General features: G+C 72.4%; 48 protein-coding genes (2 of these 48 only partly in view). 28 read left to right on the forward strand and 20 right to left on the reverse strand.

What is annotated here, in order from left to right:
• The 4 genes from IT780_RS22895 to IT780_RS43215 form a co-directional block, all read left to right on the forward strand.
• Positions 1-8, forward strand: partial view of a putative bifunctional diguanylate cyclase/phosphodiesterase gene (locus IT780_RS22895; RefSeq protein WP_199513669.1) — the 3' portion only. 2,344 nt of this gene lie to the left of the window's left edge; the window shows 8 of its 2,352 coding nt (coding positions 2,345-2,352); its start codon lies off the left edge, out of view; the stop codon is at positions 6-8.
• 103 nt (positions 9-111) lie between these two features.
• Entirely contained in the window at positions 112-1,749 is a 1,638-nt protein-coding gene (locus tag IT780_RS22900) for a methyl-accepting chemotaxis protein (protein ID WP_199513670.1), read from the forward strand.
• Between the two features lie 142 nt (positions 1,750-1,891).
• Positions 1,892-2,797 carry a proteasome assembly chaperone family protein gene (locus IT780_RS22905; protein ID WP_199513671.1) on the forward strand — a complete coding sequence of 302 codons (906 nt, stop codon included), beginning with the start codon at positions 1,892-1,894 and terminating at the stop codon, positions 2,795-2,797.
• A 203-nt stretch (positions 2,798-3,000) separates the two neighbouring features.
• Positions 3,001-4,542 carry a GAF domain-containing protein gene (locus IT780_RS43215; protein WP_307831320.1) on the forward strand — a complete coding sequence of 514 codons (1,542 nt, stop codon included), beginning with the start codon at positions 3,001-3,003 and terminating at the stop codon, positions 4,540-4,542.
• A gap of 1 nt (position 4,543) precedes the next feature.
• On the opposite strand, the gene IT780_RS22915 is transcribed toward IT780_RS43215, so the two are convergent.
• Positions 4,544-5,323, reverse strand: a complete 780-nt coding sequence (locus tag IT780_RS22915) for an alpha/beta hydrolase (RefSeq protein WP_199513672.1) — start codon at positions 5,321-5,323, stop codon at positions 4,544-4,546.
• 50 nt (positions 5,324-5,373) lie between these two features.
• Between IT780_RS22915 and IT780_RS22920 the strand changes: the two genes are divergently transcribed.
• Complete coding sequence (locus IT780_RS22920; RefSeq protein WP_199513673.1) at positions 5,374-5,679, forward strand: putative quinol monooxygenase; 306 nt, start codon at positions 5,374-5,376, stop codon at positions 5,677-5,679.
• Between the two features lies 1 nt (position 5,680).
• Here IT780_RS22920 and IT780_RS22925 read toward each other — a convergent pair whose 3' ends face one another.
• Entirely contained in the window at positions 5,681-6,715 is a 1,035-nt protein-coding gene (locus IT780_RS22925; RefSeq protein ID WP_199513674.1) for a phosphotransferase, read from the reverse strand.
• A gap of 114 nt (positions 6,716-6,829) precedes the next feature.
• On the opposite strand from IT780_RS22925, the gene IT780_RS22930 reads away from it, so the two are divergent.
• From IT780_RS22930 to IT780_RS22955, 6 genes are all read left to right on the forward strand, one after another.
• Positions 6,830-7,495, forward strand: coding sequence for a hypothetical protein (locus IT780_RS22930; protein WP_372443777.1), 666 nt, complete (start codon positions 6,830-6,832; stop codon positions 7,493-7,495).
• A 778-nt stretch (positions 7,496-8,273) separates the two neighbouring features.
• On the forward strand, positions 8,274-9,251 hold the full coding sequence (locus IT780_RS22935; RefSeq protein ID WP_199513675.1) for a TolB family protein: 978 nt from the start codon (positions 8,274-8,276) through the stop codon (positions 9,249-9,251).
• 69 nt (positions 9,252-9,320) lie between these two features.
• Positions 9,321-10,007, forward strand: a complete 687-nt coding sequence (gene trmB, locus IT780_RS22940; protein ID WP_199513761.1) for a tRNA (guanosine(46)-N7)-methyltransferase TrmB — start codon at positions 9,321-9,323, stop codon at positions 10,005-10,007.
• A 57-nt stretch (positions 10,008-10,064) separates the two neighbouring features.
• Complete coding sequence (locus IT780_RS22945) at positions 10,065-12,281, forward strand: ATP-binding protein (RefSeq protein WP_199513676.1); 2,217 nt, start codon at positions 10,065-10,067, stop codon at positions 12,279-12,281.
• A 59-nt stretch (positions 12,282-12,340) separates the two neighbouring features.
• Entirely contained in the window at positions 12,341-13,744 is a 1,404-nt protein-coding gene (locus IT780_RS22950) for a selenium-binding family protein (RefSeq protein ID WP_199513677.1), read from the forward strand.
• The gene (locus IT780_RS22955; protein ID WP_199513678.1) at positions 13,741-14,379 is read left to right on the forward strand and encodes a hypothetical protein; all 639 of its coding nucleotides are present in this window, start codon (positions 13,741-13,743) and stop codon (positions 14,377-14,379) included. Before IT780_RS22950 ends, IT780_RS22955 begins: the two co-directional genes overlap by 4 nt.
• A gap of 130 nt (positions 14,380-14,509) precedes the next feature.
• Here the strand turns inward: IT780_RS22955 and IT780_RS22960 are convergent, their stop codons facing one another.
• Entirely contained in the window at positions 14,510-15,208 is a 699-nt protein-coding gene (locus tag IT780_RS22960; protein ID WP_199513679.1) for an XRE family transcriptional regulator, read from the reverse strand.
• Between the two features lie 546 nt (positions 15,209-15,754).
• Between IT780_RS22960 and IT780_RS22965 the strand changes: the two genes are divergently transcribed.
• Positions 15,755-15,973, forward strand: a complete 219-nt coding sequence (locus IT780_RS22965; RefSeq protein WP_199513680.1) for a hypothetical protein — start codon at positions 15,755-15,757, stop codon at positions 15,971-15,973.
• A 94-nt stretch (positions 15,974-16,067) separates the two neighbouring features.
• Here the strand turns inward: IT780_RS22965 and ggt are convergent, their stop codons facing one another.
• The 5 genes from ggt to IT780_RS22990 all read right to left on the reverse strand — a co-directional run bounded on the left by ggt (position 16,068) and on the right by IT780_RS22990 (position 27,195).
• Positions 16,068-17,861, reverse strand: a complete 1,794-nt coding sequence (gene ggt, locus IT780_RS22970) for a gamma-glutamyltransferase (protein WP_199513681.1) — start codon at positions 17,859-17,861, stop codon at positions 16,068-16,070.
• A gap of 86 nt (positions 17,862-17,947) precedes the next feature.
• Complete coding sequence (locus tag IT780_RS22975) at positions 17,948-19,885, reverse strand: ABC transporter ATP-binding protein (protein ID WP_199513682.1); 1,938 nt, start codon at positions 19,883-19,885, stop codon at positions 17,948-17,950.
• Positions 19,882-22,434 (reverse strand): ABC transporter ATP-binding protein, encoded by a 2,553-nt coding sequence (locus IT780_RS42785; RefSeq protein ID WP_267910119.1) that lies wholly within the window; start codon positions 22,432-22,434, stop codon positions 19,882-19,884. The genes IT780_RS22975 and IT780_RS42785 overlap by 4 nt, the downstream gene beginning before the upstream one ends.
• A 103-nt stretch (positions 22,435-22,537) precedes the next feature.
• Positions 22,538-24,049: an alpha/beta hydrolase gene (locus IT780_RS22985; protein ID WP_199513683.1), complete on the reverse strand. Its 1,512-nt coding sequence runs from the start codon at positions 24,047-24,049 to the stop codon at positions 22,538-22,540.
• Between the two features lie 86 nt (positions 24,050-24,135).
• Positions 24,136-27,195, reverse strand: a complete 3,060-nt coding sequence (locus IT780_RS22990) for a M14 family metallopeptidase (RefSeq protein ID WP_199513684.1) — start codon at positions 27,193-27,195, stop codon at positions 24,136-24,138.
• A gap of 122 nt (positions 27,196-27,317) precedes the next feature.
• Here IT780_RS22990 and IT780_RS22995 point away from each other — a divergent pair, with 122 nt between their 5' ends.
• Positions 27,318-28,439 (forward strand): PQQ-dependent sugar dehydrogenase, encoded by a 1,122-nt coding sequence (locus tag IT780_RS22995; RefSeq protein ID WP_233413307.1) that lies wholly within the window; start codon positions 27,318-27,320, stop codon positions 28,437-28,439.
• A gap of 27 nt (positions 28,440-28,466) precedes the next feature.
• On the opposite strand, the gene IT780_RS23000 is transcribed toward IT780_RS22995, so the two are convergent.
• On the reverse strand, positions 28,467-28,724 hold the full coding sequence (locus IT780_RS23000) for a hypothetical protein (RefSeq protein WP_233413308.1): 258 nt from the start codon (positions 28,722-28,724) through the stop codon (positions 28,467-28,469).
• A gap of 180 nt (positions 28,725-28,904) precedes the next feature.
• On the opposite strand from IT780_RS23000, the gene IT780_RS23005 reads away from it, so the two are divergent.
• Positions 28,905-29,570, forward strand: coding sequence for an AbfB domain-containing protein (locus tag IT780_RS23005; RefSeq protein ID WP_199513685.1), 666 nt, complete (start codon positions 28,905-28,907; stop codon positions 29,568-29,570).
• 18 nt (positions 29,571-29,588) lie between these two features.
• On the opposite strand, the gene IT780_RS23010 is transcribed toward IT780_RS23005, so the two are convergent.
• Positions 29,589-29,927, reverse strand: a complete 339-nt coding sequence (locus IT780_RS23010; protein ID WP_199513686.1) for a hypothetical protein — start codon at positions 29,925-29,927, stop codon at positions 29,589-29,591.
• Positions 29,928-29,949: 22 nt separating this feature from the next.
• On the reverse strand, positions 29,950-31,626 hold the full coding sequence (locus tag IT780_RS23015) for a sodium:solute symporter family protein (protein WP_199513687.1): 1,677 nt from the start codon (positions 31,624-31,626) through the stop codon (positions 29,950-29,952).
• A gap of 195 nt (positions 31,627-31,821) precedes the next feature.
• Between IT780_RS23015 and IT780_RS23020 the strand changes: the two genes are divergently transcribed.
• Together IT780_RS23020 and IT780_RS23025 are read left to right on the forward strand one after the other, a co-directional pair.
• Positions 31,822-33,687 carry a Xaa-Pro dipeptidyl-peptidase gene (locus IT780_RS23020; RefSeq protein WP_199513688.1) on the forward strand — a complete coding sequence of 622 codons (1,866 nt, stop codon included), beginning with the start codon at positions 31,822-31,824 and terminating at the stop codon, positions 33,685-33,687.
• Between the two features lie 77 nt (positions 33,688-33,764).
• A complete protein-coding gene (locus IT780_RS23025; protein ID WP_307831321.1) occupies positions 33,765-36,353 on the forward strand; it encodes an NPCBM/NEW2 domain-containing protein in 2,589 nt (862 codons plus the stop codon).
• Here the strand turns inward: IT780_RS23025 and IT780_RS23030 are convergent.
• Positions 36,337-37,011 (reverse strand): TetR/AcrR family transcriptional regulator, encoded by a 675-nt coding sequence (locus IT780_RS23030; RefSeq protein WP_199513690.1) that lies wholly within the window; start codon positions 37,009-37,011, stop codon positions 36,337-36,339. The genes IT780_RS23025 and IT780_RS23030 overlap by 17 nt on opposite strands.
• 85 nt (positions 37,012-37,096) lie before the next feature.
• Here IT780_RS23030 and IT780_RS23035 point away from each other — a divergent pair, with 85 nt between their 5' ends.
• Positions 37,097-38,311 carry an FAD-dependent monooxygenase gene (locus IT780_RS23035; protein WP_199513691.1) on the forward strand — a complete coding sequence of 405 codons (1,215 nt, stop codon included), beginning with the start codon at positions 37,097-37,099 and terminating at the stop codon, positions 38,309-38,311.
• Here IT780_RS23035 and IT780_RS23040 read toward each other — a convergent pair.
• On the reverse strand, positions 38,280-38,936 hold the full coding sequence (locus tag IT780_RS23040) for an HAD family hydrolase (RefSeq protein ID WP_199513692.1): 657 nt from the start codon (positions 38,934-38,936) through the stop codon (positions 38,280-38,282). The two genes, IT780_RS23035 and IT780_RS23040, sit on opposite strands and share 32 nt — an antisense overlap.
• Positions 38,933-39,805, reverse strand: coding sequence for an LLM class F420-dependent oxidoreductase (locus tag IT780_RS23045; protein WP_199513693.1), 873 nt, complete (start codon positions 39,803-39,805; stop codon positions 38,933-38,935). The genes IT780_RS23040 and IT780_RS23045 overlap by 4 nt, the downstream gene beginning before the upstream one ends.
• 221 nt (positions 39,806-40,026) lie before the next feature.
• On the opposite strand from IT780_RS23045, the gene IT780_RS23050 reads away from it, so the two are divergent.
• The gene (locus IT780_RS23050) at positions 40,027-40,977 is read left to right on the forward strand and encodes a glycosyltransferase family 2 protein (RefSeq protein WP_199513694.1); all 951 of its coding nucleotides are present in this window, start codon (positions 40,027-40,029) and stop codon (positions 40,975-40,977) included.
• Here the strand turns inward: IT780_RS23050 and fgd are convergent.
• Together fgd and IT780_RS23060 are read right to left on the reverse strand one after the other, a co-directional pair.
• Positions 40,968-41,972, reverse strand: a complete 1,005-nt coding sequence (gene fgd, locus IT780_RS23055; RefSeq protein ID WP_199513695.1) for a glucose-6-phosphate dehydrogenase (coenzyme-F420) — start codon at positions 41,970-41,972, stop codon at positions 40,968-40,970. The genes IT780_RS23050 and fgd overlap by 10 nt on opposite strands.
• 9 nt (positions 41,973-41,981) lie before the next feature.
• On the reverse strand, positions 41,982-43,841 hold the full coding sequence (locus IT780_RS23060) for a sigma-70 family RNA polymerase sigma factor (RefSeq protein WP_233413309.1): 1,860 nt from the start codon (positions 43,839-43,841) through the stop codon (positions 41,982-41,984).
• A 235-nt stretch (positions 43,842-44,076) separates the two neighbouring features.
• Between IT780_RS23060 and IT780_RS23065 the strand changes: the two genes are divergently transcribed.
• The 4 genes from IT780_RS23065 (at position 44,077) to IT780_RS23080 (ending at position 47,175) form a co-directional block, all read left to right on the forward strand.
• Positions 44,077-44,478, forward strand: coding sequence for an ATP-binding protein (locus IT780_RS23065; protein ID WP_199513697.1), 402 nt, complete (start codon positions 44,077-44,079; stop codon positions 44,476-44,478).
• A 113-nt stretch (positions 44,479-44,591) separates the two neighbouring features.
• Positions 44,592-45,731, forward strand: coding sequence for a PP2C family protein-serine/threonine phosphatase (locus IT780_RS23070; RefSeq protein WP_307831322.1), 1,140 nt, complete (start codon positions 44,592-44,594; stop codon positions 45,729-45,731).
• A 69-nt stretch (positions 45,732-45,800) separates the two neighbouring features.
• Positions 45,801-46,265, forward strand: coding sequence for a MarR family transcriptional regulator (locus IT780_RS23075; protein WP_199513698.1), 465 nt, complete (start codon positions 45,801-45,803; stop codon positions 46,263-46,265).
• A gap of 34 nt (positions 46,266-46,299) precedes the next feature.
• Positions 46,300-47,175, forward strand: coding sequence for an LLM class flavin-dependent oxidoreductase (locus tag IT780_RS23080; protein WP_199513699.1), 876 nt, complete (start codon positions 46,300-46,302; stop codon positions 47,173-47,175).
• Positions 47,176-47,396: 221 nt separating this feature from the next.
• On the opposite strand, the gene IT780_RS23085 is transcribed toward IT780_RS23080, so the two are convergent.
• A complete protein-coding gene (locus IT780_RS23085; protein ID WP_199513700.1) occupies positions 47,397-47,744 on the reverse strand; it encodes a histone-like nucleoid-structuring protein Lsr2 in 348 nt (115 codons plus the stop codon).
• A gap of 297 nt (positions 47,745-48,041) precedes the next feature.
• Here IT780_RS23085 and IT780_RS23090 point away from each other — a divergent pair, with 297 nt between their 5' ends.
• Together IT780_RS23090 and IT780_RS23095 are read left to right on the forward strand one after the other, a co-directional pair.
• The gene (locus IT780_RS23090) at positions 48,042-48,521 is read left to right on the forward strand and encodes a hypothetical protein (RefSeq protein ID WP_199513701.1); all 480 of its coding nucleotides are present in this window, start codon (positions 48,042-48,044) and stop codon (positions 48,519-48,521) included.
• Positions 48,522-48,577: 56 nt separating this feature from the next.
• Positions 48,578-49,882, forward strand: a complete 1,305-nt coding sequence (locus IT780_RS23095) for a D-alanyl-D-alanine carboxypeptidase family protein (RefSeq protein WP_199513765.1) — start codon at positions 48,578-48,580, stop codon at positions 49,880-49,882.
• A gap of 8 nt (positions 49,883-49,890) precedes the next feature.
• On the opposite strand, the gene IT780_RS23100 is transcribed toward IT780_RS23095, so the two are convergent.
• The gene (locus tag IT780_RS23100; protein WP_199513702.1) at positions 49,891-50,388 is read right to left on the reverse strand and encodes a DUF456 domain-containing protein; all 498 of its coding nucleotides are present in this window, start codon (positions 50,386-50,388) and stop codon (positions 49,891-49,893) included.
• A gap of 108 nt (positions 50,389-50,496) precedes the next feature.
• On the opposite strand from IT780_RS23100, the gene IT780_RS23105 reads away from it, so the two are divergent.
• Together IT780_RS23105 and IT780_RS23110 are read left to right on the forward strand one after the other, a co-directional pair.
• The gene (locus tag IT780_RS23105; protein WP_199513703.1) at positions 50,497-51,144 is read left to right on the forward strand and encodes a PIG-L deacetylase family protein; all 648 of its coding nucleotides are present in this window, start codon (positions 50,497-50,499) and stop codon (positions 51,142-51,144) included.
• Positions 51,145-51,267: 123 nt separating this feature from the next.
• A complete protein-coding gene (locus tag IT780_RS23110; protein WP_199513704.1) occupies positions 51,268-52,176 on the forward strand; it encodes a sigma-70 family RNA polymerase sigma factor in 909 nt (302 codons plus the stop codon).
• A gap of 55 nt (positions 52,177-52,231) precedes the next feature.
• Here IT780_RS23110 and IT780_RS23115 read toward each other — a convergent pair whose 3' ends face one another.
• A complete protein-coding gene (locus IT780_RS23115; RefSeq protein WP_199513766.1) occupies positions 52,232-54,586 on the reverse strand; it encodes a HelD family protein in 2,355 nt (784 codons plus the stop codon).
• Positions 54,587-54,767: 181 nt separating this feature from the next.
• Between IT780_RS23115 and IT780_RS23120 the strand changes: the two genes are divergently transcribed.
• Positions 54,768-55,286 (forward strand): hypothetical protein, encoded by a 519-nt coding sequence (locus tag IT780_RS23120; protein ID WP_199513705.1) that lies wholly within the window; start codon positions 54,768-54,770, stop codon positions 55,284-55,286.
• Between the two features lie 69 nt (positions 55,287-55,355).
• On the opposite strand, the gene IT780_RS23125 is transcribed toward IT780_RS23120, so the two are convergent.
• Positions 55,356-56,198 carry a sigma-70 family RNA polymerase sigma factor gene (locus IT780_RS23125; protein WP_199513706.1) on the reverse strand — a complete coding sequence of 281 codons (843 nt, stop codon included), beginning with the start codon at positions 56,196-56,198 and terminating at the stop codon, positions 55,356-55,358.
• Positions 56,199-56,453: 255 nt separating this feature from the next.
• On the opposite strand from IT780_RS23125, the gene IT780_RS23130 reads away from it, so the two are divergent.
• Positions 56,454-57,406 carry the 5' portion of a DEAD/DEAH box helicase gene (locus IT780_RS23130; protein ID WP_199513707.1) on the forward strand. The gene runs 544 nt beyond the window's last position, so only the first 953 of its 1,497 coding nucleotides appear in the window; it begins with the start codon at positions 56,454-56,456; its stop codon lies beyond the right edge, outside the window.

Consider the following 57,406-nt stretch of genomic DNA (forward strand, 5'->3'; position numbering starts at 1 on the left):
TGGTGTGAGGCCGAACTCCCGGAAACCACCTCAGCGACCACGAACCACAACCGATAGTGAAAAAGGGGACGACTCGCGTCCCCCGCAGCCACCATCGCGAGGTTCGACCACATGCCTTCCGTCGCCCGCCCCACGAGGGCAGCATCGAAGTCCGCGCGCAAGCCCCAGTTCAAGAACCCGCTGGGCGACTGGATCGCCGACCGCTCGCTGAACACGAAGATCATGATCATCGTGGGTGCGATGACGCTCGTCGCGGCCCTGGTGGGCATCGTCGCCCTCGCCCGGCTCGCCGAGGTCAACAACCTGAGCCGGCAGATCGGCGAGCAGAACTTCGGCGCCTCCCAGGATCTGAACAAGATCATCTCGGACGTCGGGACCATGCACGCGCAGACCCTCACGTACGGCCAGTCGCCGTCGCCCGACATCCGGGCCCAGGCCAAGGCGCTGGACGCCCTGATCGCCGCCGACTACACGGCGTACCGGGCGAAGACCGTGGACCCGCGGCTGATGGACCAGACGATCTTTCTCTGGGACAAGTACAAGACGGCCCGTGACGTGTACCTGACGGCAGCGGACGGGGGCAACCCGGCAGCGACACTGGCCGCGCGCGACACCCAGCTGACGCCGGCGATCATCCGCGCCAAGTACAACTTGGACAAGCTCGCGGAGGAGGAACAGGCGGCCGCGAAGGCGCGCATCGCCGAGGCCCAGGACGCGTACAAGTCGGCGCGGACGTTCGTCATCGTCGTGCTCGTGGTCGGCCTGATCCTCGCCACGCTGCTCGGCCTGGCGATCGCGCGGAGCATCGTGAGCCGGGTCAAGGCGCTGTCGGGGATCATCGACAGCATCGCCGCCGGCGACCTGACCCGTACGGCCGGCATGACGAGCAAGGACGAGGTCGGGCGGATGGGCGCCCAGCTCGACCGGGCCACGGCGACGCTGCGCAGCACGATCTCGCAGATCACCGGCAGCAGCCGCACCCTCGCGGGCTCCGCCCAGGAGATGACCGACGTCAGCGGCCGCATCGCCGTCAACGCCGAGCAGACCAGCTCCCGCGCCGAGCAGGTGTCCGCCGCCGCCGGCACGGTCAGCAGCAACGTGGACACCGTCGCCGCCGCCAGCGAGCAGATGACGGCGTCCATCCGCGAGATCGCCACGAGCGCGGCCGACGCGGCCGGGGTGGCCCGCGGCGCGGTCGACGTGGCCCAGTCCGCGAACACCACGGTCGCCAAGCTGGGCGTCTCCTCCGCCGAGGTGGGCAACATCGTCAAGGTGATCACCTCGATCGCCGAGCAGACCAACCTGCTCGCGCTGAACGCGACGATCGAGGCGGCCCGGGCCGGCGAGGCGGGCAAGGGCTTTGCCGTCGTCGCGTCCGAGGTCAAGGACCTGGCCCAGGAGACCGCGAAGGCCACAGAGGAGATCTCGAGCCGGATCCAGGCCATCCAGAACGACACGTCCGCCGCCGTCGACGCCATCGGGGAGATCGCCGCGGTCATCGAGCGGATCAACGCGTACTCGGACACGATCGCCTCGGCGGTCGAGGAGCAGACCGCGACCACGAGCGAGATCGGCCGCAGCGTCTCCGAGGCAGCCGGCGGCTCGACCGACATCGCCCGCACCATCGGCGGCGTGGCCGAGGCGGCGCAGAGCACCAACGAGGGCGTCGCCGAGTCCCGCCGTACCGCCCAGGAGCTGTCCCGCCTGGCCGAGGAGCTGCAGTCGCTGGTGTCGCAGTTCCGCGTCTGATCCCCGCGTACGCCTGAGGAACGCCGCGGCCCGCACCGGGCCGCGGCGTTCGCCGTGAGCGGGAATGAACCGTGCCGGGCGTTTGTTCTCTCCTCATCGCCCGCCGGTTGCGCGGGCGTGGACACGAGGAGGTCTGAAGAGCGTGCTCGACCCACACGGGCTCTACGAGTTGGCCGACGACCTGCCCGAGCTGGACGGCGTGGTACTCGTCCAGGCGCTCACGGGGTTCGTCGACGCGGGCAGCGCCGTGCAGCTGTCCCGCGACCACCTGCTGGAGAACTTCGAGGGGCGGGTGCTGGCGACCTTCGACCTCGACCAGCTCCTGGACTACCGGTCCCGCCGGCCCCCCATGATTTTCGTCGAGGACCACTGGGAGAGCTATGAGACCCCGGCCCTCGCGCTGCACCTGCTGAAGGACCTGACCGGCACGCCGTTCCTGCTGCTCGCCGGCCCCGAGCCGGACCTGCAGTGGGAACGCTTCATCGCGGCCATACGCGGGCTCATCGACCGTTTCGGCGTGTCGGTGACCGTCGGCCTCAACGCGATCCCGATGGCCGTGCCGCACACCCGCCCGCTGAGCGTCACCGCGCACGCCACCGACCGGCGCCTGCTCGGCGAGCACGAGTCCTGGCTGCAGCGGGTGCAGGTACCGGCCAGCGTCGGCAACCTGCTCGAGTTCCGCCTCGGCGAGGCCGGCCACGACGCGATGGGGTACGCCGCGCACGTCCCCCACTACCTCGCTCAGACGACCTACCCGCCCGCCGCGGAGCTGCTCGTCGAGTCGGTCGCCAACACCACCGGGCTGGTCCTGCCGACGGCCGCGCTGCACGAGGCCGCCACCGAGGTGCGCGAGGAGATCGACAAGCAGGTCGCCGACGACGAGCAGGCCGTACGCCTCGTCGCGTCCCTGGAGGCGCAGTACGACGCGTTCGTCCGCGGCCGCGCGAGCAACCTGCTCGCCGAGCCGGACAGCGCCCTGCCGAGCGCGGACGAGCTCGGCGCCGAGCTCGAACGGTTCCTCGCCGAGCAGAGCCGGGACTCGGACTGAGACGCCGCTGCTGCGGCCCCGCGCCCGGGCCGCAGCAGCTCCCTCGCCACCGGGCCGGCGCCTGGCCGCGCCGCGCCGCTCCCCCGCCGGGCCGCGCCGTGGCTGCTTCCCCGCCGCCCGTTTCGCCCAAATCGCCGCCTCGCCGGTGGTGGCTGTCCGATGATGGGTGAACCCAGGGCATAACGAGGGACGGGAGTGCCACGGTGGTCTCATTTCGTTCGCGCGCGGCCGGAGTCCCGGCGCTGCAGGCCGTGCCGCGTGACGTCGAGAGCCTCGAGAAGCTGATCATGGATCTCGACGGCGTGACGGACGAGCAGACCGCCTGGCGGGTCACCGTCGACAGCACGGTGGCCTCGCACAACCTCAGCTACGGCGCGGTGTGGCTGCCCGCCGGGGAAGGCCAGGTCGAGGTCGGCTACGAGACCGGGTCGCTGGTGGACGAGCTGCGGGCGGTGATCGCCGGCAGGCCCGTGCCCATGGACACGGGGCTGGTCGGCCGTGCCGTACGCACCAAGCTGCCGGTGTACGTCGACGCGATGGACCAGTGCCTGGACTGCCAGCGGTGCCAGGCCGCGGCCCACGCCGGGATGGAAGCCGCCGTGGTCACGCCGGTGCTGCAGGACGGCCGGGTCATCGCCGTCCTCGAGTACTACTCCCCCGAACCGCTGTACCTGGAGGGTCCGCGCAGCGAGAAGTGGGCCACCATCGCCCGCATCGCCGAACGGGCCCGGTTCTCCGCGCTGGCTGCCGCCGAGCTGCGCCAGGTCGCCGACGACCGGCTCGCCGTCACCGAGGTCGTCACCGCGCTCGGCGAGGCCCGCGACGTCCCCTCCACCCTGCGGATCGCGCTCGAGTCGGTCCGCAGGGCGTTCGGCTGGGCGTACGGCTCCTACTGGGAGATCGACGAGGGCGACAACCTGCTGAGATTCAAGGTCGAGTCGGGCTCGGCCGGCGACGAGTTCCGCAAGGTCACCCTGGCGGCCACCTTCGCCGAGGGCGTCGGCCTCTCCGGACGCGCGTGGCGAGCCCGCGACCTGGTGTTCGTCCGCGACATCGGCGAGCTCACCGACTGCGTGCGCGCCCCCGCCGCGCAGCGCGCCGGCGTCCGCTCCGGCGTGTGCATGCCGATCTCGAGCCACGGCCGGATCATCGGCACGATGGACTTCTTCACCACCGAGTTCATCGAGCTGTCGGAGTCCCGCGCGTCGGCGCTGCGCAACGTGACCCAGCTGGTGTCCCAGCGGCTCGACATCGTCCGCGGCAACGAGTACGCGGCGGCAAACTCGCGGTCCCTGCTCGACACCGTCTCCCGCCTGCGCGCGGCCAGCGACGACGCGACCCGGGTCGCCCAGGACGCGGTCGCCCGCGCCTCCGAGATGACCCAGGAGGTCGAGGCGCTGGGCCAGGCGTCGGCCGCGATCGGCGACGTTATCAAGATCATCTCGTCGATCGCCGACCAGACCAACCTGCTCGCGCTCAACGCGACGATCGAGGCCGCCCGCGCCGGCGAGGTCGGCCGCGGCTTCGCCGTCGTCGCCGGGGAGGTCAAGGACCTTGCCCGGGAGACCGCCGAGGCCACCCAGCGGGTGTCGGAACAGATCAACGGCATCCAGAACAGCACGCGTACGGTCTCCGCCGGCATCCTGACCACCAGCGACACCATCGGGCAGATCAGCGCGGTCCAGGAGCGGATGAACGAGGTGCTCGAGGAGCAGGCCCGGATGGCGTCGACGCTGCAGACCTAGGCTAGGTCGTCAGCGGGAGCCAGTCGAGGACGGTCCGGATCTGGGCGTCCCAGTAGCCCCACTCGTGATCGCCCGGTCCGAAGGCCGCGTCGACGGCGACCCCGTGGCGGCGGCAGGCGGCGAGGAAGCGCTCGTTCTGCGCGACCAGGTAGTCCTCCGTGCCGCAGCGCAGCATGAGCTCGGGCAGATCACCGCCGGCCCGCCGCTGCTGCAGCAGGTGCAGCAGGTCGTCGTCCGTGCCGGCGACCGGACGGCCGCCGAACACCCGGGCCATCAGCTCGCTGATGTGCGGGCGCTTGTCCCACTCCGCCATGTACGCCAGGTCCAGCACGCCCGAGAGGCTCGCGGCGGCGGCGAAGCGCTCGGGCTGCCGGAGCGCCCATTTGAAGGCGCCGTACCCGCCCATCGAGAGGCCGGCGACGAAGGTGTCCTCGCGCCGGGTGGAGACCCGGAAGAACGACGACACCACGGACGGCAGCTCCTCGGAGAGGAACGTCCAGAACTTGAGGCCGTACCGCTCGTCGGCGTAGAAGCTGCGGTGCACCTGCGGCATGACGACGGCCAGGCCCTTCGCGGCGGCGTACCGCTCGATCGACGTGTACCGCGTCCAGGCGGTGTCGTCGTCGGTGAGGCCGTGCAGCAGATAGAGCACGGGCGGCGCGGCGTCGGACGCGCGACCGGCGAGACCGATCTGGGTGCTCGCGGTCTGCGGCAGCAGCACTGTCATCGAGGTGCCGAGCGCCAGCACCTCGGACGAGAAGTCACAGCGGATCAGGGCCATGCCCCGAGTATCAGCCATCGATGATCACCCGGCGTTGCTACCGTGCCCGCATGCCGTCGTACACCGTGATCGCCCACTACCGCACGACCGAAGCCGACGCCCCTACGGTTCGCGAGGTCCTGAGCCGGCACGCCGCGGCGAGCGCGGCCGAGCCGGGGTGCGTGACGTTCACCGCGCACCAGCACGCGGACGACCCGACCCGCTTCGTGCTCTACGAGGTCTACGCCGACGAGGCAGCCTTCACCGCCCACCGGGCCACCCCGCACTTCCGCGACAACATCGAGGGGATCGTCGTCCCGCTCCTGCTCGAACGGACCTGGACCGCACTGTCCACGATCGAGCACCGCCCGTCATAGGTCACCGGGTTTCCCGGTACCAGGCCTCGACAAGCTCCAACGGGCGACGGCGACCGGTGAACACCGCGATCGGGTCACGGACGTCGTAGGTCCGGCGGGCATCGGCGGGCGGAGCCGTGAGTCGGTTGATCATGAAGGGTGCCAGCCAGAAGTACTTCGCGGCGCCGGTGAGACGGATCGCGCGCCGAACGGTGGCGGCGTCCACCACGCCGGCGAGGCCGCGGAGATACCCGGTGGTGACCCGTTCGACGACCTCGTCGAGCAGCGCCAGATCGACCAGCCCGTCGAAGAACGTGTCGAGGATGAGGTTGGCCGCGTCCTCGCCGAGCGGTCCGGGGCCGACGAAGCTCCAGTCCAGCAGCACCGGTCCCGAGCCGTCGATGATCACGTTGGTCGGCCACACGTCGTGGTGGCAGAGGGTGCGGGGCAGCTCGTCCGTGGCACGCAACAGGTCGTGCCGCCGTACCCAGAGATCCCGCAGCCCGGCCCGCAGCCCGGCCGGCCAGGCAGCCGCCGCTGTGGGGTGCTCCCAGGCAACCGGTGCGGTGACGGGGCGGGTCGTGGTGTAGTCGCGCAGCCAGTCGCGTGACAACCAGGAGGCGCGGTGGCGCCGGCCCAGCCACGCCGCATGCCCGGCGCCGAGCCGCTCGGCGAAGTCACCCAGCATCGTGGGCGTGGCTGCAGTGCCGGGGATGCCGGAGACATGCTCCAGCCACAGAGCGATCGAGCCGTCGGGCCGTTCCGTCCACTCCGCCAGGGCCGGAGCGCGGATGCCCGCCGCCGCGAAGGCCGTCGAGGCCAGTCCGTCGCGGTAGGCCAGGGCTTCCCGCCGCCAGTAGTTCCAGTGCCCCGGATCGGCGCTCGTCGCCCAGTGTGCGGGCACCCCGTCCCGGCCGGGCGGAGTCACGATCTTCAAGATCACAGTGCGGCCGTCGCCGTTCACCCGCCAGACACCGCCGGTCGCCCCGTTGAGCGGGTTGTGGGCCAGCAGCTCGGACTCCCACTGCCGGCCCACGAGATCGGCAGGCGGGTTCATCGGGCCATCGTACGTATCGCCGGACGGCTCCCCCGGCCGCTCACGGCACGGTTGGGAATGTCGTACCCGTCGATTAGAATGTATGTACGAAAACAGCCTCTGAGCTGCGGGGAGATCACCGTGACCGTGCCCGTTCTGCCCTCTTCGACCCCTGCGATTCCGCCGTACGCGACGATGCTCGGCTTCACCCGCTACGTGGCCCGCACCGGCCCGGCGAAGGCCACGTTCGTCGGCGGCCTGCGCCGCCAGCGCGAGCGCCGCACCGGCTTCAACCCGCACGGCCAGCTCGTCAAGGCGCTCAAGGCGGACGTCGCGTTCCGCACCGGCGGCACCTACCTGACGGGCGTCACCGAGCTGGTCAAGCCGCGCTGGAAGCCGCTCTACGAGGCGGTCAGCGCCGGCGCCCTGACCTACCTCCACTCACTGGGCGACCCCGAGAACGTCAGCCTCGCCCAGACCCGCGAGGCCCTCGCCTCCGTCGGCCCCCTCGCCGTGAAGATCAACCCCCACTTCGGCCTCCGGTACGAGGACGGCCGCCGCGAAGCGGTCCGCCTCCACTTCGACGAGGAACCGCCGACCCCCGAAGCGATCACCGCGACCCTCCACCTGATGGCCCGCCACATGGACCAGATCCTCCCCAACGCCGACCCGGTCCTCGTCGACCTCCGGCGCGGCACAACCCACCGCCTGGACCCGGCGGCCAAGACCGGAGACGTGGAGCGCTGGCTGGCCGGGGAGGCAGCGGCCTTCACCGCGATGTGGGCAGCCACGGCGGCCTGAGCGTCGCACCCCGGCCCGCCTCCTCCCGGCCCGCCTCCTCCCGGCGGGCCGGGGTGGACTTTGGGGGCCGGGCTGCTGCTTTTTGTGCGCAGATCCCGGATCGCGCGCCGTGCATCGGGTCGCGGCCCCGAATCGGATCGCGGGCCGGGTGGCGGCCTGCGGACCGGGTCGCGGACAGCGGGCCGGTCGCGGGCGCGGGCCGGTCGCGGGCGCGGACCGGTCGCGGGCGCGGACCGGTCGCGGGCCGGGTCGCGGACAGCGGGCCGGGGTCGCGGACAGCGGGCCGGGGTCGCGGACAGCGGGCCGGTCGCGGGCGCGGACCGGTCGCGGGCCGGGTCGCGGACGGCGGGCCGGGCGACGACAGGCCGCGCGGTTCGTCCTCGCCGTGCTCCTCCGTCCTGCTCAGCATCGCCACCGCCAAGGATCGCCACCGACCCGCCGACCCCGCACGCACGTCGACATCGGGCGACACGGACCCGGCCGTGCCGCACGCCGCGAACCCGCGACGCCGTACGCCGCAGACCCGCCGGCATCAGGCGGCGCGGACCTGTCGATGCCGCATGCCGCGGACCCGCCACCATCGGGCGGCGTGGGTGTCTCCTGATTGCGGAGTGGTTGCGAGTGGGTTGCGCGTACCCGGTTCGCTCGCCGGCGGATGGTGGATCGTCCGAACGGTCCGGAATTGTTTGGGTTTCGGAGTGGGAACTTCTTAGGTGCAGCGCGGTTGCGACGATGTCTCCGGTGTCAGCAGGAAGCAAGGCGTCGGGGGGCGTTGGGCATGTCGGTGATCGGGCGGGTAACCGGAAATCTGATGGTGGCGGCGGCGGGGATCGCCGGGGTCTCGGTTGTGGCGCCCGCGCCCGCCGCCGCTGCCGTGCCGAGCATGCCGAGCCTGGTCGCGTACGTGCGCAGCGGGGATGTGTACGTCAGCAAGGGCACCGCGGAGACGCGGGTGACCACCGGGGGTGGATGGGCGCGGCCGCGGTGGTCGGCGGACGGCCGGTCGATCGCGCTGCTGCGGAACGGTCAGTTGTGGACCATGAAGGCCGACGGCAGCGGGAAGCGGCGGCTCACCACGCGGGCCGCGGCCGGGCCGTCGTGGTCGGCGGACGGCTCGTGGATCGCGTTCGCCTCGCTGTCCTGCTCCGGCGGGCCGGGGGTGTACCGGATCTCGGCGACGGTTGCCGGCGCGCAGCCGCAGGTGCTGTTCCCGAGCTACTGCCGCGATGAGGAGCTGCCCGCCGAGCCGGCCGCGACGGCCGCCGCGACGGGGTCGCTGAGCGAGCGGCTCCGGTACGACGACGCCGTGGCCTGGTCGCCCGACGGCAGCAGGATCGCGTTCCGGGGCGGGGACTGCGAGTCGATCTACGACGCCTGCCTGAGCGTCGGCACGGTGGCCACCGGCGGCGAGAAGACCGTCGCGGCGTACGGGGGCGGCAGCCGGCAGAACTCCGGTTTCGCGGTCGTCCCCTGCTGGCGCGCCGACGGGGCGAAGCTGGCGTGGACGGCGTACCAGAAGGGCGAGACCGCGGCGGACGACCAGCCCGTGCACGTCGAGGAGTACGACACCGCGACGGGCGCGAAGCGTACGGTCGGCGCGAGCCAGGACCGGGAGCTTGCGTACGTGGACAGCACCCGCGCCGTGGTGACCGGAACGTACAAGAGCGGCTCGTGGGTGATGGTGGTCAACCTGTCCACCGGCGCGCGTACGCCGTTCCACCAGGGCTCGCAGCCCAGCGTCCAGCCGAAGCGGTAACGACCAGATGGCAGGCGGCCGGTCCGGGGATCCCGGGCCGGCCGCCTATTCTGGGCCGTGATGAGCCAGATGACCAGCGACCCGGCCGGGCGGCCGATCCGGACGTTCCACCCGCGCCGGGGCCGGATGAGCAACCGGCACGCGGACGCCTTCGCGGAGCAGTGGCCCCGGCTGGGCCTGACCGTCATCGATGGGGACCGCACTCCCCTCGACCTCACGGAGCTCTTCGGCCGCGACGCTCCGCGCGTACTCGAAATCGGTTTCGGGATGGGTGAGTCGACCGCCGAGATGGCCGCCGCGGACCCCGGACGGGATCATCTCGGGGTCGAGGTGCACACGCCGGGCATCGGGAACCTGCTGGCGCTGGTCGCCGAGCGGGGGCTGACCAACGTCCGGGTCGCGCACGGCGACGCGATGGAGCTGGTCCGGCGGCTGCCGGCGGGCAGCCTCGACGCCGTGCACAGCTTCTTTCCCGATCCGTGGCCGAAGGCCCGGCATCACAAGCGCCGGCTGATCTCGCCGGGGAACGTCGCGCTGCTGCGTGAGCGGCTCCGGCCCGGCGGCACGCTGCACTGCGCGACCGACTGGGCCCATTACGCCGAGGCGATGCGGGAGACGCTCGACGGGGATACCGGCCTGGTCAACGCGTACGGCGGGTACGCGCCCCGGCCCGGGCACCGGCCGCGGACGAAGTTCGAGGATCGGGGCGTACGGGCCGGGCGGGAGATCTTCGATCTCGTGTACCGGCGGCGCTGAGCGAGTTCGCCGGTTTTATCGCTTTCGCCCCCGTACGCTGGAGGCGGAGGTCCGCGCATGCCACGAAGTGATCTTGGCCTCGAGCGCCAGGATGGGCCGGACCGCGTCGGGGATCCGGGCGGCACGGAACACGACCCGCCGTCCGAGCCGAACGCCGGCCGGGACGAGGCGAGCCGCACGTCCGCCCCCGGTGGTACGCCGACCCCGGCCACCGCGTCGGCAACGATCCCCGGTCCGGGCCACGGCGTCCTGGCCCTGGGCGCCGCCGACCACCTCGCCGCCCTGCTCGCCCGGTCGGTCCGCGCGCACAGCGGCCTGGTGCACTTCGTCGACGGCGACCGGCTCCGGCTGTACGGCGGCTTCCGGCTGGAGCTGCAACGGGAGGACTTCCGCGACATCCCGATCGCCGACACGCTGGGCGGCATCGTCGTGACGACCGGAAAGCCGCTGGTCATCAGCGACGTCGCCACCGACGAACGGGTGCCCGCCGCCTCCCCGGTCCGGGCCAACCGGCTCATCGGGGGCTACCTGGGCCATCCGATCCGCGACGAGCACGGCACCGTGCTCGGGGTGTGCTGCGCGTTCGACGTGCAGCCGCGGGAGTGGACCGCCGACGAGGACGCCGCCGTCGCCGAGGCCGCGCAGGTCGGCACGCTGCTGATCACCGAGCAGCTCGCCCGGCACGAGGTGGACAAGCAGCGCCGGTTCCTCGACGCCGTCCTGGACAACCTGCACGACGGGGTCACGGCCTGCGATGCCGACGGGCGGGTCGTGCTGGTCAACGCCCGGATGCAGCAGCTGTGGGACGGCGCCGGGATCTCCGCCGAGCCCGGCCCGGACGGCACCATCGCCGGGCTCAGCGACGCGGACGGCAAGCCGATCACGCCGGAAAGCATCTCGCTGTTGCGCGCGCTGCGGGGCGAGCGTCTGCGCGACCACGAGCTGGTGCTGTCGGGGCACGGCCGGCGGACCCGGTACTACATGGTCGACGCGACACCGATCACCGGGCCGGACGGGCGTACGCTCGGCGCGGTCCAGGCCGTCCAGGACGTCACCCGGCGCAAGCGGGCCGAGCGGTTCCGCACCTGCGAGCTCAGCGTGATCACGGCGCTGTCCGGGGCGGCCGACATGGCGGCCGCCGGCCCGCGCGTGCTCGAAGCCGTGGTCAGGACGCTGGGCTGGACGCACGCCGAGCTGTGGCTGGTCGACGAGGCGGCCCAGGTCGTCCGGTCGGTCGCGCACTGGAACGCGCCCGGGTGGGACGGGCGCATCGAGGTGCCGGCGGAGCTGCCGTACGGGACGGGCCTGGCCGGACGGGTCTGGCAGGCCGGCAAGCCGCTGTGGATCCGGGACGTCGGCCTGCCGCAGAGCCTGATCTCCGCCGCGACCGCCGAGGGTTCGCGGCTGCACGCGGCCCTGGCGCTCCCCGTGCGGCACGGGCTGGAACCGCTCGGCGTGCTCACGGTCTTCGCCGACACCGTGGAGAACCCGGACGACGAGCTGGTCACGCTCATGTCCGGCATCGCGGCGCACATCGGCCAGTTCGTGGAGAGCCGGGTGGTCGAGGACCTGCAGCGCCAGCTCACCCGCAGCAAGAACGACTATCTGGCGCTCATCGGGCACGAACTGCGGACGCCGCTGACGTCGATCGGCGCGTACACCGAGCTGCTGCGCGAGGCGGACTCCGAGACGCTGACCCGGGACGGTCCGGCGATGCTGGAGGTGATCGACCGCAACACCACGGCGCTGCGGCACATCATCAACGAGCTGCTGGAACTCTCCGCACTGGACACCGGGCACGCGGCCGTCCAGCTGACGCCGCTCGACCTGGCAGAGGTCGTCCGCGAGGCGCTGGCGAGCGCACGCAAGGCGGTCGAGGGCGAGCCGCTGCAGATCGCGGAGGAGCTTCCCGACCGGCTCGTCGTGCCGGGCGACCGGCGCCGGCTGCGGCAGGTCGTGGACAACCTGGTCGGCAACGCGATCAAGTACAGCCCGGACGGCGGCCGGATCACCGTACGGCTGCGGGCCGCCGGCGGCGCCGCCGAGCTGGCCGTCTCGGACACCGGCATCGGCGTGTCCGCCGACGAGCGGGAGAAGATGTTCACCGGGCTCTACCGGACGAGCCGGGCCCGCGACCGGGCCATTCCGGGTACGGGGCTGGGCCTCACGCTGAGCCGGGCCGTGGTGCACCGCCACCACGGCAGCATCGCGCTGACCGAGCACGACGGTCCGGGCACGACGGTGCTGGTGCGGCTCCCGCTCGAGACCCGTTGACAACCTGTTGACAATTTTCCCCCTGGTCAGGGGTGGTTCGCGGGACGAGGATGACCTCCATGACCCGGTGGACCCCAGACCCCACGTTCTACGCCTCGCCGCGTGACGCCGTGCAGGCTCCCGCCGAGCAGCTCGCCTACGTCGCGGCCTTCGACCGCGCCGCCGAGAAGCCCGACGCCATCGCCGTCGTGGACACCGATCCCGCTTCCGGCGCGTACGGGACGGTCGTGGGCTGGACCGACCTCCCGCACACCGGCGACGAGCTGCACCACTTCGGCTGGAACGCGTGCTCGAGCGCGCTGTGCCCGTCCGCGCCGCACCCGCACGTGGAACGCCGCTACCTGATCGTGCCTGGCCTGCGGTCCTCGCGGATCTACGTGCTCGACACCAAGGACGATCCGCGCAACCCGAGGCTGGTCAAGGAGATCCCGGCGGAGGACCTGGCCACGAAGGCGGGCTACTCGCGGCCGCACACGATCCACTGCGGACCGGACGGCATCTACGTGTCCGCGCTGGGCGGCGGCTCCACCGAGGGCCCGGGCGGCATCGCGGTTCTCGACCACACCACGTTCGAGGTACGCGGCGCCTGGGAGAACGACCGCGGCGACCAGTACTTCGCGTACGACTTCTGGTGGCACCTGACCCGCGACGTGCTGGTGTCGTCGGAGTGGGGCACGCCGTCGATGATCGAGGACGGCATCAACCCGGAACTGCTGGTCGGCCGCAAGTACGGTCACAGCATCCACTTCTGGGACCTCGCCAAGCGCACCCTCGTGCAGACCGTCGACCTCGGCGACCAGTACCAGATGCCCCTCGAACTGCGCCCGGCCCACGACCCGCGCAAGGAGTACGGCTTCGTCGGCGTTGTGACCAGCGTCGAGGACCTGTCCGCGTCCGTGTGGGTGTGGCATCGCGACAACGGGGAGTTCACGGTCACGAAGGTCATCGACATCCCCGCCGAGCCCGCGGAGGCCGCCGACCTGCCGCCGGCGCTGCAGCCGTTCGGGGCCGTGCCGCCGCTGGTCACCGACATCGACCTCTCCGTCGACGACCGTTTCCTCTACGTCTCGTGCTGGGGCACAGGTGAGCTCAAGCAGTTCGACGTCGCCGACCCGTTCCACCCGCGGGAGACCGGCTCGATCCGGCTCGGCGGCGTGACCGGTCGCGTGCCGCACCCGTCCGCCCCGGACGAGCGCCTCGCCGGCGGCCCGCAGATGGTGGAAATCAGCCGCGACGGCAAGCGCGTCTACGTCACCAACTCGCTGTACGGCTCCTGGGACGACCAGTTCTACCCGCACGGCGTCGGCGCCTGGATGGCGAAGATCGACGTGGACACCGAGAACGGTGGCATGACGCTGGACGAGCGCTTCTTCCCGCACGGCGACGACTTCCGCGGGCTGCGGGTGCACCAGACCCGGCTGCAGGGCGGCGACGCCTCGTCCGACTCGTACTGCTTCCCGTGACGGCTGGTCAGCTCGCCGCCCTCGCCGCCCTCGGCGCGTTCCACGGCCTCAACCCCGCGATGGGCTGGCTCTTCGCGGTGGCCCGCGGCATGCAGGAAGGCAGCCGTACGGTCCTCCTACGCTCCCTGCCCCCCATCGCCGCCGGTCACCTCGCCTCGGTGGCGATCGTGGCGGCGGTGGTCTCGGCGACGCAGTCGGCGGTGGTCGGCAACGTCGTGTCCATCACGGGCGGGGTGCTCCTGGTCGGCTTCGGCCTGTGGCGGCTGCTGTCCGAACGCCACTTCCGGTGGGCGGGCATGCGCCTGTCCCAAGCCCAGCTCGCCGGCTGGTCCTTCCTCATGTCCTCCGCACACGGCGCCGGTCTGATGCTCCTCCCGGTCCTGGCGACGACCCCCATGCCCACCGGCCCGCACACGGCACACACAGTGGCGGCGGCGCCGGGCGGTGCGCTGCAGGGCCTGCTGGCCGCGGGCGTGCACACGGTGGCGATGTTCGCGGTGATGGGCGGCTGCGCGGTGCTGGTGTACGAGTTCGTGGGGCTGAAAGTGTTGCGCCGGGCATGGTTCAACGTGGACAAGTTGTGGGCCGGAGTGCTGGTGGCGGCGGGTGCGCTGACGATCGCGCTGACGGCATGAAGACGGGCGGGCCGCTCACGGCCCGCCCGTTCGGGTCGATGGACTCCCCGCACCGACCTCAACCTGCGACCACCTGTGACCCGGCGTGGCGGCTGAAGGCATAGGCCGCGGGGCCGCTTCGTATCCGCGGTCAGTCGTTGGGCCGCCGGTCATATGCCGCCAGCGTCGCCTTGCTGGTGCTGCCGTCTTGGAACGTCAGTGCCCAAGGGCCCGTGTTGACATCGGAGTCGGAACCGAAGCCGACCCACTTCCCGACGAGCCGCCGCCCACTCGGCTCAGCAAGCAGCTGGATCGCCCCGTGGTAGCGGGCGCCCTTGTAGTAGCCAGTACGCGCGGTGTCCTCGACCCACGTGCCGGTGATGATTGATCCGTCGACGGTGAGGTCCATACCCATGGACGAGTCGGCGGACCCCGCCAGGCTACGCACGGTCAGGCGGTCGTTGTGCTGCAGCAGGACGACGTAGTGCTGACTGACGAACATCTGCTCGCGTCCACTGGAGAAGAACTCGTACCTGCTCAACCACACTCCGCTGTAGTTGCTCTGTGGTGACCGGATGGCTCCCGCACTGGGCGGCGGTGTGCGGACCTCGAGGTCGTGGCCGCCACGGCCGTCGTCGACAACGAAAGAGTCCGTTCCAGCGGGGAACCCGAGGGATTCGATCGGCACCCCGGTGACCATCTCCAAAGCGCGGGCGTATCCGGGTCGCGGGGTGGTGATCTCCCCCGCCTCGAGGCGTTGCACGTAACGCTTGGAAGCCGAGTTGGGCTTGCCGATGCGGGCGCCGGCGGCCCGCAGCTCGCGGGCGAAGTCGTCCTGGCTCAGCCGCATGCTCCGTCGTCGCGGCGGGCGTCAGGAGGGCGGCATCGTCTGTCTATGCATCTACTCATTGCTTCGCATCGACGAATACGGGTCACGATGCTCCATCCCTCGGTACTCCAGGCCACTGCACCTCCCCATTCGCTTCGATGAGCACGGGGGCGGCAAGGGGGTGCATCCCTATTCGCGGCTGACAACCTCAGCCAGAGCGCTCCCATTGGAGGTCACATGCGGCTTCAACAAAGCTGGTCGCTTGCCGCCGGCCCACGTGTTCTGCCTGATCGCCCCACCGCGGGCGGTGCACGAATTGTCGTTCCAGCTTGCGGTGCCTCCGGAGGAAACATCTGCCGGGCATGCGGTGGCAGAGGCAGCAAGATGGAGCAGGTCCAGCGTGTCGACGGCTGCTCACGATGCGGTGGCAGCGGACAGCGGCGCATGGGCAAGACAGTCGTGAACTGTGGGACTTGCGGCGGCAGGGGCGGCGTCACCCGCACTCAGCATGTGCAGACGCCGTGCAGGTCATGCGGCGGATCAGGGCGCAAGTGAGAGGATGACGCCATGGATGACGTGTTGACCCCTGGTCCGGGCGACGACCCGCAGACCCCGCCGCAGGGTTACAACGCGGTCGAGTGCCCAGCCTGCTCCACTGAGCACATCAAGCCGTCTGCGGCGGCGACGGCCCTCGCCGTGAGCGTCCGTGCTCAGCACGGCGCGACCTTCTGCTCGACGTGCAACGGCCAGCAGTGGGTGTGGGCACGGAAGTCGTTGTCGGTGTGACGGATGACTCGGCACGCTCTGCGCATCGTCTGACGCAGGCGGGTCCACGCCGATGAGAGCCGGGCGGCGCGGCCGCCCGGCTCCACTCACATTCTTACCGGCGCGGCCAGAGGACGCCGGCTGAGCCGCCGCCGCGGCGGACCGGCTCTGCGGTGGCGATCAGGCCGCCGTGGCGGGTGAATTCGATCGCGGTGGCCGCGCCCAGCTCCGCCACGTCCGGGCCGAAGGTGTGGCCCAGCGCTTCCAGGCCAGGGCCGTACTGCTGGTGGAATGCCGGTTCGGCCTGGATGCCGGGGCTGTTGCGCTGCGAGGCCCGGGGTGCCGCCATCGCTTCCGGCAGAGTCATGCCGAGGTCGATGCGGTTCACCAGGATCTGCAGCACCGTCGTGATGATGGTCGCGCCGCCGGGTGAACCGGCGGCCAGGAACGGCTTGCCGTCCTTGAGGACGATGGTCGGCGACATGGAGCTGCGGGGGCGCTTGTTGGGGCCGGGAAGGTTGGGGTCCGGCGCGCTTCCCTGCGTACCCGTGAAGTTGAAGTCCGTCAGTTCGTTGTTGAGCAGGAAGCCGCGGCCGGGAACGACCATGGCGTTGCCGCCGGTCTGCTCGATCGTCAGCGTGTACTCGACGACGTTGCCCCACCGGTCGGCCACGGTCAGGTTGGTCGTGCTCTGACCCTGCTCCACCGGGCCGCCGACCGGCGCGGGCGTGCAGCCGGTGGCGTTGATGTCGCCCGGCGGGACCGGCTTCGTGAGCGCGCGGTCCGGGTTGATCTGGCAGGCGCGCTGGCTCGCCCAGCCGTCGCTGATCAGCTTGTCGAGCACGGGCTGCGGCGTGTACGCGCCGACATAACGGTTGCGGTCGGCGAAGGACAGCGCGCTCGACTCCAGGTACCGGTGCAGCGCCTGGGTCATCGTGACCTTGGACAGGTCGGTCTTCTCGAGGATGTTCAGCGCCTCGCTCACCGCCGTGCCACCGCTGGACGGCGTGGACATGCCGTACACGGTCAGCCCTCGGTAGCCGGATCTGGTCGGCGCGGGGTAGCGGACCTGGTAGTGCGCCAGGTCCGACATGCGCAGATCACCGGGACGGATCGGGTACGCCCACGGCACGCTGGGCGTCGGGTCGACGGGCGGGTGCTGCACTGTACGGACGATGTCGGCGCCGATGGGTCCGCGGTAGAACACGCCGGTGCCGCGGCGGGCGATCAGCCGGTAGGTGTCCGCGAGGTCGGGGTTGCGCAGGGTCGAGCCGACCGCCGGCGGGGCGCCACCGGGCAGATAGATCTCCGATGTGGATCCGAACTGAGCGAACTGCGCGGCGTTGTCCGCGACCTGCTGACGGAACGTGGCGTCCACGGGGAAGCCGCGGTCCGCCACCTTCGCGGCCGGCAGCAGCAGGGCGCCGAGCGGCCGGGTGCCCCACTTGCGGGACGCCGCCTCCCAGGTCGCCAGGGTGCCGGGCGTGCCGGCCGAGAGGCCGCTGACGCGGGCCTCCTGGAAGTCGTACGGCAGGCCGTCGGCGGGGTCGATGAACGTCGTCTCGGTCATCGTGGCCGGTCCGGACTCCCGCCCGTCGATCGTGCTGACCGTGTGCCGCTTGGCGTCGTAGTAGACGAAGAAGCCGCCGCCGCCGATGCCCGCGGAGAAGGGCTCGGTGACGCCGAGGGTGGCGGCCGCGGCGACCGCGGCGTCGACGGCGTTGCCCCCGCGGCGGAGCACGTCCAGGCCGACGGCGGTGGCGGTGGCATCGACGGTCGAGACGGCGCCGCCGAAGCCCACCGCGGTGGGACCGTTGGGTGTCGCGTGAGCGTTCGCGCTGGCCGGGGCCAGGGTGACGGCTGTCATAGCGAGGGTGACCGTGGTGGCGAGCGCGAGAGAGAACCGCATCGTGCCTCCGGCGCGATAGAGAGAGTGTGGACAGACCCTCTTTGCCTACCGGCAGCGGCCGCCCGGCACAACCCGGGACACGGTCCTCACGCTGCGTGGTCGGTTGCGCCGTGCGCCGCCCAGGTCGCGTACATCCGTGCGTAGCGGCCGCCGGCGGCGACCAGCTCGTCGTGGCTTCCCGACTCCACGATGCCGTGGTCGTCGACCACGATGATCCGGTCGGCGCGCATCGCGGTGGAGAGCCGGTGCGCGACGAGGATCGCCGTGCGCCCCTGCAGCAGCCGGTCCAGTGCCGCCTCCACCCGCAGCTCGCTGCGCAGGTCGAGGCTGGAGGTCGCCTCGTCCAGCACCACCACGCGCGGCTCGGCCAGGAAGGCGCGGGCCAGCGCGAGCAGCTGCCGCTCCCCCGACGACACCGACTGACCGCGCTCGTGCAGCGGGGTCTGCAGGCCCTCCGGCGAGCGCTCCACCAGGTCGCGCAGGCCCACCTCGTCCACGGCCGCCCACACGTCGGCGTCGGAGGCGTCCGGTCGGGCGAAGGCGATGTTGTCGCGCAGCGTCCCGGCGAAGAGGAAGGGTTCCTGCGGCACCACGCCGATCTGCCGGCGCAGCGATGCGAGCGTCACGTCGCGCAGGTCGTGCCCGTCGATGAGGATCCGGCCGCCGGTCGGGTCGTAGAGCCGCGTGACCAGCTTGGCCAGCGTCGACTTGCCGGCGCCGGTCGGCCCGACACAGGCGATGGTCTCCCCGGGCCGGACCGTGAGGCGCACGTGCTCGAGCACGGGCCGGTCGGGCAGGTAGCCGAAGGTCACGTCGTCGAGGACGATCTCGCCGCGGACCGGCGGGAGCTCGACCGCGCCGGGCTTCGGGCGTACGGACGGCGCCGTGCCGAGCAGCCCGTTGATCTTCCCTACCGCGGCCCGGCCCTGCTGGTACTGCGTGTAGAGCTGGACCAGCTGCTGCACGGGCTGGAAGAACGAGTTGAGATAGAGCACGAAAGCGGTGAGCTCGCCGATGCTCAACGAACCGCGCAGCACCATGCGACCGCCGATGAGCAGCAGCGCCGCCATGCCGAGCAGGCCGATCGCGGACGTCCCGGGGCCGTAGACGGCGTTGATCCGCCCGGTGAAATCGTTGGCGTCGCGATAGGCCCCCACGACGTCCCGGTGCGCGACGATGTTGCGGTCCTGCCGGTTGTGGGCGGTGATCACCCGCGCGCCGTTGAGGCTCTCCGACAGGTCGGCGAACATGGCGGCGATCGTGTCCCGCTGCCGGTTGTAGCCCCGGTCGGCCGCCCGGCGGAACCACAGCGACGCCACGGTCAGCGGCGGCACGATGAGCAGCAGCGTGATGAGCGCCAGCTCCACGTTGTAGTGGAAGAGCACGCCGGTGACCAGCACCATCGTCAGCGCCTGGATGCCGAACTGGGCGAAGCCGTCCGCCAGCAGGCTCTGCAGCGCCTCCACGTCGGAGGTCATCCGGGTCATGGTGACCCCGGCCTTCTCCCTGGTGTAGTAGTCCAGCGACATCCGCTGGAGGTGGGCGAAGATCCGGATCCGCAGGTCGCGGGTGGCGGAGGCGGCGAGCAGGCCGCTCTGGCGCATGCGTACGGCGGTGGCCACCCCGGTGAGCAGCACGGCAGCCACGAAGGCGACCGTGGCCCCGACCAGCACCCGCACGTCCCGGCCGACCATCCCCTGGTCGATGCCCACCTGCACGAGGTACGGGCCGGCCTGCAGCAGCAGCGTCTCCACGAGCACGGCCAGCACGGCGGCGACCAGCAGCCCGGTCCGCCCGGCCACCAGCCGCCCGAGCGTGACCCGCCCGCCGTCGTCGGCCACGGGATCGAAGGACACGCGAGGGTCGCCGTGGTCGGGCTCCCGCGCCTCGAGCTTCGCAACGCCCTCGGCCAGGTCGGCCGGGATGCCGGCGAACGGCAGGCCGTTGCCCTTACGCCCGGCCGCACCGACCGAGGGCCGCCCGCCGGCATTCAGCCCCCCGAAGCCACCCCCGAACAGACTCACGCCGCAACCTCCGCATCGTCCGCGTCCGCCAGACCGCCAGGATCCGCCTGGGCCTCCTTGGTGGCCGGGGCAGCCGGGGTGGCTGGCCCGTTGCCAGTCGCCGGGCCCTCGAGGGCTGCCTGGGCCGTCGGGGCCGACGGGGCCGACGGGGCCGACGGGGCCGTCGGGGCCGCGGGGGCCGCGAGGCCGTTGGCAGCCCCCGGGCCGACCGCGGCCGCCTGGTCCGCTGGGGCCGCCGGGGTGGCCGGGCCGTTGGCAACCGCCGGACCGTCCGGAGCCGCCGCGGCCGCCGGGGCCGCCGGGGTCGCCGGGGCCGCCGGGGTCGCCAGGCCGTGGGCAGCCCCCGGGCCGACCGCGGCCGCCTGATCCGCTGAGGCCGCCGGGGCCGCCGGGCCGTTGGCAACCGCCGGACCATCCGGGGCCGCCTGGTCCACCTGGTCCACCTGGTCCGCCGGGGCCGCGAGGCCGTTGGCAACCGCCCGGCCGCCCAGGGCCGCCGGGGTGGCCGCGCCGTGGGCAGTCCCCGGGCCATCCGGGGCCGCCTGGTCCGCTGAGGCCGCCCGCGTGGCCGGGCCGTGGGCAGCCCCCGGGCCGCCCGCGGCCGCCCGGCCCTTGGCGGCCGCCGCACCGCCGGCAACGCCCCGGGTCGTCGGACCGCCAGCACCGGCCGGACCGACCACGGCGGCGTCGGCGTCGCCCGGCGCCTCGGTGTCGCCCGGCGCGTCGCTGTCGCCCGGCGCGTCGCTGTCGCCCGGCGCGTCGGTGTCGCCCGGCGCGTCGGTCTCGCCCGGCGCGTCGGGGGTGAGGGTGGCGAGGACCCGGCTGTAGCGGGGTTCCGTGGCCAGCAGCGACTCGTGGGTGCCGTCCGCTGTCACGCGGCCCGCCTCCATGAGGATCACCCGGTCGGCGAGGCCGATCGTGGACAGGCGGTGGGCGACGATCAGCGTGGTGCGGCCCTTCATGCGGTCTCGGAGGGAGCCGTGGATGCGTTGTTCGACCGTGACGTCGATGGCGCTCGTTGCGTCGTCGAGGACCAGGATCGGGGGGTTGACCAGCAGGGCACGGGCGATGGCGACGCGTTGGCGCTGGCCGCCCGAGAGGGTGTAGCCGCGTTCGCCGACGACGGTGTCGTAGCCGTCCGGGAGGCGGCGGATGAAGTCGTCGGCGCCGGCCGCGCGGGCCACGTCCTCCACCTCGGCGCGGGTGGCTTCGGGGCGGCCGTAGGCGATGTTGTCGTGCAGGGACAGTGAGAACAGGAACGGCTCGTCCGGCACGATGCCGACCTGGTCGCGCAGGCCGGCGAGGCGCAGCGTACGGACGTCGTGGCCGTCGATCGTGACCTGGCCCGAGGTCACGTCGTAGAAGCGGGCGAGGAGACGGCCCAGGGTGGACTTGCCGCTGCCCGTGGCGCCCACGACCGCGACCGTTTCGCCCGGGGTCACGTGCAGGTTCAGGCCGTCGAGGGCGAGCGTGCCGTTCGGGTACGCGAACCGTACGTCCCGGAAGCGCACGTCTCCCCGCAGCCGCACGTCGACCGGGTCGGTGGCTTCGACGATCTCGCTGGGGGTGTCGAGGATCTCGTAGATGCGCCGGGCCGACGCCGACGCGCGCTGGCCCAGCATGATCATCATGCCGAGCATGCGGAACGGTGGCTGGAGCATGAGCACGTACGAGTTGAACGCCACGATCGTGCCGACCGTCGTCTCGCCGCGGATCACCATGAGGCCGCCGACCAGCAGGACGAGCGCCAGCCCGAGGCGGGGCAGGTTGTCGAGGACCGGGTTCCAGCGGCTGCGGATGCGGGCGTCCTGCAGGTACGCCCAGCGCACCTCGTCGGCGGACTCGGCGAGGGTGCGCAGCTGACGCCCCTCCGCCGCGAACGCCTTCACGATGCGGACGCCCTGGATGTTCTCGTCGACCACCGTGGCGAGCCGGGCCAGCCGGGCCTGGATCAGCCACGACACCGGGAAGATCGCCTTGCGCATGCCGACGCCGAGGAAGCCGATGACCGGCATGGTGGCCATCGCCACGATCGCCAGCGGCACGTTGATGGAGAGCATCAGCCCGAACGCGACGACCGCGATCAGGCACTGCACGAGGATCGACGGGCCGAACGACAGGTACATCTGCACGGCCCGGATGTCGGAGCCGGAGCGGGACATCAGCTCGCCGGACTGCACCCGGTCGAAGAAGCCGAAGGGCATCCGGGCGAGGTGGGCGTACACGATGTTGCGCAGGTCGTACTCGAGCTCGTAGGCGGTGCGCAGCAGGTAGAGCCGGGCCAGATAGTTGATGACGCCTTGGAGGAGGGCGAAGGCGACGATCCACCACACGTACGTGGACAGCTGGGCGGTGCGCTCGACGACGGCCCGGTCGATGCCGATACGGACCAGGTTGGGGATCTGCACCTGGACGACGAGGCCGGCGAAGGAGAGCACGAGCGAGGTGATCAGCAGGGCGCGGTGGGCCTTGACGAGCGGCAGGGCCCGCCGGAGCCAGGTCTTGCGGGTGTCGGGGTCGATGGACGCCTTGGGCGCGCGGCGGCTCAAGAGGCGCCCTCCTCGCTGCCGGGATCGGGATGACCGGGTAGTTAGCCTGGCTAACGATACCCCGCACCCACCGGCGCCGCCCGCTCCACGGATGGGACGCGGGTCACGGAAGCGGGATGGACCATGCCAGCGCGGGGCCGCGCACGGAAACGCGCGGGCGCTTGCCCACCCCGCCCTCCTCCGGTTCCACGCCCGGGCAGGTCAGCCCCGCCGCCGGCGGCCGGACGGTCAGCAGGTACCGGTCGACCGCCGCGGTCACGCAGTCGCTGCGGCCGTACACTGTGTGGCCCCAGCCCTCGTACGTGACCAGCGACGCCCGCGGGCCGAGCTGGGCGGCGACCGTGCGGGCCCAGGCGTACGGGGTGGCCGGGTCGTGACGGGAGTTGATCAGCAGGACCGGGCCGGTGCGCAGCGGTGCCGGTACCCGCTGCGGGTTGTCGGTCCTCAGCGGCCAGCCGAGGCAGCCCGTGACCGACGCCAGCGCGAGCGGTGACACCGGCATCTGCGGGTTGCGGGCGGCCAGGGCGGCGAGGCGGTCGCGCAGGTCCGGCCAGCCGCCGAGCGGCAGCGTCCAGTCGTCGCAGAAGACCGCCGGGAAGCTGTGCTCGACCTCGGTGGGCCCGCGGCGCGAGCGGGCGCCCGACGACGCCTCCAGCAGGTAGATCGCGAGCGAGTGCCACTGCGGGTCGTAGAAGGAGCCGAAGGCCACGCCGAGCAGGTCGTACTCGGTGAGCCGGCGGGACGGGTCGAACGGGTCGGGCAGCAGGCCGCGGCGGGCCCGGTCCAGCAGGCGGGCCCAGAGCGTACGGACGTCACGGCCGTGCAACGCGCACTCGGTGCTGCGGGCGCACCAGGCAGCGAACTGGTCGAAGGCATCCTGGGCGGCGGCCGTCTCCGCGGTCAGGAAGGCGCCCGTGTCGCCGCTGTGGTCCATCACGCTGTCCAGCGCCAGGGCTCGGACGCGGTCCGGGTAGAGCTCCGCGTACTGGGTGCCCAGCAGGGTGCCGTACGAGACGCCGTAGAAGCTGATCGTCCGCTCGCCCAGCGCGGCGCGGATCGCGTCCATGTCCCGGGCCACGCTCAGCGTGTCGGCGTGGCCAAAGACGGGGCCGCTGCGCCGTGCACAGTCAGCCGCGAGCTTGCGGTTGTAGGCGACGGTTGCGCCGTACCCCCGGGGTGTGGAGATGGGGACGGACGGCCCGGCAGCGAGCAGCGACGCCGAGCACCGCACCGGGCTGCTGCGGGCGACCCCGCGGGGGTCGAAGCCGACGATGTCGAAGCGGCGGCGCAGCTGCGGGCTGAAGAACCACGGGCTGTCCAGGGCGAAGTCGACGCCCGAGCCGCCCGGGCCGCCGGGGTTGACCACCAGCGTGCCGAGGCGGTGCGCCGGGTCGGTGGCGAGGCGGCGGGCCAGCGCGATGCGCACCGTCGGGCCGTACGGGTCGGTCCAGTCGGCCGGCGCTGTCATGGTCGCGCACTGCGCGGTGCGGTCCTCGGGGCACGGTTTCCACGCCGAGAAGGGGTCCCGGGCGGCGTGTGCGGGGGCCGCCGCCGAGGTCACGGCCGTCGCGACGGCCAGGAACGCGGCCAGGACCGGCCGGGATGCTGCTCGCACTGCGTCGTCTCTCCGCCCTGCACGGCAGCGCGCCGCGCGCCTCATCCTGGGACGGGGCGCGCGGCGCGGTGGGTGATTACGGCGGATTACCTCCCAAAGAGGTGCTTCATGGCGCGCTTGACCAGCGCGTCCCGGTCGGCTTGCGGCAGCGCCTCCAGGCCGAAGCCCAGGTAGACGCTGTCCTTGGTGGTGGTCGCCGCGCCGGAGTCGAACGCCAGCTGGCTGCGGGTCCAGGTGTTGCTGTTGGTCCCGGAGCCGGGCGGCGGGCCGGCGACCGTCCAGCCGCCGAGATCGCTCTCGAACGAGGTCGACTGGGCGACGGTGCCGCCGGTCTCCACGCGGACGTCGTCGAGGAAGACACCCAGGCCCTGGGTGCTCCAGTCCGACATGTACGTGATCGAGACCTCGACCTGCTTGCCCGCGTACGCGGACAGGTCGGCGTCGAACTCCTTCCAGCCGCCGCTGGCGCCGGTCGCCGCGTTCCAGGTGCCCGTGGTGCCGGTCGGCGTGCAGTCCGGGCTCTGGTAGTGCGCCAGGAACGGGTGCAGGCCGGCGATCTCCGACTGGCAGCTGTCGCCGGTGTTCGTGGTGGTCAGCCCGTTGGCGTCGGGGAGCGTCGTCCACTCGTCCGTGCCGACCGGGTGCGCCTCGACGAACATGAAGTCCCAGTTCGGCTCGATGTCGAACGAGGTGTGGAACTTCAGCCGGGCGGTCTGCGCAGCGGACAGGTCGATCGTCTTGGTGAGCCGCTTGTACGCGCTGTCGGCCTGACCGCTCCACAGGTACCAGGCACCGTCGTACGGGTCGTACGGCGCCGCGCCGGGCAGCTTCCAGTCGAGCGGGGCCACCGCGTCCGCGAACTGCGGGAACTGCTTCGGCGGAAGGAAGCTCGAGGTGGCCAGGAACGCCGCGGTGTGGCTCTCGGCGACCGTGCCGGTGTAGCCCTCGAACTTCCCGGCCGTCCCGACCAGCGGGTACGGCTTGCCGTCCGCGCCGGTGCCGCCCTCGTCCACGTACGAGTACGCGCCCAGCCAGTACTGCTCGAAGTCGTTGAACAACTGCAGGCAGGCGGGGTTCTGCGGGTCGGTGCATTCCCCCGGGCCGTCGGGCAGGTAGCGGTACGCGCCGTTCGCGCCCTGGGCGAAGCCGGCGTACTTGCCGCCGAGCAGCAGCTTGCCGCCCTCGTTGAGGTAGTCGCGCACGGCGAGCTCGGTCTCGAGCGCCGAGCGGGCCACCGTGCCGGCCGGCTGGCCGGAGGCGCGCGGGATGATGTCGTCGCCGGTCTCCCAGACCACGGCCTTGTAGTGCGACAGCACGCCGAGCGGGTGCGGTGCCTGCCGGCCGTTGGTGTCGAGGTCGTAGACGTCCGCCGAGTAGCCGGCCTTGCGCAGCGACGCCACGTGCTCGTCGGCGTAGCGGGCGCTGGTCGCGCCGTCGGTGGTCGCCGGCGAGACGCCCGTGACGTCCTCGGCGGCGATCACCAGCACGTCACCGCCGATCTTCTTCGCCACCGTGTAGGTGAAGTTCGCCGAGGTGACCGTGGCGCGGCCCTTGCGGGCGGTGAACCACACCTTGACCTTGTCGCCGGGGCGCGCCACGACCACGCCACGCCGTTCGGCGAAGTACCTGTCGAGGCCGTCGCCGTAGCGTTCGCCGCCCCGCCACTCCGAGGTGCGGGCGAGGCGAGCACGGCCACCGTTGACCGAGTAGTGCAGGGTGACGGCGCCGAGGCTGCGCTTGGCGGTCACGGCGACCTGCTGGCGCCGGCCGTACGAGGTGCCGAAGGCGTCCACCGCCAGGTCGGGCGTGCTGCGGCCGACCGACGACACGGGGTTGGCCGGGTCCTTGGCGGACTGCGCGACGGAGAGCGCGAACGGCAGGTTCTTGACGAACTCGTCCTGGATCAGCTTCTCGTCGTCCGGGAAGTTGAAGCCGCTCTCGCAGTCCGCCGGGTCCCACTGGTCGTCCGGGTCCAGCGCGGAGACCGTCTCACAGGTGCTCATCTCCGGCGTGAAACCGATCGCCCCGGTGCGCACCTGGGCGTGGAAGTCGGTGTCCCCGTTGGTGGTGTACAGCTCCGCGGACAGGTCCGGGTCGTAGCCGGGCACGGCCGGGTGGGCGTCGTCGCCGACCAGGGCGACGGCGATCTGGTCGTCCGGGCTGGGCGTGTTCACCTGCCATCCGATGCCGTAGAGCAGCAGCTCCGCGGCCGAGTGGTAGTTGACGAGGAACTCGAAGCCGATCCGCTTGAACAGCGCGTCGAGGGCCTGCGTCTCCGGCTCGGAGTTCGGCCCGGAGCCACGGAAGGTCTCGCTGGCCGGGTCGGGCGACGATCCCTCGTTGTCGTAACCCCACTTCTCGGCGAAGTTGCGGTTGATGTCGACGCCGTCGCCCGCGGTGATCTGCCCGTCGCCGTTGTTGTCGCGCAGGTTCTTACGCCACAGGCGGTGGCCCTCGGTGAACGTGAAGTCGTACCCGTCCGGGTTGGCGACCGGCACGAACCACAGCTCGGTCGTGTTGAGGATCCGCGTGATGGTGGCGTCCGTGCCGTACCCGTCGATCATGTGGTGCAGCAGCCGCCGGTTCATCTCGGGCGTGATCCACTCCCGGGCGTGCTGGGCACCGGCGTAGAGGACCGCCGGGCGCCGGCCGTCGGGGACGACCCGCGCGTCGCGGGTCACCTTCACGGCCTGGATGGGTACGCCCTTGAGCGTGCGGCCGATGGTCACGAGCTTGGCCAGGCGCGGGTTCCGGGCGGCCGTGGCGGCCAGCTCCTCGCGCAGGCCGCCCTTGCCCTCGTACGGCCGGAAGACCGTGGGCGCGGCGGCGGCCTCGGCGCGCATCCGGGCGGTGCTGCGCTTGAGGGTCAGGGGCACGCCGGCGGCGACGAGCCGGTCGGCCTGCTGCCGCCCGAGGATCGTCTCGACAGCTATCTTTCCGTTCGCGGCTGCTCGCACCGCGCTCTCATCGTGGTCGATGCCGGCGCCGCGCAGCCGTTCGAGCTGCCGGGCGTCGAGGGTGCCGACGTACACGCCGAGGGTGTCCTCGGCGGGGGCCGCGGCGGCGGGCGCGACCCCGGGAAGGACCGCGGCGGCCGCGGTCACGAGGGAGAGCGCGCAGGCGGTCGCCCAGCGGGCTGGTGTCATGGTGGAGGCCTCCATGGGTGGGAAGGTCGTGTGTGGACCCTCCCGAGCCCCGCTTACCGTGTCAAGGACCCGCCCGGGCGAATGTTCAGTTTTCTCACAGGCGGTGCAGGCAGGCTGAACGGATGAATTCCGCCTCGCGCTGGGCAATGGCCGTCGCCACGGCGAGCGCCGCCCTGCTCACCGCCTGTTCCGGCGACGACGGGGGCGCACCGGCCGCCACCGCCGGGCCGGCCCCGGCGTCGTCCCCCGCGTCCGTCCCGGCTGCCCCGTCGGGCACCGGCGGCGCCCCGGACCTGCGCTCGCCGCAGACCGTCGCCACCGGCCTGACGGCGCCGTGGGGCCTCGCCTTCCTCCCCGACGGCACCGCGCTGGTGGCCGAGCGCGACAGCGCGCGCGTGCTGCAGGTCTCCACCGGTGGCAGCGAGCCCCGCGAGGTGTACAGGGTGCCCGGCGTCGCCGCGGAGGGCGAGGGTGGCCTGCTGGGCCTGGCGGTCGCGAAGGACTACGCCCGGACCCGCTGGGTGTACGCGTACCACACCGCGGCGGACGACAACCGCATCGTGCGCTTCAAGCTCGGCAGCGACGCCACGCCGGAAGTGATCTTCGACGGCATCGACAAGGCGGGCATCCACAACGGCGGCCGGATCGCGTTCGGCCCGGACGGCATGCTCTACGCGGGGACGGGCGACGCGGGGGACCGTTCCGCGTCGCAGAACCCGGAGGACAGCAACGGCAAGATCCTGCGGCTGACGCCCGAGGGTGAACCGGCGCCCGGCAACCCGCGCGCGGGCTCGCCGGTCTGGAGCCTGGGACACCGCAACGTGCAGGGGCTGGCCTGGGCGGCCGACAAGACGATGTACGCCGCCGAGTTCGGCCAGAACCGCTTCGACGAGATCAACCGCATCGAGCCGGGGAAGAACTACGGCTGGCCGGAGGTCGAGGGTACGAGCGACGACGACCGGTACGTGAACCCGCTCGTCACCTGGAGCACCGACGAGGCGTCCCCCTCGGGCGCGGCGATCGCCGGGGACACGATGTACGTCGCGGCGCTGCGCGGGGAGCGGCTGTGGACCGTACCGCTGGGCGGGGGCGAGCCGCGGGCCGAGTTCTCCGGGCGCTACGGCCGGCTGCGGACGGTGGCCGTGGCGCCGGACGGCGCGCTGTGGCTCACGACGTCGAACACGGACGGCCGCGGTGATGCCCGCGACGGCGACGACCGGATCCTGCGGTTCCCCGCCCGCTGACGGCGGGCCGGCGGGGAACCGCGGGGATCAGGCGGTCCGGTTGTTGGGGGGAAGCAGCGGCAACTGGCTGATCGCCGCCGCGTACTGGGCGATCAGCCGGCCGTTCGGCACGACGCCGACGCTGCGGAGCTGATCGTTGATGGCCTGCGCAACCGCATCCTCGGACTGGCCGCGATGCGTCTGCATGACCTTGTTGACCACATAGTCAACGCGAAGCTGCATCTGCCAGCCGGCGGGGCGTGGTGCCGCTCCGCCGGCGAGGCTCACTGAGGCGACGGGTTCCATGCCCCTGAGTATCGGGAGCTGGGTGTACCCACTGAAAGGTCCGGGGTGGCGGTGCAACCGAGCCGCACCCGAGCCGCACCGTTTTCTCCATCAAACGGCCCGCCCGGGTTGCCGTTCAGTGGCTGCCGCCGCCCGGTACTCTCCCACCGGCCCCGGCAACGCAGCGCAGAGAGGACACCGATGACCGGCCAGGCACCCGAACCCCCGCGCCCCGCCGGCACCGTCTACGGGCGTGGCGGCGTCGACGTGCGGGAGCCGCGGCCGGGCCTGCTCACCCGTACGCATCCCGCGGTCACCGCCCTCGTGTGCGCGGGCATCGTCGGCGTCCTGGCCCTCGGCTACACCATCTGGCGCGCGACCGGGGACGAGCCGGAACCGCTCACCCGGCCCTCGGCGCCGGCACCCTCGTCCGCGGCGCCGTCGGGCCCGTCGCGGCCCCGCCTCGCCGCCGGCTCCTGGCTGCTGGCCCCGCTCGACGACCCGGACACGCACCTGACCTCGGCGAACGGCTTCGCCGCGCTGGCGCCGGACGAGCGGATGGTCCTGATCGCCGGCCCCGGCCTGGCGGACCCGGCCTGCTTCTCGTTCCGGGCCGGGGACGGCAGGTACCTGCGCCACTTCGACTACCGGCTGCGCTTCGACGCCACGGACGACTCGGACCTCTTCCGCAACGACGCCACGTTCTGCCCGCAGCCGGGGCTGCCGGCCGGGACCGTACGGCTGAGCTCGAAGAACTACCCGGACCACGTGGTGCACCGGCGCGGCACCGACCTCTACATCGACGAACCCGACGGCTCGGCGACGTTCACGGCGGACAGCTCGTTCCAGGTCCAGCCCGCCGCCTGAGCGCCGGCGCCCGGCCGGTCAGCCCTCCCGGTTGTTGTCGCGTTCCTCGCGCAGCTCCTCGCGCAGCTCCTCGGTCGAGGGCACCACGGTCGGGCGCCACCACATCCAGGCCAGGAAGAGCAGACCCAGGACCAGCATCGACAGGCCCATCCAGAGGTTGATCCGGACGCCCTGGGCCTTCTCCATGTCCTTGCTCGAGTTGAACAGCCCCAGCAGGGTGACGATCACGCCGTACACGACGAACAGGCCGCCGATGACCCGGCGCACGTCGAAGAGGCGGGCGGCCGCGGACCGCTTCTCCAGCTCCTCGGTCTCACTGAGCAGTTCGTCCTGCGGACGGTTCAGTTCCTCAGCCATGACAAGTCCTCCCGTCCGCCGGTCACCAGACCGGGATGTACAGCAAGAAGGCCAGCACGACGGCGATGCCGCCGAGCAGCACCGGGTTGCGCCACCAGACCTTGTCGGCGGCCAGCACCGCGTCGCCCGAGGTCGAGGTGCCGGCGAGGCCGTAGACGAGGCCGCGCAGGTCGTCCTCCGGCTTGGGGCGGGTGACCAGCGTGACGATCACCGCGACCACGACGGCGGTGCCGAACGCGAGGCCCGCGCCCCAGAAGCTCTCCTCGAGGTCGGAGTTGAACTTCACGACGTCGGCCAGGTAGAGCAGGTAGAGGGTGAGCGACGACAGCGTGCCGAGCAGCAGCGACCAGAAGCCGGCCCAGGCCGACATCCGCTTCCAGAACATGCCGACGATGAACGTCGCGAACAACGGGGCGTTGATCAGGGAGAACAGCGCCTGGATGTAGTTCATGATGTTGTCGTAGCCGGCCGCGATGAACGCGGTGCCGATGCTGATGATGATGCCGGCGACGGTCGCGATCCGGCCGACCCGCAGGTAGTAGTCGTCGGAGCGGCCCTTGCGCACGTACGACTGCCACAGGTCGTAGGTGAACACGGTGTTGAAGCCGCTGACGTTCGCCGCCATGCCGGCCATGAACGAGGCGACCAGGCCGGTCACCGCGACGCCGAGGACGCCGTTGGGCAGCAGGTCGCGCATCAGCAGCGGGATCGAGTTGTTGTACGTGAGGTCGCCGGTCTTCGCGCCGAGCCCCTTGACGGTGACGATGGCGATCAGGCCGGGGATCACCGTGATGATCGGGATGATGAGCTTGGGGAAGGCGCCGATGATGGGCGTACGCCGGGCCGCGCTCATGTCCTTGGCCGACAGCGCCCGCTGCACCTCGGCGAAGTTCGTGGTCCAGTAGCCGAACGAGAGCACGAAGCCGAGGCCGAAGACGATGCCGATCCAGTTGGCGCCCAGCGGGTTGTCCGAGCCGGCCGTGCCCTGCCAGGTGTGCAGCGCCGCGTCGCCGAGCTTGCTGTCGCGGACGGCGTCGAACAGGCCGTTGATGCCGCCGACCTTGACGAGGCCGACGATGGTGATCGGCAGCAGACCCGCGATGATCACGAAGAACTGCAGCACCTCGTTGTAGATGGCCGAGGAGAGCCCGCCGATCGTGATGTACGTGAGCACGATCGCGGCGCCGACGACGATGGAGGCCCACAGCGGCCAGCCGAGCAGCGCGTCGAGGATGAGGGCCAGCGCGTACAGGTTGACGCCGGCGATCAGCACCTGGGCGATGGCGAAGATCGACGCGTTGAGCAGGTGGGTGGGGCGGTTGAAGCGCAGCCGCAGGAACTCCGGGACGCTGCGCACCTTGGAGCCGTAGTAGAAGGGCATCATCACGATGCCGAGGAAGACCATCGCCGGTACGGCGCCGATCCAGTAGTAGTGCAGGGTCATCAGGCCGTACTGGGCGCCGTTCGCGGCCATGCCGATGATCTCCAGCGCCCCCAGGTTGGCGGAGACGAACGCGAGCCCGGTCACCCAGGCGGGCATCGACCGGCCGGAGAGGAAGAAGTCGGCGCTGGTGCTGATGGCTCTGCGGGCGGCGAAGCCGATGCCCAGGACCGTCGCGAAGTAGATGACGAGGATGAGGTAGTCGAATACGTCAAGGTCGAGCCTGACTCCGGGCCCGGCAGCCGCGAACACGCCCATGGCACCTCCTGTGCAGTCGGTCGGCGCTTACCCGAGCTGAAGATCCTTCACACCTCTCTGTTTCCGGCAGGTAAATGGGACGCACGCCTTCCGCCCGGCCGTCGCCCACGATCGAATGGCATGGATGTCTAGCTCGCCTGCGAAAGGCCGTCCAACCGCCCCGCCCGCCACCCCTGACCGGAATGAGGTCCCTCCATGCCCTTTGCCTTACCGCGCGTTCTCCTTGCCTGTCTTGTCGCGATAGTCGCGGCTCCCTCGCCGGCTCAGGCCTCGCCGGGCGGACGGCCGTACGTCCGCGGCTCCGAGACCGTGCCCGTCTACGACTACGCCGACGCGGTCCGCGAGAGCGTCTGGGTGCAGACGCCGGACGACGCCGACGAGGACGGCGTGCCCGACCGCGTGGCCGTCGACCTCGTGCGGCCGCACACCGGACCGGGCGTCAAGGTGCCGGTGATCATGGATGCCTCGCCCTACTACTCGTGCTGCGGCCGGGGCAACGAGGGCGAGCTCAAGGAGTACGACGAGAACGGCGTCATCACCAAGGCGCCGCTGTTCTACGACAACTACTTCGTCCCCCGCGGGTACGCCTTCGCCGCGGTCGACCTCACCGGCACGAACCGCTCCACCGGCTGCGAGGACGTCGGCGGCCCGCACGAGGTGGCCGGCGCGAAGGCGGTCGTCGACTGGCTGAACGGCCGGGCTCCCGCCTTCGGCGCGGACGGCTCACCGGTGTCGGCGGCGGCGTGGACCACCGGGAAGGTCGGCATGATCGGCAAGTCCTGGGACGGGTCGATCGCCAACGGCGTGGCCGCGACGGGCGTCCGGGGGCTGGAGACGATCGTGCCCATCTCCGCGATCTCCAGCTGGTACGACTACATGCGCTACAACGGCTCCCTGCGCGCCTCCGGCTACCCGAACTACCTGCAGTCCGTGGTGAGCGACCGGATCGCACAGTGCGCCGCGGTGACCGAGTCCCTGGCCCGGGACAGCGCGGACGAGACCGGTGACTACAACGCGTTCTGGCGAGCCCGCGACTACCGCCCCTCGGCGTCGAAGGTGCGCGCGAGCGTGTTCGTGGTGCACGGCGTCAACGACCTGAACGTCACGACCACCCAATTCGCGCGCTGGTGGGACGAGCTCGCGGACGCGGGCGTGCCGCGCAAGATCTGGCTGCACCAGACCGGGCACGTCGACCCGTTCGACGTGCGGCGCGGCGCGTGGGTCGACACCCTGCACCGCTGGTTCGACCGCTGGCTGCAGGGCCTGCGCAACGGCATCGACCGGGAGCCGCGCGCGACGGTCGAGACGGCGCCGGGGACCTTCACCGACGCCCGCGACTGGCCGCTGCCCGGCACCCGCCCGGTGACGGTACGGCTCGGCTCCGGGACGGCCTCGTACACCGACGTCTCGCTCACCGAGGACGAGGCGGTCGCCGATCCGGCCGCCGACGTGCCGGGACGACTGGCGCTGCGGTACGGGCCACTGACCGCGCCGCTGCGCATCTCGGGCTCACCCTCGGTGCGGCTGCGCGTCCGCGTGGACCGGCCGACGACCCAGCTCACGGCCCGCCTCGTGGACTACGGCACGGCCACGCGTGTGCAGTACGACCGGGGTGAGGGCGTACGGACGCTGGAGACCGAGTCGTGCTGGGGCGAGTCGACGGCCGCGGACGACGCCTGCTACTTCGACGTCGCCGAGCGGGTGGCGACAACGGACCACTCGGTGCTGACCCGCGGCTGGCAGGACGCCGCCCACCATGTGTCGCTGCGGTTCACCACGCCGCTGCGGCCGGACCGGTGGTACTCGATCACCGTGCCGCTCAACGCGTACGACCTGACCGTGCCGGCCGGGCACACGCTGGGCCTGATCCTGACCCAGAGCGATCCGGAGTTCACCGAGGCGCCGAACACCGGTGCCACCGTCGAGGTGGATCTCGCGCGGAGCTCGCTCACCCTGCCGGTCACCGGACGTGCCGCGCTGAAGCCGTCCTCCGCCGCGCCGTCCACGAGAAACGGCCTGACCGCGGAATCCCGGACGCGGCGTCAGCTGCCCAACCGATAGGTGTTCATCTATAGTCCGAACCTATGCGGACGTTGTCCTTTGTGTTCGGTCTTGTGCTAACCGCCTCTCCTCTGGCCGTGCCCTCACCGGCACAGGCCGCGACGAACTGGACCGTGACCGGGCCGGGTGGCACCGTCGCCGCCCGGCTCGGCCTCGACGACGCCGGCCGGCTGAGCTTCGGGGTCGACCGTGGCGGCGCCGCGGTGCTCGCCCCGGCCCCGATCGGCATCACCACCACCGCCGCCGACCTCAGCGGCGGGCTGGCCTTCACCTCACAGAGCAGCCGTACGGTGCACGAGCGCTACACCCGCACCACCGGCAAGCAGCTGAAACGGGACGTGACGCTCACCGAGTCGACGTTCTCGTTCACCGGCACGGGCGGGGCGCGGCTCGACGTGGCCGTCCGGGTGTCCGCCGAGGGAGCCGCGTACCGGTACGTGCTGCCGTCCGGCGGCGAGGTCACCGGAGAGGCGTCGTCGTGGACGCTGCCGGCCGACGCGCCCGCGTGGCTGCTGCCGTACTCGCCGAACTACGAGGGAATTCGCACAGAAACCACCGCGGGGTCGGCCGCCGCCGGCGACTACGGCTTCCCGTCGCTGTTCCAGGTGGGCACCGGCACGTACGCGCTGCTCACCGAGTCCGACGTGGACGGGCGGTACGACGGCGCCCGGCTCACCCATGACGCCGGCTCGGGGGCGTACCGGATCAAGCTGGCCGACCCGCGCATCGCCGCGGCCGACCGGCTGGCGACGCCCTGGCGGGTCGCGGTCGTCGGCGACCTCGCCACGGTCACCGGCTCGATGCTCGCCGACGACCTGGCCCCGCCCTCGAAGCTCACCGACACGTCCTGGGTGCGCCCCGGCACGGTCGCCTGGTCCTGGCTGTCGGAGCACAGCAGCCCGTCCGATCCCGTACGCCAGAAGCAGTACATCGATTTCGCGGCGCGCAACGGATGGCCGTACGTGCTCATCGACGAAGGCTGGAGCGCCGACTGGGTGCCCGAGGTGACCCGTTACGCCCGCGCCCGTGGCGTCGACGTGCTCCTCTGGCTGCATTGGACGAGCCTCGACACCGAGCAGGAACGCGACGCCAAGCTGCCACAGTTCCGCGCGTGGGGCGTCGCCGGCATCAAGGTCGACTTCATGGACTCGGACAGTCAGGCCCGCTTCCGCTGGTACGACGACATCCTCGCGGCCACGGCGGCCCAGCACCTGATGGTCAACTTCCACGGCGCGACGATCCCGCGCGGGATCCAGCGCACGTGGCCGCACGTGATGACGCTCGAGGCGATCCGCGGCGCGGAGCAGTTCCGGACCCGGGCGGCCACGAACACCATGTTCCCGTACACCCGGAACGTCGTCGGCGGGATGGACTACACGCCGGTGACCTGGGCGGTGACCGACCGGGACACCACCGACGCGCATGAGGTCGCGCTGGCGCTGGTGTACGAGTCCGGCTGGAACCACCTCGCCGACAAGCCCGAGACGTACGAGGCACACCCCGAGGCACTGCGGACGCTGAGCCAGCTGCCGACCACCTGGGACGAGACGCGGCTGCTCGCCGGCGCACCGGGCCGCGAGACCGTCGTCGCCCGGCGCCACGGCGACCGCTGGTTCGTCGGCGGCATCTCGGCGGTCCCCGCCCACACCGTCTCGGCGCAGCTCGACTTCCTGGGCAGCGGCCGCTATCTCGCCGAGACGCTGCGCGACGGCGACCACGGGCTGGTCCGGGAGAGCCGGATCGTCCGGCGCGGGGACACCCTGGCGGTCCCGGAGCCGGCGAACGGCGGGTTCGTGACGGTGCTGTGCGCGTACACCGGCTCGGCGACCTGCGACGAGCCGATCCGGCACGTGCCGGCCACCACCCTGACCCTCGATCCGTCCACGGCGGACGTCCACCCGGGAGAGTCGGTGACGGTCAAGGCCGTCTTCACGCTGCCGGCCGGCGGTCCGATCACCGGCGTACGGCTGGCGCCCCGCGCACCGGAGGGCTGGACGGTCAGCGGCCCGGTGGTGACGGACGAGCGGATGCGTGGCGGCGACTCACTGAGCGGCACCTGGACGTTCCACGCCGGCGCGGACGTGCCGGACGGCCGGGCGGACCTGCCGGTCGCCGCGGAGTTCACCTTCACCGGCGACCCGGGCTCACCCGACGCGCCGGGCAAGCGCCCGGTCCACGTCGAGGAAGCGGTCCGCGCGCTGGTGCCGCCGCAGAACCCGAGCGGCAACCCCGCGGTCAGCGACCTCCCGTTCCTGTCCGAGAGCAACGGGTACGGCCCGGTCGAGCGTGACCGGTCCAACGGCGAGGACGGGGCCGGCGACGGCAAGCCGCTCACCATCCGGGGCACCGTTCACCCGAAGGGACTGGGGATGCACGCGCCGGGCGAGGTGACGATCTGGACCGGCGGCGCCTGCACCCGTTTCTCGGCGGTCGTCGGCATCGACGACGAGGTGACGCAGTCGGGCTCGGTCGACTTCCAGGTGTTCGGCGACGACGGGCGCCTGCTGGCCGCGAGCGGGGTGCGGCGCAGCGCCGACCCGGCCCTGCCGCTCACCGCGGACCTCACCGGCGTCCGGGTCCTGACCCTGCGCGCCACCGACGGCGGGGACGGCAAGAACTTCGACCACGCCGACTGGGCGGACGCCGCTCTCAGCTGCGGTTCCTGACCAGCGCCTCGACGCCGTCCAGGAGGCGGGCCAGGCCGTACTCGAAGGCCTGGTCCCCGCCCTCGGTGGCGGCACCGGCCAGCGCCGCGGTCAGCTGCGGGAAGCGCTCACCGTGCTCCCGCAGCACCGCGGCGATGGCCGTGCTCATCTCCGCCTCGCCGAGCCGGGCGGCGGCCTGCTGCGCGAGCATCCGGGCGTGCCCGGCGAGCACCGCGATGGTGTCCAGCCGTTCGGCGCCGCTGAGCGGGAGCTCCGCGACGGCGGCCAGCGCGACCTCCATCCAGCCCATCTCGTACGGTCCCAGCGGCCGCCGCCCCACCGTGGCCTCGATCGTCCACGGGTGCGCGAGGTAGCGGCCGAGCAGCAGCCGCGACCATTCCTCCAGGGCGGCGCGCCAGCCGGACGCCGAGAGCGCGGGCGGCTCGCCGATGGCCCGTTCCACCATGACTGCGATCAGCTCCGCCTTGCCGGGCACGTACCGGTACAGCGACATCTTCGTGTAGCCGCGGTCGGCGGCCACCCGCTGCATGGACACGGCGGCGAGCCCCTCGGCGTCGGCCACCGCGATGCCGGCGTCGGCGATGCCCTCCAGCGTCAGGGCCGGCTTCGGCCCGCGGGTCGGCCGCGCCCGGCCACCCCACAGGAATTCGACCGACATCCGACCTCCTCTTGCGCCCGCCCTGGAACTGTCTCTACCGTACACAGAAATAACTGATTCCTACGGACACAGTTTGGGGGCCGTCATGGCCACGACCGTTCTGATCTCCGGCGCGAGCATCGCCGGGCCCGCGCTCGCCTACTGGCTCGCGCATCACGGCTTCCGGCCGACCGTCGTCGAGATCGCCCCCGCGTTGCGTACGGGCGGCAACGCCGTCGACTACCGCGGGCCCGTGCACCTCGGGCTGCTCGAGCGGATGGGCGTCCTCGACCGGCTGCGGGAGGTGCAGACCGGCGGAACCGCGATGCGCTTCGTGGACGCGGACGGCCGGTGCCTGATGGAGATGCCGGCCGACTTCGCGGGCGGCGAGCTGGAGGTGCTGCGCGGCGACCTGTCCCGCATCCTGTGCGAGGCGAGCGGCGACCACACCGAGTGGATCTTCGGAGACACGGTCACCGCGCTCGCAGAGACCGGCACCGGCGTCGACGTGACGTTTCGCAGCGGCACGCGCCGCACGTTCGACCTGGTCATCGGCGCCGACGGCGTGCACTCCACGGTGCGGCGGCTGGCCTTCGGGCCGGAACGCGACCACGTGCGCCACCTCGGCTACTACGTGGCCGGCTGGGACATGCCCAACCATCTGGACCTGGGCCGCGACACGCTCAACTACAACGTGCCGGGGCGCCTGGCGGCCATCGGCGGCGACCACCGGGATCCCGCCCGGGCCGGGGCGTTCGTCGCCTTCTCGTCGCCGGCCGAGATCGCGTACGACCGGCACGACCTCGCCGCGCAGAAGCGGATCGTGCGCGAGCGCTTCGCCGGGCTGGGCTGGGAGGTCCCGCGCATGCTCGACGCCCTCGACGCCGCGGACGACCTCTACTTCGACGCGATCTGCCGGGTGGACGTACGCCCGTGGTCGCGCGGGAGGATCGCGCTGGTGGGGGACGCGGCGTGCGGCGCCACGATCGGCGGGATGGGCAACGGCACCGCGCTCGTGGCCGCGTACGTCCTGGCGGGCGAGCTCGCCGCGGCCGGCGGCGACCACACCGTGGCGTTCAGCCGCTACGAGGCCCTGATCGGCGACTTCGCCCGGCGGGCGCAGAAGGGCGGCGACTCCACCGGGCGGTTCCTGGCGCCGCGCACCGCCCGCGGCATCCGCATGCGCAACTGGCTGCAGAACCGGGCGTGGTTCATGCGCCTCACCATGCGGATCGCGGGCGAGCGCAGCGCCGGGATCGTCCTGCCCTCCTACGCCGGCCCCACCGGGGTCAGCGCAGCTTCTCCACCGCTTCGGGGGTGAGCTCGCCCAGGTCGTGGACGACGAGGCTCGCGAGCGCCAGCGCGTCCTCGGCGGGCGGGTAGACGCCGTGGGGAACCGCGATGACCGCGAGCCCCGCGGCGCCCGCCGAGCGAAGGCCGTTGCTGGAGTCCTCGACCGCGGCGCACGCCTCGGGCGCGACGCCCAGGCGCTCGGCCGCTGCCAGGTAGACGTCCGGCGCCGGCTTGCCGCGTGGAACCTCCTCGGTGGACAGCGTGACCCGGAACGCGTCCATGAGCCCGGCCGTCTCCAGCACCTGGTCGATCAGCAGCCGGGCCGACGAGCTCGCCAGGGCCAGCGGGAACCGGTCCGCCAGCCGGCGCACGGCCGCCACCGAGCCCGGGATCAGCGGAAGCGCCTCCCGGTAACGCTGTGCCATCCGGCCGAGCACATCGGACGCCACCTGCTCCGGGGCGCGCGGCACGCCGACGTCCTCGCTCAGGTGCCGGGACCACTCGCCGGTGCTCATCCCCATCATCCGGGTCTGGGTGTCGGGCAGGAACTCCCGGCCGTGCTCGGCGACGTAGCCGCGCCGGACCTCCTCCCAGACCTCCTCGGTGTCGATGATGACCCCGTCCAGGTCGAAGACGACCGCCTCGATCGTCACAGCGCCTCGACCGCCGGCATGACCTGGGTACGCAGGATCTCGATCTTGCCGAGGTCGGTCACACCGGCGACCATGCCGTGGCCCACGGTGACGCCGAGGGCGGCGAGGTGGGTCAGCGTGGCGACGATCTCGTCCACCTTCTCGCCCTTCTCCCCCGGGTCCAGCTGCACCAGCGCGGTCTTCTCGATGTCGTCGTAGTCGCGCCCCTCCGTCTCGCAGTGCTGCCGCAGCACCTCGAGCTTCCGCTCGATCTCCGGACCGGCGAAGAGGTTGCACGCGTCGGCATATTTCGCGACCAGGCGCAGGGTCTTCTTCTCACCCCCGCCGCCGATGAGGATCGGCGGATGCGGCCGGGACAGCGGCTGCGGGGAGTTGAGCAGGCGGCCCAGGCGGTAGTGCCCGCCCTCGTACGCCTCCTCCTCGCCGTGGAACATCCGCAGGCAGATCTGCAGCGTCTCCTCCAGCCGCTCGAACCGCTCGGCGGTCGGCGGGAAGAACAGGCCGAGACCCGCCGACTCCTCGGCGTTCCACGCCGCGCCGATCCCGAGCATCGCCCGCCCTCCGGAGAGCACGTCGAGCGTGGTCACGGCCTTGGCCAGCAGCCCGGGATCGCGGTACGTCACGCCGGTGACCAGCGTGTGCAGCTTGGCCCGCCGGGTGTGCGCGGCCAGGAAACCGAGCACCGTGTACGCCTCGAGCATCTCGTGCTCCGGCGGGCCCAGGACGCCGATCTGCCACAGGTGGTCCATGACGCTGATCCGGTCGAAGCCGGCCTCGTCGGCCGCGGCGGCGACCTCGGCGAGCTGCGGCCCCAGCCGCGGCGCACCCCCGGACCAGGTGAAGTCGGCGATGTGCAGACCCAGTTTCACGAGGGTTCCTCTCCACGGGCGAATCCCACCAGAACCCTACTGCGGCACCCCGGCCCGCCGCCGGACAAGTGACGGTCCGTAGTGGAGGGCGCAACCGGCTGAACCGGTTCACCGTCCGAATGGTTCGCACCTGCGGAGTTGACGCACCGTAGTTCCTCGGTAAGTTGTTGGCGGTCCCGACCATCCCGCCCCCGCAAGGCCGCCGCCGAGGAGCCACCGCCATGCCTCCCTCGCCGCGACGCGTGACGCCGTCCCACGCCGCGTTGTCACCAACCGTGACCGTCGTCATTCCCGCCCTGAACGAGGAGGACAACCTCCCGCTCGTGCTCGAGAACCTGCCCGCGCTGGTCGACGAGGTGGTCGTCGTGGACGGCCGCTCCGACGACGACACCGTGGCGGTCGCCCGCGAGGTACGCCCCGACGCGGTCGTCGTCCGGCAGACCCGCTCGGGCAAGGGCAACGCGCTCGCCTGCGGTTTCGCGGCCGCGTCCGGCGACATCGTGGTGACCGTCAACGCCGACGGCTCCGCGGACCCCGGGGAGATCCCGCGCTTCGTCGACGCGCTGCTGTCCGGCGCCGAGGCGGCCCACGGGTCGCGCTTCCGGTACGGCGGCGACCACCGGGACGCGCTGCCCGGCGAGCGGCTCGGGCACACCGTGCTGAGCCGCGTCGTCAACCTGCTGTTCCGCACCCGGTTCACGGATCTCAGCTGCGGCTACAACGCGTACTGGCGAGAATTGTTGCCGGTGCTGGACCTCCCCGGCCCGGACGTGCCCGGGCTCAAGCGCGGACGCCGGGCGTGGGGCGACGGGCCGGAGATCGAGACGCTGATCACGGTCCGGATGGCCACCCGCGGTCTGCGCGTCGTCGAGGTCGCGACGGTGGGTTACCCCCGCATCCACGGCGACCGGCCGCGCCGGCCGTGGCCCGCCGCGTGGCGGATCCTGCGGACCATCGTCACCGAATACTCCCGGCGCTGGCGTCGTGCCCCCGTTCTGCCGGCACGCCGGTCGCCCGCACCCGAGGCGGCGGTGACCGGACGGCACTCCAGCCGCCACGCGGTGCCGCCGCCCCCTCGGGTCCGTCGCCGTTCCAACCTGCGCGTCATCCGCGGCGAGGGCCGCGACGAGCCACCGCGCTACGGGGCGGTCCCGGGCGAGAACTACCGCTGAGCGCGCTCGCGCAGCCGGGGCAGGATCTCCTCGCCGTACACGCGCAGGAACCTGTCCTGGTCCGGGCCCGGCGCGTGGAACACCAGGTGCTTGAAGCCCATGTCGAGGTACTCGGCGACCTTGGCGGCGTGCTCCTCGGGGTCCGCCGAGACGATCCAGCGGGTCACCGTCCGGTCGACCGACAGCGCGTCGGCCCGGCGCTGCATCTCAATCGGGTCCTCGACGCCGGTCTTCTCCTCCGGTGAGAGCGCCAGCGCACCCCAGTAGTGGGTGTCGTTGCGCGCCTTCTCGAGGTCCGGGTCGAACGACACCTTGACCTCGATCATCAGGTCCAGGTCGTCGAGCGAGCGGCCCGCCTTGCCCGCGCCCTCGCGCACCGCCGGCAGCAGCGTGTCGGTGTACAGCTCGTGGCCCTTGCCGCTGGTGGTGATGAAGCCGTCCGCGACCCGCCCCGCGAGCCGGGTGGCGGCCGGGCCGGAGGCGCCGATGTAGATGGGCACCGGCTGCTCGGGCTTGTCGTAGATCGTCGCGACCTCGGTGCGGTAGTACGTGCCCTCGTACGTCACCCGGTCCTCGGTCCAGAGCTGCCGGATCAGCGCCACGGCCTCCTTGAGCCGGGCGAACCGCTCCTTGCCCTCGGGCCAGGTCAGGCCCAGCGGCACCTCGTTGAGCGACTCCCCCGACCCGACGCCGAGGATCACCCGGCCCGGCGCCAGGCAGCCGAGCGTGGCGAACGCCTGCGCGATCACGGCGGGGTGGTAGCGGAACGTCGGGGTCAGCACGCTGGTGCCGATCAGCACGCGCTCCGTGCTGGTGGCCAGGGCGCCGAGCCACGGCAGCGCGGCGGGGGCGTGCCCGCCGTCGTGCCGCCACGGCTGCAGGTGGTCGCTGACGAACACGGAGTCGAAACCGTTCCGCTCGGCCTCGATGCCGTAGCGGAGCAGCTCGCGCGGCGCGAACTGCTCCGCCGATGCCTTGTACCCGAACCGAATCATGGTCCGACCCTATCCCGCGGCCCGGTACGCCTTACCCGCCTCGGTCGGGGTGCTCGCGTCCCTGTAGAGGCCGAAATCCACGCTGTCGCCGACGGCGGGCAGGCCGAACCAGGCGTAGCGCTCGACGTACGACCGGGACTCCATGCCCTTGGTGCTGCCCTTGATGAACGCGACCTCCTGCGCCGCGCTCGGGTACTTCGGGCTCCCGGAGAAGTTGATCAGGCCGTACTCGGTGATCCAGATCGGCAGGCCGTACTTCCTGTGCACGGCGTCGACGTAGCCGAGGAACTGCCCGGACGCTGCCGAGCTGAAGTCGGAGCCGTACCAGTGCAGCGTGATGAAGTCGACCCGCAGGCCCTTGGCCTTCGCGCCCTTCATGAACCGGTCCAGCCAGCCGCCCGAGGTGTCGGCGCCGTACGCGACCGCCGGGCTGCCCAGCCGCATCCCGGTCGCCTGGAGCCGGGGCCACGCGGCGAGGGCGTCCTCGACGCTCATGTTCGCCTGCCCGGCCATGTCCGGCTCGTTGAAGCCGAGCAGCACGTCGCCCTCGCGCTTGACCTTGGCGAGCGTGGCGTCGGTGACGTTGGCCTTGCCCCACACCATCGGGACGAACTCGACGTCCGCGGGCCCCGGCATGCTGTCGTTGTCAGCCGACCAGTTGTAGTACCAGCCCGCGCCGACGTCGGTCAGCGCGCCCTTGATGCCGGCGAACTGCCACGTGCCGACGCCCTTCTTCGCGCTGGTCCCGGTCGGCGGTACGGGAACCGGCGCCTTGGTCTTCTTCTTCGTCGGCGACGGCTTGGCCGACGCCGACGTGGCACTGGGTGTCGGCTTCGCGGAGGCGGGCAGGGTCAGCCGCGGCGCCGGTGCGGTCGTGGTGACGATCGCCGCGCTCGCGACGGGCTTGTCGTCGGTGGCGTAGACCGCCACGGCCGCGCCCCCACCGGCCACCGTCCCGGTCGCCAGCACCGCGGTGAGCACCCGGCGCCCGATGCCGACCGTGCCCTTGACCGCGATCTTCGTCGCCAGCGCCTTGCCGGAGCCGGCCGCCACGTGCGCGCCGGCCACGGTGTGCGCCCCGCCGGCCGCGCCGCCCAGCCCGGCCAGGCCGCCGCCGAGCGTGTGCGGCAGCGGGACCAGCGCCATGCCGACCAGGAGCTTCTCCGCCGCCACCAGCCCCGACCAGGCCGGCGAGCACTGCCGGCAGTCACGGGTGTGCCGGGCGATGCGCTTGCGCCACAGCGCGCCCGGGCGCCCGTCCCAGCCGGCGGTGACCACCGCGAGCTCCGGGCACGGCGGGGTCGCGGCCAGGGCCCGGACCACCACGCGGGCGGTCTCCAGCTGGCCCTTCATCCGCTGGATGCGGACGGCCGCGTGCTGACGGGTGACCTCGATCGCGTCGACGATCTCGTCGCGGGTCAGCTCCCCCGAGGCCTCCAGCCACCACAGCGACAGCAGTTCGCGGTTGTCCTCGTCCAGCCACCGGGTCGCCTCGGCGGTCTCGCGCCGCTGGCCGGCGAGCTCCAGCCGGGTGATCGCCAGATCGGTGAAATCGGCGCCCGGGTCCCGGACATCATCGGGCAGCAGCGCGTCCGGCGCGGCGCGGCGCACCCGGTAGCGCTCGCGGACCTGACGCACGGTGATCGCCACGAGCCAGGACCGGAACGCCTCCGGGTCGCGCAGGTCGCCCAGGTTGCGCAGCACCCGCAGCATCGTGTCCTGCACGACGTCGTCGACGTCGGCGTGCCCGTCCAGGGCCCGGCCCACGATCGTGTAGACGAGCGGCAGGTACCCGGCGACGAGGCGGTCGACCGCGGCCGGGTCACCGGCGCGGGCCGCCACCACCGTCGCGGTGTCCGGTTGAGCCATCACTGTTTCGCAGACCTCTCCGTGGAACGTCGATCATCGCGCGCGGCAGCGATTTTGCCGACCACGGGAAGGGAGACCGCCCGAACGGCCTGCGATAACAGGAAGTTCGGACGGCCGGTCCCGGACCTCCTCCGGGCGACGCCTTTCACACTCACGGTTAGCCGGGCCCCTTGCCGGGGAACATTCGGGTCACGGCACCGGACGACGGGCGAGCGGCGGAGGAGGTCCGAGCCCCATGCGTATCTCGCTCCACCTGAACCTGCCCCGCGAGGCGGACAGTGTGCCCGCGGTACGGCGACTGCTGCGGTGCGCGCTCGCGGTGCTGCACGTCGACCGGCAGTCGGGCGAGGATCTGGAGATCGCCCTGAGCGAGGCGTGCGCCAACGTCGTCAAGCACGCCGCCGGCGCGGACACCATCGAGGTACGCCTCGACGTGGCCGAGGACCGCTGCGCGATCGACGTGGCCGACAACGGCGACGGCTTCGACGCCGACGCGGTGGCCGAGCCGGACACGGTCAGCGACCGGGGTCGCGGCCTGTTTCTGATCAAGGCGCTGAGCGACAACGTCCGGATGCAGTCCACCCCGCGCCGGGGCAGCCTGATCCACTTCGAGAAGTCCTTCGCCGCGGCCCCGTAGCCCGCTCCCGCTCCCGCGACGCCGTGGCCGTTCGGCCCGGTGTGGGGCCGTCGTGCCCGTTTCCTATCATTCTTGCTCTACAGCAAATATCGCCGTTTCCCCGGAGGGGCGTCGTGTCCGACCGTCCGACACCTGTGGGAGCGCTGCTGCGTGCGGCGCCGCCCGACCGGCTGCCCGAGGTGGCAGCCGAACACCTGCGCCGCCACCACGGCGCCGGCCGGGTCGAGGTGCTGCTCGGCGATCTCACCCTCACCGGCCTGCGCCCGCTGCTGGAGCCGGCCGGCCCGGCCGGCGACGCGCTCGCCGCCCGGTGCTTCGGCAGCCAGCGCCCCGTCGTCGGTGACACGTCCGGCAGCCGGTACGCGTACCTGCCGTTGAGCGTCTGGGGCGAGCGGCTCGGCGTGCTGTCCGTGCACACGTCGCTCCCCGCGGGCGCGGCGCTCACCGATCAGCTCAGCACCGTCGCCGACGAGCTCGCGGTGGCGTTGCGGGCCGCCGGCGCGGTCACCGACCGGTACCGGCGGGCCACCCGGCTGCAGCGCCTCACCATGGCCGCCGAGCTGCAGTGGGAGCTGCTGCCCGGCCGCTCCCTCGGTGACGAGCGGTTCCTCGTGGCGGGTCAGCTCGAACCGGCGTACGCGGTCTTCGGCGACCACTTCGACTGGGTGCTCGACGGCGACCGGCTCACCGTCACGGTGCTCAACGGGTACGGCGACGGCCTCGATGCCGCGGTGCTCACCACGGTCGCGGTCAACGCCATGCGCAACGCCCGCCGGGCCGGCGCCAACATCGTCGAGCAGGCCGAGCTGGCCTCCGACGCGCTGTACGCCCGCTACGGCGGCGCCGCGCACGCCGCCACCCTGCTGCTGGAGATCGACCTCGTCGGCGGCCGCGTCGAGGCCGTCGACGCCGGATCGCCCCGCGCCGTCATCGCCCGGGAACGCGACTTCCACCCCGTCACCCTCGAGCAGCAGCTGCCGCTGGGCATGTTCGGCGACAGCCGCTACGAGACCCAGCGCTTCCTGCTCGAGCCCGGCGACCGGCTGCTCGTGGTCAGCGACGGCGTGCACGCCGCCACACCGGGCGGCCGGGCCCCGTACGGGGAGTCGGCTATGCTGGCCGCCTTGCGCCGGACGCGGCTGCAGCCCGCGACCGAGGCAGTGGGCACGGTGATGCGCGGCCTGCGCGACTACCACGCGGGAACGGACCCGGCCGACGACGCCGTCACCGTCTGCCTCGACTGGCGACGATGAGGCTTGGCAACACCGCCGAATGGGTACGGCTCGCAACGCACTGAACCTTTCTGCGTACAGAGGACCGGCATGGAGCGCGTCATGGACGTCGCGGCTGCGGTGGAGTCGACGGTGGAGTCGTTGCTGGGCATCTTCGAGAGCGCCCGGCTGGCCCAGTCGCCGGCCGTGCCGCCGGCCCAGCTGCGCGTGCTGACGATCATCAGCCGCAACGAGCACACGAACATGAGCCGCCTCGCGGAGGCGCTGCAGGTGGTGCCGTCGTCGGCGAGCCGCCTGTGCGACCGGCTGGAGGCGACCGGCCTGCTCCGCCGCGTGCCCGACCCGCGGGACCGGCGCGAGGTGCGGCTGCTGCCCACCCCGGCCGCCGACCGCCTGCTGCAGGAGCTGCGGGAGCGCCGGCAGGCCGCTCTGGCCGAGGTGCTCGAGCGGATGAACCCGGCCCGGCGGACCGAGCTCGTCCGGGCCCTCACGGCGTTCGACTCCGCGGCGGTCGCCCTCGCCGCCGGGGACAGCGACGGGCTGCGTACGGCCTGACGGCTGCCCGCGCGCGCTGCGGTACGGTCCCCCGATGCGCATCGGCATCGTGATCCTTCCGGACGACCGCTGGTCCGTGGCCCGGCACCGGTGGCGCCGCGCGGAGGAGTACGGCTTCGACCACGCCTGGACGTACGACCACCTCGGCTGGCGCGACCTCGTCGACGGGCCGTGGTTCGACGCCGTGCCGACCCTGACCGCCGCGGCGACGGTGACCAGCCGCATCGGCCTCGGTACGTTCGTGGCGTCGCCGAACTTCCGCCATCCCGTGCACTTCGCCCGCGAGCTGACCGCCGTGGACGACATCTCCGACGGCCGTCTGCTGCTGGGGGTGGGTGCCGGCGGTACGGGCTTCGACGCGGACGTGCTCGGCGGCCCGGCGTTGACGCCCCGGCAGCGCGTCGACCGTTTCGCGGAGTTCCTCGAGCTGCTCGCCCGGCTGTTGCGGGAGGACCACGTCTCGTACGAGGGCGACCATTACCGGGCGGTGGACGCGCGGACGCTGCCGGGTCCGATTCAGCAGCCCCGGCCCCCGCTGCTCGTCGCGGCGAACGGGCCCCGCGCGCTCGCGCTGGCCGCCCGGTACGGCGACGGCTGGGTCACCACGGGCGGGCAGGGCCTGGACGACGCGGACGCCTGGTGGCATTCCGTCCGCGAGGTGAGCGCCCGCTTCGACGCGGCAGTGGAGAAGGGCGGCCGTACGGTTCCGCGGCGCATTCTGAACCTGGACTCCTCGCCGGTGTACTCACTGAGCAGTCCGGATGCGTTCGAGGACGCGGTGGGCCGTGCGCGGGAGCTCGGATTCACCGACGTGCTGTCGCATTGGCCACGGGCCTCGAGCTGGTACGCCGGCGACGAGAAGGTGCTGGAAAGTGTGGCGCCGATGCTGCAGCGGCTGCGGGCATCGTGAAGCGCGGGGCCGAAAGGGCCGGAAATCTTACGAGTACAGGACTTTCTGCGTAGGACCCGGGCCGGCGGTTTCGTGCCCGGCGGGCGAGGGCTTTGCGCCGGATCCGCAGCACACCGGCAATAGCCCTTCCGGTGAGCGCCGCCGATAACGCACCGCGGGGCGGGCGGACAGACGATTCCCCACCGGTCGGCCTCGCGGCCGGCCGATGGGGAATCACTCGCTCAACGCCCGTGTGCCGCCCGGTACGCGCTGCTGACGCTCGCCGGGATGCGGCCCCGTTCGGAGATCTGGTGGCCGTTGCGGGCCGCCCACTCCCGGATGAGCCTGTTCTCATCGCGGCTTCCCGCCGTGCGCGCAGGCGCCGGACGGGCAGTGCCACGCCCCGATCCGGAACGGCCGATTCGCGTACCCGCATTGATGAACGGATCCAGGGCCTTGCGCAGCTTGCCGGCATTGGCCTCGGACAGATCGATGGTGTACGCCGTGCCGTCGAGACTGAACTCGACCGTACGATCGGCCGGCTTTCCGTCGAGGTCGTCGATGAGGGTGGTGATTACCTGCCGCGCCATAACGACTCCTGAGGGGAAATCCGAAGAACCGGGGTCAGTCTGGCGTGTCCGGCGCGGTGCGCGCAACAGTTCTCCCGGATTTCACAGCATATCGCGCACGCCGGGCAATAATCGGGGCGTGGGCCTCACTAAATGCAACCACGCTATTCCACGCGGCTGTACCTATTCACGACGGTCGAGGCCCCGCGGGCGGCCCGCGCGCCGGTCCGGCCCGGGTGCCGCCGGTGAATGGCGCCCCGCGGCGAGGTGCAAAACCCCGGTGGGCGGAGGGCCTCCCGGGCCGTTAGGGTCGTCGCCATGGACGCCGACGACGACCGTGCCGCCCCGCACGCGAGCGACCGGCGCACCGGTGGGCCGGACGCCGGCTGGCACGAACAGCGCCGGCAGGCCGTCGCCGGCCACGCCGCCGCGCTCGACGCCGCCCGGGCTGCCGAGGCGGGCCGGGCCGCGGAACTGCTGGCGGGTTTTGTCCGGCGCGCCGCCGAGGCGGGACTCCCCCCGGGCCCGCTGCGGGCGGTGTCGTTCGACGGCCGGTCCACGTACCGCACCTCGCTGCGCGGCTGGTATCTGAAGGCCAACCGGTCCGTGGCCGTGGGCGAGGACGGCCAGTACTACGTCCTGAACGTGCCCTCGTCGCTACGGGCCCGGTTCTCGGGCGCCGACGTGCAGCCCAGCACCCCCCGGCTGGTGGTCGGCGCGGGTGGCGGCGACGGCGAGACCATCCCCCTGGCGGACCTGCTGGACCGCCGGCTGACCGCAGGAGTCGTCTGGCCGTGAGCCTCCGTTCCACGACCCGGCGCCGCGTCCTGGCGAGCCTCACCGCCGCCGTCGCGATGGGCGCCACGGCCCTCACCGGGCCCGTCGCCTCCGCACCCGCCGCGGCCGCTCCGCGCACGGCCGGGACGCGCGCGGCCGAGAAGCAGGCGGCCGTGACGTCGGCCCAGGCGGCCCGGGCCGCGACCGTTGCCTGCCCGAAGCCGGACGTGAAGCCGCCGCCCGGCCGGCCGCCGCGGCCGACCCCGCCCAAGGACGACCCGGTGCTGCGGGCCGTCGGCGGCGACGCGCTGGCCACCGACGGGCTCGTCGTCCCGCAGGGCGCGCGGCGGCCACCGGCGCTGACAGCCACCAGCTGGCTGGTCGCCGACCTCGACACCGGCGAGGTGCTCGGCGGGTGCGGGCCGCACGTGTACGGCACCCCGGCCAGCGTGCAGAAGATGCTGCTCGCCGCCACGGTCATGGACAAGCTCGACCCGAAGAAGACGATCACGGTCACCGACGGCGACCTGGCGATCGAACCGGGCAGCTCGGCGGTCGGCCTGCTCAAGGGCGGCAAGTACACGATCGCGACGCTGTGGCTCGGGCTGCTGCTGAACTCCGGCAACGAGGCCGCCAACGCGCTCGCCCGGCTCGGCGGCGGCAAAGGCGGCGTCCCGGCCACGGTGGCGGCCATGAACGCCGAGGCGAAGCGGCTGGGCGCGTACCAGACGCACGCGGTTACCCCCTCCGGCCTGGACGGGCCCGGGCAGTTCACCAGCGCGTACGACCTCGCGCTCATCGCCCGCAAGTGCTTCGCCAACGCCGACTTCCGCCGGTACGCGCTGACCCGCAACACCCAGATCCCCGCCCAGAAGCACCTGAAGAAGGGCGGGTTCCAGATCCAGAACGAGAACAAGCTGATCTTCAACTACCCGGGTGCGCTCGGCGGCAAGACCGGCTTCACCAAGCTCGCCCGGCACAGCTACGTCGGCGCGGCGCAGCGCGGCGGACGGCGGCTGGTGGCGACGCTGCTCGGCGCGGAGGCCAGCCCGCTGCGCGGGTGGCAGCAGGGCGCGGCCCTGCTGGACTGGGGTTTCTCGCTGCCCAAGGACGCGTCGGTCGGCAAGCTGGTCGAACCGGACGGCAAGGACGCGAAGGGTACGGCCGCAGACACGGAAGCCGCCCCCGCGGGCCCCGCCCCGGGCGGCACCCACCGCGCGGCACCGGCCGCCGCCCGGACCGCCTCCACGCCCGGCCTCTCCCTGGGTGCGGCCGCCGCCATCGCGGTGATCCTGGCCGGCACCCCGCTGCTGCTGCTCCTCACCCAGCGGCGCCGGCACCGCGTCCGCCGCCGGCCGCGGAACCGCCCGCAGGCCTCCTGACGCGGGGGCTACGCCACGAGCAGGCCGACGACCCAGATCACCGCGATGCCGAGCGCCGCGGCGAGCTCGACCAGCATCGACAGCCCCACCGCGGTGAGCGCCTGACGGGTCGACGGCCACGCCGCGCCCGGGCCGAGGCGGGCCCGTTCGGCGAGGAACAGGCCGAGCACGAAGCCCAGCACCAGGCCCACCACCGGCACCACGAAGAAGCCCACCACGCCCAGCAGCCCACCGGCGATCAGCGAGGAGGTGGGCACGCCGGTGCTCTTGAGGCGGCGGCCGGGCCACAGGTACTTGACGACCGTGCCGCCGACGGCCACGAGCGTCGCGAGGGCCAGAACCACCCACCGCGCCCCGCCCGCGTCGCCCAGCAGCGCCCACAGCAGCACCGCCGCCCAGCACAGCAGCAGCCCCGGCAGGACCGGGATCAGCACGCCGAGGACGCCGACCGTCATCGCGATCCCCGCGATGAGGGTGACGGTCGTACCGGTGTCGGAGAGATCCATGTGACCACCCTGCCGCAGCCGGGCCACAACCCTCAACCGCAGCGCCGTCCGGCCGATGGACACTCAGCGTCGCCGACCGCGGCGACGAGGTGAACCGAGGAGGTGGGTATGGCGCGCAGTGTCCTGGCCGTCGGTGCCCGCCCCGGGGATCTGGAGTCCGGTTGCGCCGGCACCCTCGCCGCGCACCGAGCGGCCGGCGATTCGGTGACCATGCTGGTGCTGTCCTGCGACGGTGCCGACGATCCGGGTACGCGGCACACGGAAGCCGCCGCCCGCACGCTGGACTGCCTGCTCGTGTGGGGCCCGGAGGCGGCCGAGCGCCGCCGGGGCCCGGAGCGCCGGGGTCAGGTCCGGGGCACCGGCGACCGCCGGCTGCGCCGAACCCCGCCCGGAGAGGGCTGGGACGGTGCCGCGATCGCCGCGATCGAGAACGTGCTCACCGGGGTGGACGCCGACGTGATCTATGTGCCCGCCCCCGGCGACCCGGACGCCGAGCGCCGGGCCGCGGCCGTCGCCACGCTCTCCGCGGCGCGGCACAGCGCCCGGATATTGCACTACGCCGGCGAGTCCGCCGCCCGCTTCGACCCGACGGTGTTCGTCGACATCACCGCGTACCTGGACCGCAAGCTCGCCGTGGTCACCGACCCGGAGCTGGCCACCGCGACGGCCCGGCACCTGGGTGCCCGGGCCCGGGTCCGCTACGCCGAGGCGTTCGTCCCCGAGCGCTTCGTCTGGGACGTCGCCGGCGCCCGCTGACGAAGCAACCGCGCAGCAACGTTCCGCAACCGGAACCTGTACCCGCAGTCACCCAGAGTTTCCCCTTGTCAGCCGGTGCCGCCCACCAGCCACGGGCCACCGACAACAACCGGGGGAAACGACATGACCAGCACCATGACGACCGCTGCCGACTGCGACGCCGCCGACACGACCGCCGTGCCGGCCCTGTCCGCCGCCGAGCAGGAGGAGCTGATCCGTACGCACATGCCGCTGGTCGGCCACCTCGTGCGTGACATGCTCACCCGCATCCCGAACCACATCCACCGCGACGACCTGACCAGCGCCGGACTGCACGCGCTCGTCACCGCGGCCCGTGGCTGGGACCCCGAGCGCGGCATCCCCTTCCACCGCTTCGCGACGACGCGCATCCGCGGCGCGATCCTCGACGAGCTGCGTTCGCTGGACTGGGCCACCCGCTCGGTGCGCAGCAAGGCCCGCGCCACCGACACCACCCGGCAGAACCTCACCACCACGCTCGGGCGTACGCCGACGACCGAAGAGCTGGCGCAGGCGCTGGGCACCACCACCACGGACCTGCACCAGACCGACAACGACGTGCAGCGCGCCACCGTCCTGTCGCTGCAGGGCTTCACCACCAGCAGCGCCGACGACCTGGTCACCGAGCGCACGCCGGGGCCGGAGGAGATGCTGATCCGCCGCGAGCAGATCGGCTACCTGCACCACGCGATCGGCTCGCTGCCGGAGCGGCTGCAGCTCGTCATCACCGAGTACTTCCTCAAGGAGCGCCCGATGGCGGACATCGCCGCCGAGCTGGGCGTCACCGAGAGCCGCATCTCGCAGCTGCGCGCCGAGGCGCTGTCGCTGCTCAAGGACGGCATCAACACGCACCTCGACCCGCACCTGGCGCCGGTGCCGGAGAACCCGGAGAGCATCACGGCGCGCCGCCGGGCGAGCTACTACGCGTCGATCGCCGGCAACACGAACATGCACTCGCGGCTGGCCCTGACCAACGCGCACGGGCTCAGCCCGTACGCCAAGGGTGCCGCGTGACGCTTCAGCGGTGACGAGGGGGCCGGCGCGCACAGCGCCGGCCCCCTCGCGCGTCTCATGCCAGGGCGTTGAGCACCTTCGGCAGGTCGGCGGTGTGCAGCACGCCCAGCCGCCGCGTCGCCCGGGTCACCGCCACGTAGAGATCGCTGAGACCGCGCGGGCTCTCGGCGATGATCTGGTCGGGCTGGACCACGAGCACGCTGTCGAACTCCAGGCCCTTCGCCTGCCGGACCGTCATGAGCACGATGTGGTTGCGCAGGTCCGGCTGCTCCCCCACGGCGGCCTCCGGGATCGCCGCCACCAGCGCGTCGCCGAGCGACTCCTCGAGGGCGGCGGGCACCAGGACACCCACCCTGCCCTCCTTCGCCTCGGCCGCTTCCCGGCGTACGGCCGCTGTCAGCTCGCCGGCGAGCGCTTCCGGCCGCACCCGGCTCGCCCACGGCGCGACGCCGGCCTCCCGCACCGAGCGCGGCGGCTGCAGCGACGGGTCGACGGCGGCCAACACGTCCGCGGCGACCGTCATGACCTCGGCGGGCGTGCGGTAGTTGACGGTCAGCTCGACCAGCCGCCACCGCTGGGCCACGTACGGCTCGAACACCCGGTCCCAGGTCGTCGTGCCGGACAGGTCGCCGGTCTGCGCCACGTCACCGACCACGGTCATCGACCGGCTGGGGCAGCGCCGCATCAGCAGCCGCCACGCCATCGGCGAGAGCTCCTGCGCCTCGTCGACGATGACGTGCCCGAACACCCAGGTCCGGTCCGCGGCGGCCCGTTCCGCGGCGGTACGCGTGTCGATCACCTCGTGCCGCTCGACGAAGGAGCTCGCGTCCACGACGTCGACCGCGGACAGGATCTCCTCCTCCTCGTCCTCGAAGTCGAGCGACCGGGAGCCCTCGACGATCTCCAGCACGCCCTCGGCGTACTCGATCGCCTCGCGCCGCTCGCGGGCGACGGCGCGGGCGCGCAGCGTGTCGTCCACGCCGAGCAGCTCGGCGAGCTCGTCGAGCAGCGGCACGTCAGCCGGGGTCCAGCGGGCCCGCCGGTCCCGCAGCAGCAGCGCGCGCTCCTCGGCGCTGAGGTCGTACGCCGCGGACTCGAGCCGGTCCGCGTCGCTGAGCAGGTCGCGCAGCACCTGCCGCGGGGTGAGCACCGGCCACAGCTCGAACAGCGCCCGCTGGACGTCCTCGTCCTCGCGCAGCTCGCGCCGGGTCTCGGCGAGGTCGGCCTCCTCCAGCAGGTTGTCGCCGCCGAGCGGGTCGGCGCCGATGCGCTCGGCGATCTGCAGGCTCAGCGCGTGGATCGCCTCGGTGACGAACATCTGCCGGGCCACGTTGTGCGGGCGGCCGGAGCGGCGCGCGGCGGCCCGGGCGTCCTCGCACACGGCCCGTTCGATGCGCAGCGGGTAGCCGTCGTGGTCGACCTCGATGTGGTCGTCCGGCACGGTCTGCCGGTCGGCGACCGCGCGGGCCAGCACGTCGAGCATCTCGAGGCGGCCCTTGAGCGCCGCCGTCCCGGGCGCCTCGGACGCGCGGGCGGTCACCCCGGGGAACATGTCGCCGAGAGTGGCGAGCAGCACGCCGGTCTCGGCCAGCGACGGCAGCACCTGCGAGATGTACCGCAGGAACGTCGCGTTCGGACCGAGGATCAGCACGCCCTGCTTGGTCAGCTGCGCGCGGTGGGTGTAGAGCAGGTATGCCGCGCGGTGCAGCGCGACGGCGGTCTTGCCGGTGCCCGGGCCGCCCTGCACCACCATCACGCCCGGCAGCCCGGCGCGGATCACCTCGTCCTGCTCGGCCTGGATCGTCTCGACGATGTCGCGCATCCGGCCCGTACGGTTCGCCCCCAGCGCGGACAGCAGCGCCGCCTCGCCGGTCACGTCCTCCCGGCCGCCCGCCCCCGCGGTGAGGTCGAGCACCTCGTCGTCGATGCCGGTCAGCTGCCGCCCCTTGGTGCGCAGGTGCCGGCGGCGGGTCACCCCCGCGGGCGACACGGCGGTCGCCAGGTAGAACGCCCGGGCCGCCGGCGCCCGCCAGTCGACGAGCAGCGGGTCGCGGTCGCGGTCCTCGGCGAACAGGCCCAGCCGCCCGATGTACCGCGGGGAATCGGCGGCGAAATCGAGCCGGCCGAAACACAGCCCGTTCTCGACGGCATTCATCTGGGCGACCTGCTCGGCCCAGTGGCTGCGGGTGGCCTCCCGCTGGGAACGGCCCTGCGGGGTGCCGCCGGCCTCGAGCAGGATCGCGCGCAACCGGTCGGCGGCCTGCTCGCGCAGCACGTCGAGGCGGTCGTACAACGTGGTCAGATAGGCCTGTTCGGACTCGATGTCATCGTTCCGCATGGTGTCCGTACCGTCGGCGGAGCTTGACAAAACCACTCCCTGTTGTGGTAGCATTCGGCCGTCGACGACCATTCTGATTTTCTTCATCAGAGGGTCGTCTTTTTTGTTGCTTGGAAACGCTCAGAATAGCCGGTCGGCGTTACCTCTGACGACACCGTGGCGGAGGTTACGCCACGCGGCGGACAGTGTCAGGAATCCGTCACCGCGCGCTCATGGCCGTTACGCCGATGGGGGCTCCACCTTTAAGCGGGTCATGAACCACAGCCACCCGTTCCGTCGTCTCGGCGCCGTCGCCCTCGTCGCGATCGCCGCGCTCGCCTTCTCCTCCGCCTGCTCCGACGACTCGGGCGACGCCCCGGCCGGCAACGCCGCCGCGGCCGCCGCCGGTGGACCGGAGCCCAAGACCCTCGAGGGCGCCAAGGCCGCCGCGCAGACCGTGTTCGACCGCTTCAGCGGCGGCGACTTCGGCGGCGCCTGGGACATGTACACCGCCGCCGGCAAGGCCGCGATCAGCAAGGCGGACTACGTCAAGCTCAACGAGACCTGCTCCCGCAAGGGCCTGTCCATCCAGCTGACCAGCGCGCGGATGGAGGGCGCCGACAAGGCCGTCGTCATCGCCAAGCAGCTAGTCGCCGCGCAGTCGTACACGATGGTGTACGAGCAGGACGCCTGGAAGCTCGAGCCCGCGAAGGAGGGCCTGGCCCTCTACGCCAAGGGCGCCGACCGGGCCATCGCCCTGCAGAAGAAGGCCGGCACCTGCGCCAACGCCTGACCCCCGTACGCGGCGAGGCCCGATCCCCCAGCGACGTGGGACCGGGCCTCGTTGTCCTCCCGTACGGGCTCAGGCGGCGACGGGCAGGCCGTCCGGGCCGGTGAGCGCGAGCCGGTCCCGTAGGGTGCCCCGGGTCTCGATCTGGTCGTAGTACGCCGCCCGGCGCCGGGCCACGCAGCCGTCCTTGACGGAGGTGGCCACGCCCGGGTTGAGGTGCGTGTTCAAGCCGTCCTTGAGCAGCGACAACGCCTCGGCGCGCAGCTGCGAGACGCGGGACTCGGTCACCCCCAGGTCGGCGGCGATCTGCGCCATCGGACGCTCGTCGAAGAAATACCCGGTGATGACCACGCGCAGCCGCTCGGGCAGGACCTCGATCGCGTGCCGCAGATAGCCCAGGCGCTCGCGGCGGATCAGCATCTCCTCCGGGCCCGCGCTCGGCTCGGTCACCATGTCGTCCGCGCCGGCGGTGGCGAAGCCCTGAAGGCTGAACACCACGGCGCGCTGCACGTCGTCGTCGGCCGACTCGATGTCCTCGACCGAACAGCCCAGCCGCTCGGCGACCTCGGCCAGGGTGGGCGTACGGCCCAGCTCGGCGGTCAGCTCCTGGCGCGCCGAGTCGGTACGCCGGGCCCGCTGCCGCACCGAGCGGCTCGCCCAGTCCAGGCCGCGCAGCTCGTCCAGCAGGGCACCCCGGACCCGCGCCGCCGCGAACCGGGCGAACGGCACACCCCGGGACTCGTCGAAACCACGGGCGGCCGCGACCAGCGCCGCGTACCCGGCCGAGAGCAGATCGTCGCGGTTCACGTGGGCGGGCACCCGGGCGAGCATCTCGCGGACCAGGTGGCCGACGAGCGGCATGTGCGCCCGTACGGTGTCCTCACGACGGCGGTCGACCTCAACAGCACCGCTCATAGGGGGTCTCCTCGGAAGGTACCGGCCGGACGGTGGGGGGAAGTCCGGCGCTGAGGAGAACGGTCTGATCCGGGAGGTGCAGGACGGGTCACACTCGGGTGCAGCAGGGTTGCGGTGGAACGGGGCGTACACTTGATCTCGCGGCTTCGACCTGTTCTGCCTCGGGCCGCGTACGGATCGACCACCACGCGCCGCGACCCGTGAGGTCTGCGCCGGGCAGGACGACCCCTTCAGACGTTCGGAGTTCACACCTACATGTCCTCGTTCACCGATCTCGGCGTACCTACCGAGCTCGCCGAGGTGCTCGCCGGTCTCGGCGTCACCAGCCCCTTTCCCATCCAGGCCGCGACGCTGCCCGACTCCCTGGCCGGCCGTGACGTGCTCGGCCGCGGGCGCACCGGCTCCGGCAAGACGTACGCGTTCGTCCTGCCGGTCGTCGCCCGGCTCGCCGGCTCCCGCACCCCGCGGCGCCCGGGCCGGCCGCGCGCGCTGATCCTCGCCCCGACCCGCGAGCTCGCGACCCAGATCGACGCGACCCTCGCGCCGCTGGCCGCCAAGCTCGGCCTGCGCACCCTCACGATCTTCGGCGGTGTCGGCCCCAACCCGCAGATCCGCGGGCTCAAGGCCGGCGTCGACATCGTCGTGGCCTGCCCCGGCCGGCTCGAGGACCACCTGCGCAGCGGGCACGCCAGCCTCGACGCCGTCGAGATCACCGTGCTCGACGAGGCCGACCACATGGCCGACCTCGGCTTCCTGCCGGTGGTCCGGCGGCTCATGGACGCCACCCCCCGCGACGGCCAGCGGATGCTCTTCTCCGCCACCCTCGACGGCGGCGTGGACGTGCTGGTCAAGCGCTTCATGAACCGCCCGGTCACGCACCACGTCGACGCCGCCGACGAAGCGCCCGTCGAGATGTCCCACCACGTGCTGCACGTGCGCCACGACGACCGGTTCCCGGTCCTGGTGGACCTGGTGGCGGCGCCCGGCCGCACGGTGGTCTTCACCCGGACGAAGCGCCGCGCCAAGACGCTGACCCGCCAGCTCATCGCGGCCGGCGTACCGGCGGTGGAGCTGCACGGCAACCTCGCTCAGAACGCGCGCAACCGCAACCTGTCCGCGTTCTCCGACGGCAGCGCCGAGACCCTCGTGGCCACGGACATCGCCGCGCGCGGCATCCACGTCGACGACGTGGCGCTGGTGATCCACGC

It is taken from the genome of Nucisporomicrobium flavum (assembly GCF_016464385.1).
Classification (GTDB): Bacteria; Actinomycetota; Actinomycetes; order Mycobacteriales; family Micromonosporaceae; genus Actinoplanes; species Actinoplanes flavus_A.

What these genes read in the sequence shown, in the direction of transcription:
- IT780_RS22900 (WP_199513670.1), top strand. Translation starts at nt 112, where the DNA reads ATGCCTTCCGTCGCCCGCCCCACGAGGGCAGCATCGAAGTCCGCGCGC.
- IT780_RS22915 (WP_199513672.1), bottom strand. Translation starts at nt 5,323, where the DNA reads ATGGCCCTGATCCGCTGTGACTTCTCGTCCGAGGTGCTGGCGCTCGGC.
- IT780_RS22920 (WP_199513673.1), top strand. Translation starts at nt 5,374, where the DNA reads ATGCCGTCGTACACCGTGATCGCCCACTACCGCACGACCGAAGCCGAC.
- IT780_RS22925 (WP_199513674.1), bottom strand. Translation starts at nt 6,715, where the DNA reads ATGAACCCGCCTGCCGATCTCGTGGGCCGGCAGTGGGAGTCCGAGCTG.
- IT780_RS22935 (WP_199513675.1), top strand. Translation starts at nt 8,274, where the DNA reads ATGTCGGTGATCGGGCGGGTAACCGGAAATCTGATGGTGGCGGCGGCG.
- trmB (WP_199513761.1), top strand. Translation starts at nt 9,321, where the DNA reads ATGACCAGCGACCCGGCCGGGCGGCCGATCCGGACGTTCCACCCGCGC.
- IT780_RS22945 (WP_199513676.1), top strand. Translation starts at nt 10,065, where the DNA reads ATGCCACGAAGTGATCTTGGCCTCGAGCGCCAGGATGGGCCGGACCGC.
- IT780_RS22950 (WP_199513677.1), top strand. Translation starts at nt 12,341, where the DNA reads ATGACCCGGTGGACCCCAGACCCCACGTTCTACGCCTCGCCGCGTGAC.
- IT780_RS22960 (WP_199513679.1), bottom strand. Translation starts at nt 15,208, where the DNA reads ATGCGGCTGAGCCAGGACGACTTCGCCCGCGAGCTGCGGGCCGCCGGC.
- IT780_RS22965 (WP_199513680.1), top strand. Translation starts at nt 15,755, where the DNA reads ATGGATGACGTGTTGACCCCTGGTCCGGGCGACGACCCGCAGACCCCG.
- ggt (WP_199513681.1), bottom strand. Translation starts at nt 17,861, where the DNA reads ATGCGGTTCTCTCTCGCGCTCGCCACCACGGTCACCCTCGCTATGACA.
- IT780_RS22990 (WP_199513684.1), bottom strand. Translation starts at nt 27,195, where the DNA reads ATGACACCAGCCCGCTGGGCGACCGCCTGCGCGCTCTCCCTCGTGACC.
- IT780_RS22995 (WP_233413307.1), top strand. Translation starts at nt 27,318, where the DNA reads ATGAATTCCGCCTCGCGCTGGGCAATGGCCGTCGCCACGGCGAGCGCC.
- IT780_RS23000 (WP_233413308.1), bottom strand. Translation starts at nt 28,724, where the DNA reads ATGGAACCCGTCGCCTCAGTGAGCCTCGCCGGCGGAGCGGCACCACGC.
- IT780_RS23005 (WP_199513685.1), top strand. Translation starts at nt 28,905, where the DNA reads ATGACCGGCCAGGCACCCGAACCCCCGCGCCCCGCCGGCACCGTCTAC.
- IT780_RS23010 (WP_199513686.1), bottom strand. Translation starts at nt 29,927, where the DNA reads ATGGCTGAGGAACTGAACCGTCCGCAGGACGAACTGCTCAGTGAGACC.
- IT780_RS23015 (WP_199513687.1), bottom strand. Translation starts at nt 31,626, where the DNA reads ATGGGCGTGTTCGCGGCTGCCGGGCCCGGAGTCAGGCTCGACCTTGAC.
- IT780_RS23020 (WP_199513688.1), top strand. Translation starts at nt 31,822, where the DNA reads ATGCCCTTTGCCTTACCGCGCGTTCTCCTTGCCTGTCTTGTCGCGATA.
- IT780_RS23030 (WP_199513690.1), bottom strand. Translation starts at nt 37,011, where the DNA reads ATGTCGGTCGAATTCCTGTGGGGTGGCCGGGCGCGGCCGACCCGCGGG.
- IT780_RS23035 (WP_199513691.1), top strand. Translation starts at nt 37,097, where the DNA reads ATGGCCACGACCGTTCTGATCTCCGGCGCGAGCATCGCCGGGCCCGCG.
- IT780_RS23050 (WP_199513694.1), top strand. Translation starts at nt 40,027, where the DNA reads ATGCCTCCCTCGCCGCGACGCGTGACGCCGTCCCACGCCGCGTTGTCA.
- fgd (WP_199513695.1), bottom strand. Translation starts at nt 41,972, where the DNA reads ATGATTCGGTTCGGGTACAAGGCATCGGCGGAGCAGTTCGCGCCGCGC.
- IT780_RS23060 (WP_233413309.1), bottom strand. Translation starts at nt 43,841, where the DNA reads ATGGCTCAACCGGACACCGCGACGGTGGTGGCGGCCCGCGCCGGTGAC.
- IT780_RS23065 (WP_199513697.1), top strand. Translation starts at nt 44,077, where the DNA reads ATGCGTATCTCGCTCCACCTGAACCTGCCCCGCGAGGCGGACAGTGTG.
- IT780_RS23075 (WP_199513698.1), top strand. Translation starts at nt 45,801, where the DNA reads ATGGAGCGCGTCATGGACGTCGCGGCTGCGGTGGAGTCGACGGTGGAG.
- IT780_RS23080 (WP_199513699.1), top strand. Translation starts at nt 46,300, where the DNA reads ATGCGCATCGGCATCGTGATCCTTCCGGACGACCGCTGGTCCGTGGCC.
- IT780_RS23085 (WP_199513700.1), bottom strand. Translation starts at nt 47,744, where the DNA reads ATGGCGCGGCAGGTAATCACCACCCTCATCGACGACCTCGACGGAAAG.
- IT780_RS23090 (WP_199513701.1), top strand. Translation starts at nt 48,042, where the DNA reads ATGGACGCCGACGACGACCGTGCCGCCCCGCACGCGAGCGACCGGCGC.
- IT780_RS23095 (WP_199513765.1), top strand. Translation starts at nt 48,578, where the DNA reads ATGGGCGCCACGGCCCTCACCGGGCCCGTCGCCTCCGCACCCGCCGCG.
- IT780_RS23100 (WP_199513702.1), bottom strand. Translation starts at nt 50,388, where the DNA reads ATGGATCTCTCCGACACCGGTACGACCGTCACCCTCATCGCGGGGATC.
- IT780_RS23105 (WP_199513703.1), top strand. Translation starts at nt 50,497, where the DNA reads ATGGCGCGCAGTGTCCTGGCCGTCGGTGCCCGCCCCGGGGATCTGGAG.
- IT780_RS23110 (WP_199513704.1), top strand. Translation starts at nt 51,268, where the DNA reads ATGACCAGCACCATGACGACCGCTGCCGACTGCGACGCCGCCGACACG.
- IT780_RS23115 (WP_199513766.1), bottom strand. Translation starts at nt 54,586, where the DNA reads ATGGTCGTCGACGGCCGAATGCTACCACAACAGGGAGTGGTTTTGTCA.
- IT780_RS23120 (WP_199513705.1), top strand. Translation starts at nt 54,768, where the DNA reads ATGAACCACAGCCACCCGTTCCGTCGTCTCGGCGCCGTCGCCCTCGTC.
- IT780_RS23125 (WP_199513706.1), bottom strand. Translation starts at nt 56,198, where the DNA reads ATGAGCGGTGCTGTTGAGGTCGACCGCCGTCGTGAGGACACCGTACGG.